Annotated in this window: 39 protein-coding genes; 27 read left to right on the forward strand and 12 right to left on the reverse strand. The window is 44.6% G+C overall.

Annotated elements, in window-relative coordinates; all coding sequences use genetic code 11:
• Window positions 1-158: 158 nt before the first annotated feature.
• The 11 genes from Q0502_RS05240 (at window position 159) to Q0502_RS05290 (ending at window position 9,389) form a co-directional block, all read left to right on the forward strand.
• Complete coding sequence (locus Q0502_RS05240; RefSeq protein WP_298648028.1) at window positions 159-890, forward strand: pyridoxine 5'-phosphate synthase; 732 nt, start codon at window positions 159-161, stop codon at window positions 888-890.
• 210 nt (window positions 891-1,100) lie between these two features.
• Window positions 1,101-1,757, forward strand: a complete 657-nt coding sequence (locus Q0502_RS05245) for a MotA/TolQ/ExbB proton channel family protein (protein WP_298648124.1) — start codon at window positions 1,101-1,103, stop codon at window positions 1,755-1,757.
• A gap of 97 nt (window positions 1,758-1,854) precedes the next feature.
• Window positions 1,855-2,262, forward strand: coding sequence for a biopolymer transporter ExbD (locus tag Q0502_RS05250; RefSeq protein ID WP_298648031.1), 408 nt, complete (start codon window positions 1,855-1,857; stop codon window positions 2,260-2,262).
• 12 nt (window positions 2,263-2,274) lie between these two features.
• Window positions 2,275-2,934, forward strand: a complete 660-nt coding sequence (locus tag Q0502_RS05255) for a hydrolase (RefSeq protein WP_298648034.1) — start codon at window positions 2,275-2,277, stop codon at window positions 2,932-2,934.
• A gap of 33 nt (window positions 2,935-2,967) precedes the next feature.
• Window positions 2,968-3,750 carry an energy transducer TonB gene (locus tag Q0502_RS05260; protein WP_298648037.1) on the forward strand — a complete coding sequence of 261 codons (783 nt, stop codon included), beginning with the start codon at window positions 2,968-2,970 and terminating at the stop codon, window positions 3,748-3,750.
• 13 nt (window positions 3,751-3,763) lie between these two features.
• Window positions 3,764-4,309 (forward strand): DJ-1 family glyoxalase III, encoded by a 546-nt coding sequence (locus Q0502_RS05265; RefSeq protein WP_298648040.1) that lies wholly within the window; start codon window positions 3,764-3,766, stop codon window positions 4,307-4,309.
• Window positions 4,310-4,526: 217 nt separating this feature from the next.
• Window positions 4,527-6,593 carry a 30S ribosomal protein S1 gene (gene rpsA, locus Q0502_RS05270; protein ID WP_366521764.1) on the forward strand — a complete coding sequence of 689 codons (2,067 nt, stop codon included), beginning with the start codon at window positions 4,527-4,529 and terminating at the stop codon, window positions 6,591-6,593.
• Between the two features lie 166 nt (window positions 6,594-6,759).
• Complete coding sequence (locus Q0502_RS05275) at window positions 6,760-7,281, forward strand: sigma-70 family RNA polymerase sigma factor (protein ID WP_298648043.1); 522 nt, start codon at window positions 6,760-6,762, stop codon at window positions 7,279-7,281.
• Window positions 7,265-7,786, forward strand: coding sequence for a hypothetical protein (locus Q0502_RS05280; RefSeq protein WP_298648045.1), 522 nt, complete (start codon window positions 7,265-7,267; stop codon window positions 7,784-7,786). Before Q0502_RS05275 ends, Q0502_RS05280 begins: the two co-directional genes overlap by 17 nt.
• A 13-nt stretch (window positions 7,787-7,799) precedes the next feature.
• Window positions 7,800-8,264 carry a hypothetical protein gene (locus Q0502_RS05285; protein ID WP_298648047.1) on the forward strand — a complete coding sequence of 155 codons (465 nt, stop codon included), beginning with the start codon at window positions 7,800-7,802 and terminating at the stop codon, window positions 8,262-8,264.
• A gap of 180 nt (window positions 8,265-8,444) precedes the next feature.
• The gene (locus tag Q0502_RS05290; RefSeq protein WP_298648050.1) at window positions 8,445-9,389 is read left to right on the forward strand and encodes a TIGR01212 family radical SAM protein; all 945 of its coding nucleotides are present in this window, start codon (window positions 8,445-8,447) and stop codon (window positions 9,387-9,389) included.
• A gap of 50 nt (window positions 9,390-9,439) precedes the next feature.
• Here the strand turns inward: Q0502_RS05290 and Q0502_RS05295 are convergent, their stop codons facing one another.
• From Q0502_RS05295 to Q0502_RS05305, 3 genes are all read right to left on the reverse strand, one after another.
• The gene (locus tag Q0502_RS05295) at window positions 9,440-10,165 is read right to left on the reverse strand and encodes a lipoate--protein ligase family protein (protein WP_298648053.1); all 726 of its coding nucleotides are present in this window, start codon (window positions 10,163-10,165) and stop codon (window positions 9,440-9,442) included.
• Window positions 10,166-10,243: 78 nt separating this feature from the next.
• The gene (locus Q0502_RS05300; RefSeq protein ID WP_298648055.1) at window positions 10,244-11,308 is read right to left on the reverse strand and encodes a substrate-binding domain-containing protein; all 1,065 of its coding nucleotides are present in this window, start codon (window positions 11,306-11,308) and stop codon (window positions 10,244-10,246) included.
• A 148-nt stretch (window positions 11,309-11,456) separates the two neighbouring features.
• Window positions 11,457-12,335, reverse strand: a complete 879-nt coding sequence (locus tag Q0502_RS05305) for an AraC family transcriptional regulator (protein ID WP_298648058.1) — start codon at window positions 12,333-12,335, stop codon at window positions 11,457-11,459.
• Window positions 12,336-12,466: 131 nt separating this feature from the next.
• Between Q0502_RS05305 and uxuA the strand changes: the two genes are divergently transcribed.
• From uxuA to Q0502_RS05380, 15 genes are all read left to right on the forward strand, one after another.
• A complete protein-coding gene (gene uxuA / locus Q0502_RS05310; protein WP_298648060.1) occupies window positions 12,467-13,684 on the forward strand; it encodes a mannonate dehydratase in 1,218 nt (405 codons plus the stop codon).
• Between the two features lie 193 nt (window positions 13,685-13,877).
• A complete protein-coding gene (locus Q0502_RS05315) occupies window positions 13,878-14,684 on the forward strand; it encodes an SDR family oxidoreductase (RefSeq protein ID WP_298648062.1) in 807 nt (268 codons plus the stop codon).
• A gap of 590 nt (window positions 14,685-15,274) precedes the next feature.
• Window positions 15,275-16,255: a PmoA family protein gene (locus Q0502_RS05320; RefSeq protein WP_298648065.1), complete on the forward strand. Its 981-nt coding sequence runs from the start codon at window positions 15,275-15,277 to the stop codon at window positions 16,253-16,255.
• Window positions 16,256-16,259: 4 nt separating this feature from the next.
• Window positions 16,260-17,168, forward strand: a complete 909-nt coding sequence (locus Q0502_RS05325; RefSeq protein WP_298648067.1) for a PmoA family protein — start codon at window positions 16,260-16,262, stop codon at window positions 17,166-17,168.
• Between the two features lie 131 nt (window positions 17,169-17,299).
• A complete protein-coding gene (locus tag Q0502_RS05330; RefSeq protein WP_298648070.1) occupies window positions 17,300-18,676 on the forward strand; it encodes a Gfo/Idh/MocA family oxidoreductase in 1,377 nt (458 codons plus the stop codon).
• Between the two features lie 12 nt (window positions 18,677-18,688).
• Window positions 18,689-20,104, forward strand: coding sequence for a putative oxidoreductase C-terminal domain-containing protein (locus tag Q0502_RS05335; RefSeq protein WP_298648073.1), 1,416 nt, complete (start codon window positions 18,689-18,691; stop codon window positions 20,102-20,104).
• Between the two features lie 75 nt (window positions 20,105-20,179).
• Complete coding sequence (locus Q0502_RS05340; RefSeq protein ID WP_298648076.1) at window positions 20,180-23,341, forward strand: TonB-dependent receptor; 3,162 nt, start codon at window positions 20,180-20,182, stop codon at window positions 23,339-23,341.
• 10 nt (window positions 23,342-23,351) lie between these two features.
• A complete protein-coding gene (locus tag Q0502_RS05345; protein WP_298648079.1) occupies window positions 23,352-25,253 on the forward strand; it encodes a RagB/SusD family nutrient uptake outer membrane protein in 1,902 nt (633 codons plus the stop codon).
• Window positions 25,254-25,290: 37 nt separating this feature from the next.
• Complete coding sequence (locus Q0502_RS05350) at window positions 25,291-26,493, forward strand: DUF5000 domain-containing lipoprotein (protein ID WP_298648081.1); 1,203 nt, start codon at window positions 25,291-25,293, stop codon at window positions 26,491-26,493.
• A 58-nt stretch (window positions 26,494-26,551) separates the two neighbouring features.
• Complete coding sequence (locus tag Q0502_RS05355; RefSeq protein WP_298648084.1) at window positions 26,552-27,688, forward strand: DUF4998 domain-containing protein; 1,137 nt, start codon at window positions 26,552-26,554, stop codon at window positions 27,686-27,688.
• A gap of 239 nt (window positions 27,689-27,927) precedes the next feature.
• The gene (locus Q0502_RS05360) at window positions 27,928-29,124 is read left to right on the forward strand and encodes a hypothetical protein (protein WP_298648087.1); all 1,197 of its coding nucleotides are present in this window, start codon (window positions 27,928-27,930) and stop codon (window positions 29,122-29,124) included.
• Window positions 29,125-29,189: 65 nt separating this feature from the next.
• Window positions 29,190-31,457: a GH92 family glycosyl hydrolase gene (locus Q0502_RS05365; RefSeq protein ID WP_298648089.1), complete on the forward strand. Its 2,268-nt coding sequence runs from the start codon at window positions 29,190-29,192 to the stop codon at window positions 31,455-31,457.
• A 97-nt stretch (window positions 31,458-31,554) separates the two neighbouring features.
• The gene (locus tag Q0502_RS05370) at window positions 31,555-32,370 is read left to right on the forward strand and encodes an FAD:protein FMN transferase (RefSeq protein WP_298648091.1); all 816 of its coding nucleotides are present in this window, start codon (window positions 31,555-31,557) and stop codon (window positions 32,368-32,370) included.
• 15 nt (window positions 32,371-32,385) lie between these two features.
• Window positions 32,386-33,705, forward strand: a complete 1,320-nt coding sequence (locus tag Q0502_RS05375; RefSeq protein ID WP_298648094.1) for a Gfo/Idh/MocA family oxidoreductase — start codon at window positions 32,386-32,388, stop codon at window positions 33,703-33,705.
• A 296-nt stretch (window positions 33,706-34,001) separates the two neighbouring features.
• Complete coding sequence (locus Q0502_RS05380; protein ID WP_298648097.1) at window positions 34,002-35,306, forward strand: hypothetical protein; 1,305 nt, start codon at window positions 34,002-34,004, stop codon at window positions 35,304-35,306.
• A gap of 17 nt (window positions 35,307-35,323) precedes the next feature.
• Here Q0502_RS05380 and Q0502_RS05385 read toward each other — a convergent pair whose 3' ends face one another.
• Genes Q0502_RS05385 through Q0502_RS05395 form a run of 3 tightly spaced genes read right to left on the reverse strand, consistent with a single transcriptional unit; the run spans window position 35,324 to window position 38,890 of the window.
• Window positions 35,324-36,457 carry a hypothetical protein gene (locus Q0502_RS05385; RefSeq protein WP_298648099.1) on the reverse strand — a complete coding sequence of 378 codons (1,134 nt, stop codon included), beginning with the start codon at window positions 36,455-36,457 and terminating at the stop codon, window positions 35,324-35,326.
• Window positions 36,458-36,474: 17 nt separating this feature from the next.
• Window positions 36,475-36,813 carry a cupin domain-containing protein gene (locus Q0502_RS05390; protein ID WP_298648102.1) on the reverse strand — a complete coding sequence of 113 codons (339 nt, stop codon included), beginning with the start codon at window positions 36,811-36,813 and terminating at the stop codon, window positions 36,475-36,477.
• A 22-nt stretch (window positions 36,814-36,835) separates the two neighbouring features.
• Complete coding sequence (locus Q0502_RS05395) at window positions 36,836-38,890, reverse strand: DUF2264 domain-containing protein (RefSeq protein ID WP_298648104.1); 2,055 nt, start codon at window positions 38,888-38,890, stop codon at window positions 36,836-36,838.
• Window positions 38,891-39,205: 315 nt separating this feature from the next.
• On the opposite strand from Q0502_RS05395, the gene Q0502_RS05400 reads away from it, so the two are divergent.
• Window positions 39,206-39,499 (forward strand): putative collagen-binding domain-containing protein, encoded by a 294-nt coding sequence (locus Q0502_RS05400; protein ID WP_298648107.1) that lies wholly within the window; start codon window positions 39,206-39,208, stop codon window positions 39,497-39,499.
• A 26-nt stretch (window positions 39,500-39,525) separates the two neighbouring features.
• Here Q0502_RS05400 and tal read toward each other — a convergent pair whose 3' ends face one another.
• From tal to Q0502_RS05430, 6 genes are all read right to left on the reverse strand, one after another.
• Window positions 39,526-40,482, reverse strand: a complete 957-nt coding sequence (tal, locus tag Q0502_RS05405) for a transaldolase (protein WP_298648109.1) — start codon at window positions 40,480-40,482, stop codon at window positions 39,526-39,528.
• A 45-nt stretch (window positions 40,483-40,527) separates the two neighbouring features.
• The gene (locus Q0502_RS05410) at window positions 40,528-41,826 is read right to left on the reverse strand and encodes a class II aldolase/adducin family protein (protein WP_298648111.1); all 1,299 of its coding nucleotides are present in this window, start codon (window positions 41,824-41,826) and stop codon (window positions 40,528-40,530) included.
• A gap of 180 nt (window positions 41,827-42,006) precedes the next feature.
• Complete coding sequence (locus tag Q0502_RS05415; RefSeq protein ID WP_298648113.1) at window positions 42,007-43,284, reverse strand: zinc-binding dehydrogenase; 1,278 nt, start codon at window positions 43,282-43,284, stop codon at window positions 42,007-42,009.
• Window positions 43,285-43,425: 141 nt separating this feature from the next.
• The gene (locus tag Q0502_RS05420) at window positions 43,426-45,426 is read right to left on the reverse strand and encodes an SDR family NAD(P)-dependent oxidoreductase (RefSeq protein ID WP_298648116.1); all 2,001 of its coding nucleotides are present in this window, start codon (window positions 45,424-45,426) and stop codon (window positions 43,426-43,428) included.
• Window positions 45,427-45,562: 136 nt separating this feature from the next.
• Window positions 45,563-46,786, reverse strand: a complete 1,224-nt coding sequence (locus tag Q0502_RS05425; RefSeq protein WP_298648118.1) for a hypothetical protein — start codon at window positions 46,784-46,786, stop codon at window positions 45,563-45,565.
• A gap of 112 nt (window positions 46,787-46,898) precedes the next feature.
• Window positions 46,899-49,131: alpha-ketoacid dehydrogenase subunit alpha/beta (locus Q0502_RS05430; RefSeq protein ID WP_298648121.1), on the reverse strand; the 2,233-nt coding region annotated here is incomplete at its 5' end.

A 49,131-nucleotide genomic window follows, 5' to 3' on the forward strand; every position in this document is an offset into this window, starting at 1 on the left:
ACATTGCGCAAAACGGTTATTTCGTATTACTTTTGTATCTGATTTACAAAGATGGCAAAATTTTGCCTATTTGAAAGTTCCCACGGGTTTTTATTTTTTTTCTTTATCTAAATCCGTTTAGGAATCGGCCTTTTAGTGAAAAATTGTTTTAAATATTTATGACCAAGCTCAGTGTAAATGTAAATAAAGTAGCTACTTTGAGGAATGCCCGCGGTGGGAATATTCCCGACCTGGTGCAGGTAGCTACAGACTGCCAGCTTTTCGGTGCGGAAGGCATTACGGTACATCCCCGTCCGGATCAGCGGCATATCCGCTATACCGATGTCTTCGACTTGCAGGCAAAAGTATATACTGAATTCAATATCGAGGGAAACCCCACTCCGGAATTCATCTCTCTGGTCAGGAAGATCAGGCCCACACAGGTAACGCTTGTACCCGATGCCCATGACGCCATCACTTCCGACGCCGGGTGGGATACCGTTACACACAAGGATTTTCTGACGGATGTTGTCAATGAGTTTCAATCGATGGGAGTACGGACCTCTATTTTTATCAATGCCAGTCCTGAAATGATCCGGATGGCATCGCAAATCGGCACGGACAGGGTTGAACTCTATACCGGGCCGTATGCCGAGGCATACCGCGCAGACAGGGAAAAGGCCATCGCCCCTTTTATTGAAGCGGCTACCCTGGCGAAGAATCTGGGCCTGGGCGTAAATGCGGGACACGACCTGAATCTTGAAAACCTCTCCTATCTTCATATGAATATACCCTGGCTGAAGGAGGTGTCTATCGGCCATTCCCTCATCAGTGACGCACTCTACCTGGGGTTAAAAGAAACAATAAAAGCGTATAAAAATTGTTTAAAAGAACCCCCAGGCGAGGTTTGACAACCCAAATTCACTACCTTTATCCGCAAAACGAAATTGAGAAACTTCTTTTAGAATAAGTACTGAAACGAGCAGAAGAAAAGTTCTTACATAGAAACAGGATTATTGCGAGTTCCATACATCAATAATGTAAATATAAAATAATCGGGTGAAATGAATCTATTGCAAATACCGGTGCCGGCAGATACTGCCCAGGCAATTTACAACACCATGCAACAGGTAGCAACGGCCGAAACCGAAGCTGTTACAATGAATGCTTTCGACCTGGCGCTGAAAGGCGGCTGGTTGATGATTATCCTGCTTATCCTTCTGCTGATGACCATTTATGTCCTCATCGAGAGAACACTGGTCATCAACAAAGCGAGCAAAGAAGACAATTCATTCATGAACCGCATCAAAGATTATATCCTTGACGGAAAAATTGATGCCGCCATTGCTCTTTGCCATAATACCGACACGCCTTCCGCCCGTATGGTGGAGAAGGGTATCTCCCGTCTGGGAAGGCCGACTACCGACGTGATGTCTGCCATTGAGAACCAGGGTAATATCGAGATATCGAAACTGGAAAAAGGATTGCCCGTCCTGGCCACTTCCGCATCAGGCGCCCCTATGGTCGGTTTCCTGGGTACCGTGACGGGGATGGTGAAGGCTTTCATGAGTATGGCAAGTGCCGGAGCCAACGTGAATGTGAATATACTCTCCACTGGTATTTATGAAGCGCTGATAACTACCGTCGGAGGGCTTATCGTGGGAATCATCGCCTTGTTTGCCTACAATTACCTTACCACACGTATCAAGGGAATTGTAAATAGATTAGAGATGAGAATTATGGAGTTCATGGATATCCTCAATGAACCGGCTGCGTAGGGGATAGAAAATTTGGGATTTACAATGTCAGATTGGGGATGTTAGATTTCTAACCCCATTGGCAAAGTGGCACATTGACTCATTAGCACATTAAAATATGGCATTAAAACAACGATTTCACATAGAAACAAGCTTTAACATGGCGTCTATGACGGATATGGTCTTTTTGCTGCTCATTTTCTTCATGATTACATCTACCATTGTAGTGCCTAACGCTATACAGGTATTATTGCCGAGATCGCAGCAGCAAGCTCAGGCTAAGCCTATTACACGGGTAACCATAGACAAGGACCTGAACTATTACGTGGCGAATGCCAATGAAACGGAACGGCAGGTGCCTTTCGAAGCCATCACGCCCTTTCTGCAATCGGTCTATTCGGCCGATCCCACTATTTTCGTGGCCCTCTATGCCGATGAGACCGTACCCTATCGGGAGATTGTGCGGGTGCTCGATATCGCCAATCAGAACCAATTTAAAATGGTGCTGATGACACGACCGAATTAAAAGGAACAACCAATGAGAAAGGCTCCGTCATACCCCAGCCGGCTCAGGAAAAACATAGTGAAGGTTCCTGAAGTCATCGACACCTGTTCGGGGATCAACATCTTCGGACAGTCGCTAAAGTCTTTCTTGTTCAGCACCGATGTCGCTATCATCCGCAATACCAATGCCGACGCCATCATAGCGGTTTATCCGTTTACACCCCAGCCACTTATATCGCACGCACTTATCCTTGCCGCCGATAAACCGATATTCTGCGGCGTAGGCGGAGGGATCACTACCGGGGAAAGATGCATAGAACTTGCTCTCGATGCGGAGTTCCAGGGCGCTCTAGGGGTCATATTGAATAAACCTACACAGAATGATACGATCGAAAAGATGAAAATGAAAATCGATATTCCTATCATCATTACCATCGTATCGGGAAAAGACGATATCAAAGAACGTCTTAAGGCGGGGATAGATATCTTCAATGTCTCAGGGGCGGAAAAAACAGCAGACATTGTGAAAAAGATCAGGGATATAGATGATAATATTCCCATTATTGCCACGGGCGGGAAAACCGAGGTTACCATCCAGCAGGTAATTGAAGCCGGTGCTAACGCGGTTTCCTATACCCCACCCACCACGGCCGAATTGTTCAAGGAAATAATGATACGGTACCGGAGCGAGTAAAAACCGCTCTGTTTAAAGTGTATACAAATAGATATGATCACAAGAGAAAAAACAGCAGGCATAATAGGAACGGTAATTTTTACGGTATTACTCTTCCTCATCCTGTTATTCTCTGTTTTCACATTATCATTTCCTCCCGAGGAACTGGAAGGGATACCGGTGATGTTCGGAACAACGGAGGATGCTTCCGGCATATATGAACCACCCATGAATGAGGTGGTACCCACACCTGTTCAATCGCCCGAGATCCCTCCCCATTCTCCTACCGAACCACTGATCACCCAGACAACGGAACCGACCATCGACGTGCAGGCGGAAAGGGAAGAAGAACGGCGCAGGGCGCAACTGGAGGCGGAACGCAGGGCACAGGAAGAGGCCGAACGAAAACGGCGTGAAGAGGAAGCGCGCAAACGCGAGATCAACCGGCAGATGTCGGGACTCTTCGGGGAAAGTGGGGGAAGCCGCGGCAATACAGAAGGCGAAGGGACGCAGGGAGTTTCCACCGGAAGCGCCACACAGGGCTCACCTACCGGTACTGGCGGGATAGGTTCCTACGACTTGGGAGGACGCAGTCTCGGAAGCGGCGGGCTCGCCCAGCCCCGGTACACCGTGAACGATTACGGTACTGTCGTTGTTAATATTACAGTGGACCCTGCCGGCAATGTGATCCATGCGGAGATCGGACGCGGGACCAATACGCCCAGTGCCACTCTCCGGAACGAAGCACTGCGGGCCGCACGAAGCACTAAATTCAATGCGATCAACTCTGCCAACAACCAGCAGGGGACCATTACTTATCGATTTAATCTCAATTAAAAAAACTGCAATCATGAAGAAAGTAGCCCTCTTTTTGGCAAACGGTTTTGAAGAAATTGAAGCGCTCGCAACCGTGGATATCTTGAGAAGAGCGCAAATATCCGTTGAAACCATATCCGTTTCGGATACGAAAACCGTAACCGGCGCACACGATGTACCGGTCATCGCAGATAAAATCTTTCAGGAAGCCGATTTTTCGGAAGTAGAAGTGTTGGTACTGCCGGGGGGAATGCCGGGTGCAAAAAACCTCAATGAACACGAAGGGTTGAAAGAACTCATCACAAAATTCAACGGGGAAGGGAAACAGATTGCAGCCATCTGCGCCGCCCCCATGGTTTTGGGAGGACTTGGACTGCTCAGGGATAAACGGGCGACCTGCTATCCCGGCTTTGAAGCAGAACTGACAGGTGCACAGACAGTCACTGAGAATGTAGTGGTCGACGGCAATATCACGACGGGGAGAGGCCCCGGACTGGCGTTTGATTTTGCATTAAGACTGGTAGAACAGATCGCCGGCCTCAAGACACGCCAGGAGGTACAAAACGGTCTGCTCCTGTAATCCGCCCTCCGACCGTCCTCTACCCAAACGGGATACTCTTCAATAACCAGCCGCTTATCCCGCATAGGGAACCACTTGAAAAAATTATTCAAAGCTGATTTACCTGAAATTTATGGTGCAAAGAATTGGTTATTAACAAAAAACCGATTATCTTTGCACCGTTTTTTTAGCAATATAATGTCTCACTTATTTAATTGAAATTTATTATTCACACCAAATGACAGAAAATTTAAACAATGTGGCTCCACTGGAAGATTTCGACTGGTCAGCCTATGCTGAAGGTGACTCTTACACCCAGGAAAGCAAAGAAAAGCTTACCGAAAGCTACGACAACACCTTGAACAAGATCAGCGACAAGGAAGTGGTAACAGGTACCGTAACCTCCATGAACAAACGCGAAGTGGTTGTAAACATCGGTTACAAGTCCGACGGCGTGGTATCTATGAATGAGTTCCGCTACAATCCAAAACTGAAAATTGGCGACGAAGTAGAAGTATACATCGAAAGCCAGGAAGATAAAAAAGGACAGTTAATCCTTTCTCACAAAAAAGCACGTGCTTCCCGCTCCTGGGACCGGGTCAATGCCGCGCTTGAAAACAACGAAATTATCAACGGGTACATCAAATGCCGTACAAAAGGTGGTATGATTGTGGATGTATTCGGTATTGAAGCATTCCTGCCGGGATCACAGATCGATGTGAAACCTATCCGCGATTACGACATATTTGTCGATAAGACAATGGAATTCAAGGTGGTAAAAATCAACCCTGAATACAAAAACGTGGTGGTATCGCACAAAGCCCTTATTGAAGAAGAGCTTGAACAGCAGAAAAAAGAGATCATCTCAAAACTCGAAAAAGGACAGGTACTCGAAGGCGTGGTGAAGAACATCACCTCCTATGGTGTTTTCGTCGACCTTGGCGGTGTGGACGGTCTCGTTCACATTACCGACCTCTCCTGGGGACGCATTCAGCATCCCGACGAAGTGGTAAAACTGGATGATAAGATCAATGTAGTAATCCTGGACTTCGACAACGAGAAAAAACGTATCGCACTTGGTCTTAAACAGTTGACTCCTCACCCATGGGATTCGTTGAGCGAAACGCTGAAAGTGGGCGACATCGTGAAAGGGAAAGTGGTGGTGATCGCCGACTACGGGGCTTTCGTGGAGATTGCACCGGGGGTGGAAGGACTGATCCACGTTTCCGAGATGAGCTGGACGCAACACCTGCACAGCGCGCAAGACTTTGTGACCGTGGGCGAAGAGGTGGAAGCGGTCATCCTTACACTCGATCGCGAAGAACGCAAGATGTCTCTCGGTATCAAACAACTGAAGCCCGATCCATGGGAAGATATCGAACAGAAATATCCTGTCGGAAGTACACATACCGCTACCGTACGCAATTTCACCAATTTCGGTGCATTTGTGGAAATTGAAGACGGTGTGGAAGGATTGATCCATATCTCCGACCTCTCATGGACGAAGAAGATCAAACACCCGAGTGAAGTAACAGAGATCGGCGCTCCTATAGAGGTACAGGTGCTGGACATCGACAAGGAAAACCGTCGTCTGAGCCTTGGACACAAGCAATTGGAAGAAAATCCGTGGGATGTGTTTGAAACTATCTTTACGGTCGGTTCCATCCACGAAGGCACTATTATAGAGATGCTCGACAAGGGTGCGGTGGTCTCTCTGCCTTACGGCGTGGAAGGATTCGCTACTCCCAAACACCTTGTGAAAGAGGATAATTCTCAGGCACAGATGGATGAGAAACTGGAATTCAAGGTGATTGAGTTCAATAAAGATGCAAAACGCATCATTGTTTCCCACAGCCGTATTCATGAAGATTTGACAGATGACTTCAGGAAAAAAGGTAAACGCGGCGGCAGAAAAGAAGGCGGGAATGAAACCCCTCCAGCCACGCCGGTAATGGAAAAAACCACCCTGGGTGACATAGAAGAGCTGGCTGCATTGAAAGAAAAGCTGGATAACCAAAAGGTTGAAGCACTGAAAAAAAAAGTAGCCAATGAAGAAGCAAAAGCAGCTGAAGCAAAAGCAGGTGCAGAGGTAAAAGAAGCTGAAACAAAAGCAGAGGCAGAGGTGAAAGAAGTTGAAACAAAACCGGAAGCCGAGGTGGAAGCGAAAGCGGAAGCCAATGAGGTTGCCGGAACTGTAGAGGAAGTAAAGACTGCGGAAGTGACGACGGAAGAGGTGAAATCGGAAGACGAACCCGAAACCGTGAATACTCCGGAATCCGAAACAGAAAAGCCTCAGGCTGAATAATTCTTTTCCTTATAATGTAAAAGCTGTCCGGATCTGATTCCGGACAGCTTTTTTATGGGTAAAAACCATCTGATGTTCATGATAAAAATGAGTTGATTTTTTGCTTTTTGAAAAAAATCGGCCGGCCGATGTAAGAATTTCCCCACTCCCTTCGTCTATATAGTATATGAATGTCCGGCAGTTCCAATATAAGATCCTTTGCCACTCCGATAAATCATATCGGTTGGCGTTATCGATCCTAAAAGACGAAAGCAACGCAAAAGATGCGCTGCAGGAACTTATGATGCGGCTGTGGGAAAAGCGCAACCAGCTGGATGCCATTACCAACCATCAGGCTTTTATACTCACATCGATGCGCAATGTATGCCTCGATATGATCCGGAAACAGATGCACACGGCTGAAATTCCGGCAGATACCGAATACAATGCCCCCGACCCGCATCAGCAAACGGAACAAACCGATATGATAAATCATATCGGCAGCATGATCGATGAACTGCCCGAAATGCAACGAACCATCCTCCGCATGAAAGATGTGGAAGAAATGGAATTGGAAGAGATCGCACAAATAATGTCGATGACGGAAAACGCCGTCACCGTAAACCTCTCACGGGCGCGGAAGAGACTTCGCGATATGATTGTAAGCAACCGACAAAAAGAAAATACAGTATATGAACGGTATAGATAATCTGCTTGAAAAATACTTCAACGGCGTATCGTCGACCGAAGAAGAAAAAAGGCTGAAGAATTATTTCAAAGGAGCCGGCGTTTTACCCGAACACGAAGTATACAGACCGCTTTTCGCCGTCTTCAACAACGAAAGACAGATAAAAGCACCGGTAATGATTTTTCCTTACAAGAAGATCAAGAGACCTGCATTTACACGTCGTATAATTATTCCGGCGGCCGGGGCGGCAGCTGTCGTCCTGTTGGCTATCACACTCTCAACCTTGAACCGCAGGTGCCCGCAACCTGCGGAATATGTGGTTATCGTTAACGGGAAGCAGGTAGTCAACCCGTACAAAGCGCGGCAATACGCCGAAAGCATGTTTTGGGAAGCGGAAAAGATCGTAGAGAGATCGCATCAGCCTTTCCGTGAAGCAGCGGATATGAAAAAGAATCTCAATGCCGAGAAAATCTTAAGGGAAACGGAACAAAAAATAGAGTATATAAAAACAAATCATGCACAATAAAATTCAACACATTATGAAGAAATTATTTTCAATTATGCTCATAACACTGGCATTTTCAGCCGCAGCATCTGCTCAACAGATAGAGAAATTGTTCGATAAATATATGGAAGACGAACGCTTCAATTATATTTATAAAAAAGGAAGTGCCGGTTCTATATTAAACAGAACGGATATGGAAAATCTGAAGACGGACGCATTTAATATACACTTTAAATCGGACCGGAATAAAGAAAATGAGAAAATGCTTATCCTGAATTCTTCCAATGAAAGTTTTCAGAAGAGTTTTCTCGCCGAAGTAGATAAAGCATTGGAAACCGACAAATTTGAAAATACTTCCTATGTACGCAACGGCAAAAGTAACCGCGTATCGGAATACGTACGTAAATCATCCGGCACCCTGGAAGAAGTGCAAGTCATTGAAAACGGCAGCGGAAATATCGTATTGAAATGGGAAATATACACGGTTAATAACAAATAATCAACTGAGACTGAACTCTACTTTTTTTAATATAAATACCTGAACGGGAATGCGGCGTGAGTCATATTCCCGTTATTTTGCTTATCGAAAACATTTTATTCCTACAATTGTTTAAGATACAAGCTAAACCCGACAAAGCCTCAGTTTCGCCATTGATCCGCATTACTAAATTTGACACGCGTGTTTTCAAACAACAAACCATATCGCGATTTTGCTGAATTCTTCTCGGCAAAATTTCCCTGTAAAGTGCAGAAGATATCCGTCAATGCCGGTTTTACCTGTCCCAACCGCGACGGCAGCAAAGGACGTGGCGGGTGTACCTATTGCAATAACCAGAGCTTCAGTCCCGGCTATGGTAGACCAACCAAAAGCATTTCGGAACAATTGGCCGACGGCATCACTTTCTTCTCTCACAAATATCCAGAGATGAAGTACCTGGCCTATTTTCAATCCTATACCAATACCTACGATAGTCTGGATTCCCTTATCCTGAAATACGAAGAGGCACTCTCCTATCCTGGGGTGGTGGGACTGATCGTGGGTACCCGCCCCGACTGTATGCCCGCCGAGCTGCTCGATTATTTTGAAGTGCTTAGCAAAAAAACGTTCGTCATGGTGGAATATGGGGTGGAATCGACACTGAATAAAACATTGGAGAGGGTGAACCGGCAACATACCTACGAGGAATCGGCCGGGATGATCCGGGAAACCGCCGGACGGAATATTATGACAGGCGCACACATGATCCTGGGGCTTCCGGGTGAAAGCACAGAAGATATCCTCTCCCATGCCGACACGCTTTCCCGCCTGCCTTTGACAACATTAAAACTGCATCAGTTACAGATCATTAAAGGGACAGCGATGGCAAAAGAGTTCCGGTTACTGCCCGAATCATTTCACCTGTTCGGGTTGGATGAATATATTGATCTGTGTGTCGATTTTGCGGAACGGCTGAACCCGGCGATTTACATCGAGCGGTTCACTTCCCAGTCCCCAAAAAAACTACTGATCGCCCCTGCCTGGGATCAGAAGAACTATGTGGTAACCGAAAAAATTATAAAACGATTTCTGGAAAGGGAAACCTGGCAGGGGAGACTGTATAGTCCGCAACAGAAGTCCTTCTGACCCGCCGCAATTATTTATGCAGGAGGCGGCTTCTTTTCGCCGGCTCGCTGTTACATCCTGTAATTCCAGCTTCGCTGTGCATATTTGTCTCTCCGTAACTCCTCTATCCTCCCTTTTTCTTCGTCGCAAAAAGTACCGACATGGTTTGTACCTAACAATAATCCCATCTGCCGGGCAAATTGCCGGAAGAACTGCTCAGGTTCCGGGCTACTTCCACGCGTTTTCAAGTATGACCGGATATTTTTCACGGGGCTGGGTACCGAAGCGGTCGCTTTCCTGACCATATCTCTCTTCTCCGCGCTCAGTGCCTTCAGAAGCATCTGCAGGTCGGTGTCATAGAGCAACGTACCGTGATGCAGTTCCCTGCCCCTGGAAAGATGTGATGCCGTACCCGATATCTTGTATCCCTCCAGCCAAAGGTCTTTTCGTTTCCTTATTTCAACGGGTATGTCCAGTACGTGAAGCACTTCCACCACCGGATCGAGAAAACGGGCACTCAGCGGCGCCCCCGTTTTTCCATGGATAAAACTATAATTCAGGTTACCTGTGTCGTGATACACCGCCCCGCCACCAGATAACCGCCGTACAATCCGGATATCGTGCTCAATGCAGAAATCCTGGTCGACCTCGTTCAATACGGCCTGATTGGATCCGATGATGACACTCGGTTCATTGATGTACAGAAATAAAAAATCTTCTCCTGTTTTTGAGAAAAGATGTTCTTCCGCAGCCAGGTTAAATGCTGGTGAGGTTGAGTGGGACAGGATAATATTCATGACATGAAACGAGCAAGAGAATTGTGAATACACAAGAAGGTGATGAATACGACACAACTAAAAAACAAATGATTCTAATTATATGAAATTAAACTGATTGTAGTAACCGATAGTCTCGCGGGTCAGGATATCGAGCTGTGTATAATTTCCCACTTTGACCGGCTGGCGGTATATCAGGTATTCAATCAATGTCTTCATTGCCAGAAACCCCTGATGCTCCGGTTCCTGTCCGATCAGAAAATCAATATATCCGTTTTGCAGACCCCTTACATTGGGGGCCGTGAGGTCCAGACAAACTAACCTGACATCATTGATCCCGTTTCTGGAGAAATAATCAGCAACGATCCCTCCCCGCGAATTGAGTACCACCACTCCTCCGATATCATGATGTGCCTGAAAGAACTGTGACAATTGCTCATCAAACCTTTCCGGTTCCATAGCGAGGAAGGGGATTTTCCGTACACCGTTGGTGATTTTCTTCTCAGTGAGATAATCGTTGAAACCCTGCTTTCTCAATATACTCGTGTTGGCACTCTCGTCCCCTATTCTAACCGCCTGCAACATCCCGATATCACTCCCTGAGGGGATGATGGAAGTAATCAGTTTGGCTACCAGGTAACCGCAGACATAATGATCGGAAGTAAAGAAAGCGAGCGGCGCAGTATTCTCCAGGGGAGAGTCGACAAAAATATAGGGGACATCTTTTTCATCAAGTTGCCTGCACAAATGAACGGTTTCCTCCTTGAAAGTAGGACCAATAATGACCGCATCGGCGTCGATCTGCGCTATCTGGTCATATACCTCCCTGCAGGAATAGATATCGTACTGATTATAGGTATGTATCAAACATTGGACCCGGATATTCTCGAACTCTTCCAACGCATGCGATATACCGGAATGAATGCTCTCCCAGTATTCTCCTTCCATTACATGGGGAGTGGTGATCGCCACCTTGTATTTCCTCTTTAATGATAAGCCGGAGATATGGATATTCGGCTTGTAGTTTACTTTTTTCAGTACCTCTTCAACGGCTATGCGCGCTGACTCCGAGACATTTCCCCTATTATGGAGTATCCGGTCTACCGTGCCTGCCGAGACCCCCGCCATTTCCGCAATATCCTTAATGCGAATTTTTCGTTGCATATCAGGTGGATTTTATAGATATTTGATAAACACAGACATGTTAATGAATAAACAAGATAAGTGCAATTGTTTTTACAAAGTAACAAATTAATTTCCAATTTCTATAAAAATATAGAAATAAGGCGGTTCAGGTATCCTGAAAATATTATTACACAGGCTTGTTGAACTCGAGCATATATTGGGTAGGCGTATAACCGGTTATTTTTTTAAATTGCCTGTTAAAGTTGGAGATGTTATTATATCCTGTCTCGTAGCAAATTTGAGTAATCGTTAATCTTCGTTCCAGCAAAAGTTTACAAGCGTAAGTGATCCGGAGTTCATTGATGTATTGAAAACAGGTTTTATTTGTTTTTTCCAGAAAATAACGGCAGAATGCACTTACATTCATCCCTGCGATATCTGCAATATCTTGCAATGTGATTGTTTTCGTATATTCCCGGTGCAGGAAAGCTTTCACCTTAATGATACGGGGATCTTTATCGTTGGTATTCGCGAGAGTTTCTTCGCTTTCATCCCTCAATAACCTCTTCTCTTGTGAATGGCTCATCAGCGAAAGGATCTTTATCGTCTCCAAAAGTAAATCGATCCCACTCAATTGCAGGGCTTTTGTCATTTTTTTTCTTATTGGCCTGTTCGCATTCTTATCAAAATAAATACCATATTTCGCATCTTCGAGTAAACTTTTTATCTGGGAAAATTCAGGATACTGTTGCAGTGAATACTGGAAAAAATCGTTGGAAAACTGGAGAGTGATAGCGTGTACCCTGTATTTCGAATCGTTTTGATAGTATTGAATATCATTTCTGTACATGTGGGGAACACTACTTCCCAACAACACCAGATCTTCATCAGAAAACAGCTCGACGTTGTTTCCTACAAACCGGGTGCCTGTACTTTTCAAAATATACACAATTTCATACTCTTCATGAAAATGCCAGGGGAATTTGAAATAATCATAGTCGCACCATTTTATCTTGACCGGTGACCCGCTACTCAGGTTCAACTTTTCATGCATTATTTTTGCCATAGCCGTACAATTTAATGCAAATATAGTATTAATAACTGCAAATATCAAATTTGTCGGATATTCATAAATATGAATACATTTGTAAACTGAATAACACCGCCGTTTATCGGCCATAAAACATATAATGAATCATGTTGTTGGAAAGGACTTGGAGATGGTTTGGCATGGGCGATACAATCAGCCTGTCCGATTTAAAACAGATCGGCGTAGAAGGTATCGTCACCTCTCTGCATCACATAAAGCCAGGCACTGCCTGGCATATCGATGACATCCTGCCCGTAAAAAAAATGATTGAACAGGAAGGCCTTATATGGAGTGTTGTGGAGAGTCTGCCGGTATCTGACGATATAAAATTAGGCACAGGCAGCCGGGATGAACATATGGAAAATTACAAAACTTCCCTGGTTAACCTGGCTCAATGCGGTATCAAAACAGTCTGCTACAATTTTATGCCTGTGTTGGATTGGGTAAGGACGGATCTCCGTTACAAAGACAACGATGGCACGGAAACAATGCTGTTTGATTATCACACTTTTGCCGCTTTTGACCTGTACATTCTAAAGAGAGAGGGTGCAACCGATGATTATCCGGAAAGCATTATCCTGAAAGCAAGGGAAATATACGAGTCTATGGATGATGAGGAGAAAGAGGAACTTGCCTACAATATTGTCATCGTTACACAGGGGTTCATTAATAGTGCCGTTGAAGACACCAATGACTATAAATACCTGTTTCTCCATTCGATAGAACAATATAAAAAAATAGGATCAGACAAGTTCAGGGATAATCTTTCCCTATTCCTGAAAGAAGTGGTACCTGTTGCCGAAAGGCATGGAATCCGATTGTGCATCCACCCGGATGACCCCCCTTTTTCTTTATTAGGGCTACCACGCATTGCCAGTACGGTGGAAGACTTTGAGCGGATATTTTCCCAAAACAACTCCCTTGCGAACGGGCTTACTTTTTGTATTGGCTCTTTAGCAGCCCGAAAAGACAATGATTTACTCCAATTTATTGAGAAATTCGGTGAGCGGATTCATTTTGCACATATCCGGAACCTGAAATTTTTAAGTGATCGTTGTTTTTATGAGTCCGGCCATCTGGATGGAGATGTAGATATATACCCGGTCGTGGAGCTATTATTGAAAGAACAATACCGACGGAGAAATGAAGGACGTGAAGATATAAGGATTCCATTCAGGGCAGATCACGGAAAGAAAATGCTGGATGATTTCCATAGAAAATCCAATCCCGGCTATCCACTGGTCGGGCGAATGAGAGGACTATCGGAGATCAGGGGGTTGCAAACGGCAATAGAGCGGATTGTGAAAGGTAAAATAAATCCGTAAAGACGCTCCGAAGCGCTCTCCAGGATAGGAAAACAAATTTAAGATACGATTATTTTCAATAAAAACCAGACATTATATTGATTAAGGAATAAGACTACTGATGATCAGACTTCTAAAATCTTATTGGATATAAACTCTACTCCATAATTTTTTTAACGAAATCAGGAAATGAAACAGAAAAATAGAAACAAACATGTTTGACATATCCGGAAAAGTAGCAGTGGTAACCGGAGCAAGCGGTGTATTAGGGGGAAGTATAGCTGAGTCCCTTATGAAGGCGGGCGTAAAAGTCGTAGCAATGGGGAAAACTAAACAAAATGTGGAGAACAGGTTAAAACTCCTGCAAAAAATACATCCGGAAACCATTGGTTTAACTTGTGACGTGCTTGATAAGAACGCTTTGACAGAGGCTAAAGAAAAGATTTTAAGCAAGTGGGGGAGAATAGATATCTTAATCAACTGTGCCGGGGGAAATACGTGCGGTGCAACCTTAACGGACAAACAATCGGTTTTCGATATGGAAATCGACAGCTGGGACGAGGTGGTAAATTTGAATATGAACGGAACTGTATACCCGTCATTAATTTTCGGAAAAGTAATGGCGGACCGGAACGAAGGAGTTATTATAAATGTATCTTCAATGGCAGCATATCTATCCATCACCCGGGTTCCCGGATATTCTGCTGCAAAAACGGCAATTAATAACTTCACCCAATGGATGGCAATGGAAATGGCCTTAAAGTTCAGTGATAAAATCAGGGTCAATGCTATTGCTCCCGGCTTTTTTATAGGTAATCAAAACAGGAATGTATTGATTAATCCGGATGGAACTTTAACGGAACGAAGCCAAAAGGTCATCGCAAAAACCCCCATGAAACGTTTTGGAGATATCACGGAGCTTAACGGAGCCGTGCAATTTCTTTGCTCAGATGCCGCCAGTTTTATTACCGGCACCATAATACCCATTGACGGCGGTTTTAGCTGCTATAGTGGAGTATAAAAATCAGCGGATCGAATAATTTCTGCAAATTTTATACCTGTATATGCAAAAATAATATTTTCTTTTAACAAAATACTAAGGTATTTTTGTAATCTGAGCCTTAATGAAAATTAATTGTATTGAAGATTTATCCCAACTGTCCACGTACAACAAATAAGGCCGATATTATGGAATATAAGCATTTTTATTAAAAATGACGGAGGAAATGGAAACAGCTGAATAAGTTCAAGCTTGTCTGTAAATAGCAACTTACGGAAATATTGTGTAAATCTAAACAAATCAGAGAAATGAAAAGAAAAACTTCAAATCTATCAAGAGGAATGTTATTCACATTTGTGTGGATATCTTCTTTATATGTATCTGCTCAAACGATTAACGTTTCTATTAATATTAAAGAATCCTGCATTGATATGCCGGTCTCGGTTTCAGTGGATGATTTAATGGGTAATATAAACAGTGAAACGTTAATACTATATGAGATCACTCCATCAGGACAAAAATTCATACACAGCCAGTTAGAATCAGATTATACTTCTCGCCTTTGGTTTATATTAGAAGGTTTTTCCGCAAAAAATTCAACAAGGAATTTCGTGCTTAAATTTCAGGAGCGGGATTCTCTCAATAAGTTGAATACTGATATTCATATTTATAAATCGGGAGAAAACCTCACCCTCCGTCAGAAAGAGCAGCAGATTTTAAGCTATCGTTTTGGCACGATGTACCCACCCGAGGGGGTTGATCCTTTGTTTAAGCGCTCAGGATTCATCCATCCCCTGTGGTCTCCGGGAGGTGAAGTATTAACCCGTGTGCAGGCTCCCGATCATTATCACCATTATGGTATCTGGGGGCCGTGGACGTTAACTCACATAAATGACCGGAAAGTCGATTTCTGGAATTTGTATGAAGGCCAGGGAACGGTGAAGTTTGCAGGCTTCCTGTCCGAAACAACCGGAAGTGTATTCTCAGGTTTTCGCGCGTTGCAGCAACATATTGATTTTGGGGCAAAGGGAGAAGACCAGATAGCGATCAATGAGAGTCTGGATGTGAGAGTCTGGAACATAAACGACAAGGTAAGGGTCATTGACTACACCACTATATTAAATACGCCATTGCCGAACGGTATCATGCTCGACGCATACAGGTATGGAGGTGGTATTGGTTTCAGGGCAACAGAAAAATGGACGAAGGATAACTCCACTGTGCTGACATCTGAAGGGAAAACAAGGATAGATGCGGATGGCAGCAACGCGCGTTGGTGTATTGTGGAAGGGGAATCGGAAGTAAAGGAAGGCCGGTCAGGCATTCTCTTCCTGAGCCATCCCTCAAACCGTGCACATCCCGAGCCTATGCGTGTTTGGCCGATGGATGCAAACGGAGGCAGAGGCGACATGTACTTCGAATTTACCCCCATTCGCCATGAATCGTGGGAACTGCAAAAAGGAAATAACTATGTTCTTAAATACAGGATGATAGTCTTTGATGGAGAAATCGACAAAGAGACTGCAGAAATGTATTGGAACGGTTTCTCTTTGACACCGGAAATTAAAATCAATTCAAAAAATAAATTATAAGCACATGAGAAAGATCGTATTATTTATTCTTATTACCGGATTTATTCATAATGTCGCCTTTCCCCAATCGAAAGTAACTGCGAAAAAAACAGGGGATAAAATTGAGATAACAATAAACGGGAACCTGTTCACGAATTATATTATTTCGGAACATGAGAAATATCCCTTTTTCTTTCCGGTGAATGGTCCTTCGAATGCTTCCGTAACCTCAATGCGCAATGCAAATTACCCGCATCATAGTTCACTCTTTTTCGGGTGCGACAGGGTAAACGGAGGCAATTACTGGCAGGAGGGCTTGGAGAGGGGACAGATTATTTCCTTAAGGGCCGATATTATTGAGACAGGGAATGAGAAGGCAGTGATCGAGAACGAATGCATCTGGAGGCGTCCCGGCGCCGATGCTCCCATAAAAGACAAACGTATCATTACTATTTCCGCCCCATCAAAAGGCAAATTCCAAATCGATTTTGATGTCACGATGGAAATGTTGATGGATGTGGCGATTGACAAAACAAACCACTCGCTGTTCAGCGGACGTATAGACCCTGACCTGGCAGTGATCAACGGAGGAACAATGATCAATGCCGAAGGGGAAACCGGAGAAAAAGCTACTTTCGGGAAACGTTCCCCGTGGATAGACTGTCATGGGAAAAGGCAAGGGAAAACGGAAGGAATGGCTATCCTGCAACACCCTTCCAACGACTGGTACCCCGCTCCATGGTTCACGCGCGATTATGGTTTCTTCTCCCCCACCCCTATGTACTGGCCGGAGAATGATAAAAATACCACGCTGAAAAAGGGGGAAGTGATCAAACTCAGGTACCGGGTGCTTGTGCACAGCGGCGACCACATCGAGGCCGGAATAGCCGGGGAATTTGAAAAATACAAATCGGAAACTAATGTGCCAATGTGAATAATTAGCAATTATAATTTATCATTCAATCCAAAAAATAATCAAATGAAACGAGCATGTAAACCATATTCACTAAAAATCATGATTAAAAGCGAGTTCCATACACCATAAAGAAAAAATGAAATAATCGTATGAAAAGAAGAATATTTATAAAAAAAGCAGCGGCAACAGCGGTGGGGGCAGCAGTTTTTCCTGCCATTGTTCCTTCATCGGTGTTCGGTAAAAATGCACCGAGCAATAAAATCCATATCGGACAGATTGGTTGTGGCAGGATTGCCCGTGACCACGACATGGCGGAAACGATAAAATATGACAAAGCGCAATTTGTGGCTGTTTGCGATGTAGACAGCAAACGTCTTGCGGATGGGAAAAAGTACATGGATGAGTATTACGCGAAAAAGACCGGTAAAAACTCCTACTCAAACGTGAAGACGTACGAAAACTACATCGATTTGCTGGCGGACAAAGACATCGATGCCGTAATTATCAGTACACCGGATCATTGGCATGCGGAACCCGCCATCCGTGCTGCTTTGGCTAAAAAGGACATATATCTGCAGAAACCTACGTCACTCACTGTGGAAGAAGGCCGGCTTTTAAGCGATGTAGTACGCCGTCAAAATGTGATCCTCCAGGTAGGAACGCAGCAACGCTCATCCCCACAGTTCAGGATTGCGGCGGAACTGGTAAGAAACGGGAGGATCGGCAAGCTCCATACCGTGAAAATAGGATTACCCGGTGACCCTTCCGGCCCTGAAGCAAGTGAAATGCCTGTTCCGAAGAATTTGAATTACGATATGTGGCTCGGGCCAACCCCCGAAGTATATTATACCGAAATCAGGGTTCATCCCCAAAACAACTATGGACGCCCCGGATGGTTGCGTTGTGAACAATTCGGTTCGGGTATGATTACCGGATGGGGACAGCATCATTTTGAATCGGCTGCATGGGGCATGGATACGGAGTACACCGGCCCTGTTACTGTGGAGGCTATCGCGCAATTCCCCAAATCGGGACTATGGGACGTGCATGGCGATTTTATGGTAAAAGCCGAGTATGCAAACGGAATAACCATGTACACAAGCGGCGGTTATCCCAACGGGATCAGGTATGAAGGAACCAAAGGATGGATTTTCGTTTCCCGGGGTAGTTATGTCGCATCTGCAAGTGATCCGGTAGCTCAGGGAAATAATGCAAAAGCGTTGGATGCCAGTGATCCGAAAATTTTGACTTCAGAAATCGGTGAAAATGAAATTCACCTGTACAAGAGTGACAATCAACACGGGAATTGGCTTGACTGTATAGAATCAAGAAAAGAACCCATATCACCGGTAGAAATCGGACATCGCGCCTGCACCATCTGCCTGATCAGTCACATTGCAATGAAAATTCCAGGCAGGCTGGAATGGGATCCGAAAATCGAGAAATTCAAAAACAGTGAATTGGCAAACTCAATGTTGAAAAGGCCGCAAAGAGCCCCATACGGTACGGATTATATTAAATTTTAAAGGAGTGAAGCAATGAGAAATATTCTTTATCAATTGGTGATTATTCTTGGAGTCCTCTTATTCTTTTCATGCAATATGCGTAAAGACACAGAAAAAGAACAGTCGTCGACTATTTTTACCGGACAGGATGGAGAGATCAGGCTAGTGGTATTGGATCCAGGTCATTTCCATGCCAGCCTCCTTCAAAAATTTCCACAGCGTCAGGTCAACGATACTGTGTACGTTTATGCTCCTGAAGGTAATGAGCTTGATCAGTACCTGGCCAGTATTGAAAGTTACAACCAACGCCCGGAAAACCCGACCAATTGGCAGATACAGCGATATTCCGGGGAAGATTATCTCGAGAAGATGATTGAAGAGAAAAATGGAAATGTAGTGATACTCGCCGGAAATAACAGGAAGAAAACCGAGTATATTTTCCAGTCGCTCAATGCCGGGTTCAATGTCCTTTCAGATAAACCGATGGCAATTAATAAAGAAAATTTTAATTTATTGGTGACTTCTTTTGATTGTGCACGTACACACAACATTCATTTATTGGATGTTATGACTGAAAGGAACGAAATCATCAATACACTTACGCGTGAACTTGTGAACAACAAAGAGTTATTCGGAGAACTTCAATCCGGCACACCCGATGATCCTGCCATTGTGATGGAAAGTGTACATCATTATTACAAGGAAGTTTCCGGAAGTACATTGGTTCGGCCGGCTTGGTTCTACGATGTGGAACAACAAGGGGAAGGAATTGTGGACGTATCGGTACACTTGGTCGATCTTATCAACTGGCAGTGTTTTCCTGATCAAGTGATTGATCATACAAGCGATGTACAAATGACAGGAGCGAGTCATTGGCCCACCAAATTGACCCTACAGGATTTTTCCCGGTCTACAAAGTTGAATGCTTTCCCCGATTTCCTGCAGAAATATATCAATAATTCCGTGTTGGAAGTTTTTGGTAACGGAAAAATTGATTATCAGGTAAAAGGAAAAAATATATCGGTTACCGTTCTGTGGAATTATGAAGCACCCAAAGGGGGTGGTGACACGTACAATGGGCTCATAAGGGGAACAAATGCATCTATTGAGATAGTACAGAATCAATCGGTAAACTATATCAAAGAATTATTTATTCAAAAAGAGGAGTCTTTTGATGAGCAAACTTTCGATTCTAATATAATGAAAACGATAACAGACTTACAGAAATCATATCCATGGTTATCGGCTGAGAAAGTTTCGAAAGGAAGGTACCAGATTATTGCTCCTGTGGAATTCAGGAAAGGACATGAAGACTATTTCGGGATGGTAGCCGAAAAATATTTCGGATATCTTGTTAACCGGGATATGCCGGAGTGGGAAATATCAAATACCATAGCCAAATATTACATAACGACAACCGCGTTAGAAATGGCGCGGAAGGGGCATTGATTTTTGAAAATTATTTTTGCCACTATTATTATTATTCTATTTTTTATTATATTATATCTCATTAAAAACACAAGAATGAAAAAGGAAAATTCATTAAAATTAAAGGGCGGATTTCTATTTATATTTATATGGGTGGCATCCTCTATAATGTTAGCCCAAAACATCACCGTAAGAGGGACGGTCGTTGATACGCAAAATGAGCCTCTACCAGGTGTAACGATCACAGTCGTGGGTTCCACGAGAGGTGTTATTACCGACATAGACGGCAATTATTCTATTACAGTCTTGCCGACCGACAGACTTCAGTATTCTTTTGTAGGGTTGGAGACAAAAATTGTTCCTGTTGATAACCAAACGGTACTGAATGTTGTATTAGAAGAGCAGGCAGATATGCTGGACGAGATTACTGTTGTAGCTTTTGCCCAACAGAAAAAGGAAAATGTCGTCGGCGCGGTTACCACCATTAATCCCAGCGAACTTAAAGTACCTTCGAGTAACTTAACCACTGCCCTGGCCGGGCGGGTGGCAGGAGTAATTTCCTATCAAAGGAGCGGGGAACCCGGGATGGATAATGCCGACTTTTTTATCCGGGGGGTAACCACTTTCGGTTATAAGAAAGATCCGCTTATCCTTATCGACGGGATTGAAAGTACATCCACAGACCTGGCGCGTTTACGAACGGATGACATTGCCAGTTTCTCCATCCTGAAAGACGCTACCTCTACATCCCTTTATGGCAGCCGTGCAGCAAACGGGGTGATCCTGATCAAAACCAAAGAGGGAAAAGAAGGACCAGCGAAAATATCTGTCCGGGTAGAAAACTATCTTTCTGCCCCCACCAGGAACGTGGAACTGGCAGACCCCATTACCTATATGAATATGCACAACGAGGCTGTCCTCACGCGGGATCCGCTGGGGATATTGCCTTATTCCAAACAAAAGATCGACAACACCGCTGCCGGATTAAACAGGTGGATGTATCCGGTGACCGACTGGAGAGAAGAGTTGATCAAGGATTACACGATGAACCATACCGTCAACCTGAACGTAAGCGGAGGGGGTACAGTGGCACGGTACTTCGTAGCAGGAGGATTCACCCAAAACAGCGGGCTGCTGAAAGTCGATCAACGGAACAATTTTAACAGTAATATAGATTTAAAGACTTATTCCGTCCGCACTAATGTAAACGTGAACCTGACCCAAACCACGCGGTTGGATGTAAGGGTGAACGCTACATTCGATGAATACACAGGCCCGATCAGCGGGGGTGAGCAAGTTTACAGGAATGTGATGCGTACCAATCCCGTTATGTTCCCCCCTTATTATGAGCCGGACCAAGAACATGCCTATGTGCAGCATATCCTGTTTGGGAACTTTGATGATGGTACCGGGACTCCCTACCTTAACCCTTATGCCGAAATGATAAGAGGTTATAAAACCTACTCCCGGTCGGTAATGATGGCCCAATTCGAATTAAGGGAAGATCTCGGCAGATTTTTAGAGGGACTCCAGTTTCGTATCATGGCCAATACAGGCAGAAATACCTATTTTGAAACAGAAAGGGCATACAGACCTTTTTACTATCAGGCAAGCAGTTATAACAGGTTAACAGATACTTTCAAGCTGACGTTACTGAATGAAGACACAGGTACCGAATACCTCTCTTACCAACCGGGGAGTAAAGACGTGACAGCCAGTTTTCAAGCGGAATCGGCGCTCAGTTATGACCAGACCTATAACGACAAGCACACGGTAAACGGCTTGTTCGTCTTTATAGCACAAAACCAGGTTACCGGCAACGCCGCCAACCTGGAATCTTCCCTTCCTTTCCGGAACGTGAATTTAGCCGGGAGAGCTACCTATACATATGATAACCGGTATAATGTGGAGTTAAATTTCGGGTCCAATGCTGCCGAACGCTTTCATAAAAAGCATAGATGGGGTTTCTCTCCTTCTGTAGGATTCGCCTATATGATCTCTAACGAGAAATTCTGGGAACCGCTCAAAGATGTGATGAACAGCTTCAAGATCAGAGGGACATACGGTTTATCCGGAAATGACGCAATCGGGTCTCCCACTGACCGTTTCTTTTATCTCTCGAGTGTGAATATGAATGACCCCAACAGAGGGGCTATCTTCGGAAGGGACAACAGTTATAGCCGGCCAGGGATATCAATTTCCCGGTATTCCGATCCTGAAATCACGTGGGAGGTCGCTGCAAAACCCAATTTGGGGCTGGATATTGGCCTTTTTAACCAATTCCAGATACAGTTGGATATCTATAAAGAAACCCGGAGCAATATTTTGCAATCCCGCGTATCTACCCCCGCGGAAATGGGTTTGTCGGCAATACCCCAGGCCAATATAGGGAAGGCGGAAGGAAAAGGGATCGATATTTCGGTAGATTATAACAAAATATTCAATAAAGATCTCTGGGTGCAGGGACGGTTCAATTTCACCTATGCAAAAAGTAAATTACTGATATATGAAGAATATTATTACAACGATATTGCCCCCTGGAGATCCCGTATCGGTTATTCCATCAATCAACAGTGGGGATATCTGGCGGAACGCCTGTTCGTAGATGATGAAGAGGCAGCCAAATCGCCACGCCAGAACTTCGGAGAATATGGGGGAGGAGACATCAAGTATCGGGACATGAATAACGACGGGCAGATTACGGAGTTAGATCTGGTGCCGATCGGATATCCCACCGAACCTGAAATTGTATATGGTTTCGGATTTTCCGCCGGGTATAAGGGTTTTGATTTTTCCACGTTTTTCCAGGGGTTAGCCAGGGAATCATTCTGGATAGACGCCAGTGCCACCGCTCCTTTCAGGCAGTTTTACTATAGCAATGATGCATTAAACGGATGGCCGCAAAACCAGTTATTGAAAGCGTATGCTGATGACTATTGGTCGGAAGATAACCAGAATATCTATGCTTTATGGCCCCGTCTTTCTGTATCAAGCGCCGGGCATGGTAATAACGCCCAGCCCAGTACATGGTTTATGCGGGATGGCAGTTTCCTCCGGTTGAAACAAGTAGAGGTTGGCTATACACTACCGAGCCGGGTATCGAAAAAGGCTCGTATGGAAAGTTTCAGGATCTATGTCAGCGGTACCAATTTACTGAGTTGGAGCAAGTTCGATCTCTGGGATGTGGAGATGGGGGGTAATGGGCTCGGTTACCCCGTACAAAGAGTGTTTAATTTAGGAATTCTATTAAATTTTTAAAACAATGAAGATGAAAAATATACTCAAACTTTCAATGATCTTCACATTGGTCTTTTCGTCGGCATGCAACGATTTTCTGGATGTGACGCCGGACAATATCGCGACGATAGATTACGCTTTCAGAATGCGAAGCACAGCAGAAAGATTTCTGTTTACCTGCTATTCCTATATGCCTTCCCACGCGTCTTTAAATGAAAACCCTGCATTACTCGCAGGGGATGAACTATGGTTAGTGGCAACCAGTACGAACGTTACATGGCAGATTGCCAGAGGGAACCAACGGGTTGTAAATCCTTACGTGAATGCCTGGCAGGGAAGTAATGGCTCCAAAGATATATACCAAGGGCTTCGGGAGTGTAATGTTTTTCTGGAAAACATTCATCTAGTGCCTGATATAACGGAGGATGAAAGAAAAAGATGGATCGCCGAGGTGAAATTTCTGAAAGCGTATTATCATTTTTACCTGATAAGAATGTATGGCCCCATTGTCCTGATAAAAGAGAATCTTCCGGTCGGGGCTCCCCCGGAGCAGGTAAGGATACCCCGTTCTCCGGTTGACGAGTGCTTCGATTATGTGGTTCAATTGTTAGCCGAGGCAGAATCCGGTTTACCGGATAAAATTGATTTTGAGGTTTCGGAACTGGGACGAATTACCAAAGCCATCGCGCTTTCTCTGAAGGCAAAAGTATTGGTTACGGCTGCAAGTCCTCTTTTCAATGGTAATTCCGATTATACCGGATTTACCAATAAAGACGGAACTCCCCTGTTCAATACTACATTCGAAGGTAACAAATGGCAAAAGGCAGCGGATGCCTGCAAAGAAGCGATCGAGTTTTGCGAATCTCTGGGACATAAACTATATGAATACAATCCGCAGTTTTCACAGTATAACTTATCTGATACCACAATGATACAGATGAGCATACGCAATGCGTTCAATGAGAAATGGAATTCGGAAGTGATCTGGGCCAATACCAATAGCATGACGTCCGGGTTACAGGGCAACGCAACTCCGCGGGGACTGGATCCCGCCCTTACGGCCAGTACCGGCGCGCAAGGAAATATTGCCCCACCGTTGAAAATTGCCGAATTATTCTATACCGACAACGGTGTTCCTATCGATGAAGATATTACCTGGGATTACATCAACCGTTTCAGACTGAGAATACCCGGGCATGACCACAGATTTAACCTGAAACAGGGCTATACCACCGTACAACTTCATTTCGACAGGGAAAACAGATACTATGCAAGCCTTGGATTTGACGGCGGTATATGGTATGGGCAAGGGCACTACAATGATGAAGGCACAGATATATTCTATGTTTCGTCGAAACAGGGACAGCCCGCTGCCCCGGTAAATCTGAGCGCCTACTCGACTACCGGTTTCTTCCCGAAGAAATATACCCATTTCCAGAGTGTGATCGGCACCGGAAGCACCTTTACCCGGGAGAATTACCCCTGGCCGGTTATTAAATTGAACGATCTCTATCTGTTATATGCCGAGGCATTAAACGAGGCAAGCGGCCCGGGTGAAGAAGTCTATCTTTACCTGAATAAGATACGGACAAGGGCCGGGTTACCAACTGTGGAGGCAGCATGGAGTATTTATTCAACAAACCCCGATAAGTATAAAACCCAGACAGGTTTACGGGAGATTATCCAGCGGGAGCGGGCAATTGAATTGGTTTTTGAAGGCCAACGGTTTTGGGACCTGCGCCGATGGAAACTGGCGGCAACAGAACTGAACAAACCCATTACAGGATGGGACCTGGACCAAGCGACGGCGGAAGGATATTATAGGGAAAGATTGGTTTTTAATCAGTCATTCAGGTTAAGAGATTACCTGTGGCCGCTCAATGAAAATACAATTCTGGCCAATCCCGCGTTAGTACAAAACCCGGGATGGTAAGCCATAATAATATAATAATATCTTAAACAGAAAGTGTATGAAAAAATATATCTTAATGATCTTTATCGTCCTCTGTATGCCAAGATGTTCAGATGAAGTTTGGCGCGGGATTCCAACAAATGAAAATACCCCAGCCCCACCCCGTGTTACGGATATCCAGACAGTATCCACCCCCGGAGGAGCAAAGATTTCCTATACATTGCCTAAAAGTGAGAATCTGCTGTATGTGATGGCAGAGTATTCTCTCAGAGATAAAGTAATCCAAAAAAAGTCGTCTTATTACAGCAATAGTCTGTCTATCGAAGGTTTTCCGGATACCAGGAACTATGATATAAAACTCTATTCAGTTTCCCGGGACGGAGTTAAATCTTCTCCGGTCAATGTAACTATAACCCCTTTGACTCCCCCTGTCGTTTCAATTCTCAATTCAATTATGTTGGAGCCCACTTTCGGAGGAATAAAAGTGCATTTCGATAACGAAAATGAAGCGGAAGTTAAATTAACCGTAATCACTACCGATTCGCTCGGGGATCTATACACGGTAGATACCTACTACACCAAAAGAAAAAACGGAGTTTTCTCAGTCAGAGGCTTTGAGGTGGAAGAAAGAAACTTTGGATTGTATGTATTGGATCGCTGGAACAATTACTCCGATACAGTATACGCGGAAATCACCCCCTGGTTCGAAGAACAGTTGGATAAATCCAAGTTCAAACCCTTACATCTGCCTACCGACACCTATGAGGCTCATGCAAGTGCTACTTACACTTTAGATCAACTCTGGAATAATGTATGGGGAACAACGGCTGCTTTTCACACCAAACCCAACACAGGTATTCCTCAATGGTTTACGTTTGATCTCGGGGTGAAAGCCTCATTAAGCCGCTTTAAATTTTATCACAGACTTGCAAGCGGTACCGGGGCAAGTGGCAGTGACGGACAATATTCGGCGGGTGACCCCCGTGTAATGGAAGTATACGGAAGTAACGCACCCGATCCGGACGGAAGTTGGGATAACTGGACATTAATAGGACAATTTGAATCTGTCAAACCTTCCGGACAAGCATCGGGTTTTACTTCGGAAGATATACAATTTGCCTGTCACGATGGCGAAGATTTCGAATTCCCGGTTGCAGACGATTATCGCTATCTTCGTTTCAAAGTTCTCGAAGTCTGGGGCGGAGTTACCTATATTTATATCGCCGAATTAACATTCTGGGGAAAAACTGTTGAAGATTGAAATTAAATTTTCAATTCAACTATATTAGACTATATATTCTATCTAAAATATAACGAGTATGAATAACTTAATCAATAAAACTTTTTATATACTTTACATCAGCCTGTTTGCCGGTTTTTTATCCTGTGGAGATATGGACGATACCTACCGGCATTTCTGGCAAGATGGGGAAAAAGTATATCCGGCGCCTGCAGATTCTTTAAAAATATTTACAGGAAAAAACCGGGTCGGGATATCCTGGAGAATTTTCGGGGATCCCAATGTAAATATGACAAAAATATTCTGGAATAACAGGTCCGATTCTTTACAGATTCCCATTGAGCCGAAACAAGACAGTGCCTATATTGTCATTGATAATCTGGCTGAAGGATCCTATTCTTTCGAAGTATTCACCTACGATCAAAAAGGAAACAGATCTGTACCACGAAACGGTATTGGGACTGTTTACGGTGACACCTATGCACGTACCTTACTTCCCCGGTTTTTACAAAGTGCCCTTTATGCGGAGGATACCCTAAAGATCACATGGGGAAATATGGGTGATAATTCATCCATCGGAAGTGAACTCTACTATAGAAATATCTCCGGTACGCAAAAAAAACTAATGATAAAAAACAATGCAGAAACAACGATTATCCTTGATTATGACTCTGAATCCGGAGGGCCGGTAACTTATAGGACAATTTATGTTCCGCCAATGTCGATTGATACGTTCTATACAAACATGCAGACAGTGGCTGTAAAGGGTGCTCCTCTCCATCTCCCGAAAGCAGGCTGGACAGCAACTGCCTCAAGCTTCGATTCACGCACGGGATCATCATATCGCCCACCTGCACATACTATCGATAATAATCTAACGACGATCTGGGTAAATCAGATTTCACCTCAAACATATTACCCTCACACGCTTACGATTGATATGGGTAGTATTATTGAGAATGTTTCCGGTATTTCTTTAATTGTCGAAAGACGAAATGAAACCCCAAAATCAATCATAGTGGAGGTTAGTCAAAACGGAAATGACTGGAACCCCATGGGGACATATAATGTGGAAAATATTGCAACTACTATTCAGACTTTCGATTTCCATCAAGATCAGAACATCAGGTTCTTCAGAATGACAGCAATAGCACCATGGGGATCTACCAACAATATAGCAATTACCGAGGCTGGAGCCTATACTTACACCCGTTAAATATAAATAATTAAACAATAAAAAATCGATTTCTCTTTTCTTTCAAATCCTGGTCCACTCCGGAAAGTTGGCATACCCTGACTTTTCCGGGGTGGATACAGGGTTGTTCAATTGGAAATGAAACCTGTATATTCTCACTATTACGAAAACTCCAGTCTGTATCCTGGTTCGATACTGAACATATGCGCCGGAAGAGATTAAAAAGGTCTCATCGATGCGGGCTCAAATTCATTAAGAAAATGACACGACTTACTAGTCTTATCATTGCATTAACGTGCTTGTATACTACGGGATGTGACAATAAAGATGAATCACCCAAAAAATTCATTCTTATAAATGGTGTGAGTGGCACACAGGAATCATTTCAGGAAATTAAAAAAACGTTTGAGACAGGCAAAAAAAATGATATTGCTGTTGGCATTGGTTTTATAGTTTCTTACCTGCATTATAAACCTGCCGAAGTCGAGCTGAAATTAATAAACTATCTTTCACTTTCCGAGCAATTTGAATTGCCTGTGATTATTCAATTGGATGGAGAACAGTGGTGGGAGTACCGGTCTGATTTGTGGAATTGGTGGGATGAAAATATACCGGGTTACAACCCGGAAAACAAAAAAAATGTAGAATGGTTCAACTGGAGCCCGGATTCAGCAATGAAGGTCGGCTGGCGCAATTGGGGCCGCCAACTCCGTGTTCGTCCTGCCCCCAACCTGATGAGTACGGTGTACCGTGAATCCTGTCATGCGGGAATGGGAAGATTAGTGCCCATTATTGTAAACTGGTGGAAAAATCTTCCCGAAGAAAAGAAATACCTGTTTGTGGGAGTCAAAGTGGGATGGGAAAGTTCCATAGGAGTGAATACATGGTACTATCCGAATGGAAATGCATTGCTTGACGAACCGGAGCCAAATGATCCGGATTATGGAATAAACATGGACTTACTGCCAGACCGCGGTGTAAAAACGATTGGTTATGCCGCTGTTAGTACGCTCGGATTGGCCGTTTCAGGTCAATTACAGGAAGAAGACATCACAAAAGTGGTCCGGATACACCTCGAAGATTTGAGCAAATTCCTTGTAGATAATGGGATTCCAAGGGAGAAGATATTCACCCATTGTGGGGGATGGAGCCAGGGCGAGACATTATATTCGGCAGCTGTAAATCAATACTCTTGTCCGGGATGGAGCTTTTATGATCATGCTGCAAACCCAAAAAATGACGTTACGGCTATGAAGGCGCTCGAGTTAAGCGATGCGCCTTATTGGGGAGCCGTCGAATGGTTGTACGTGGGAGAGCATTCAGAAGCAGATTGGGAGAATGCGCTACAGAATACACTGATCGACAATAGGGTGAGGTACATGTGTATTTATAATTGGAATGACATTAAAAAGAATCAGAATGCCATATCAGCCATACATATGATCACAAAAAAATGAGATAGTATCCTCTTAATTTTCAAATGTATATCAGTATTACAAACAATGGATCAAATAATATAAAGATGAGAAATAAAGTTATAGTTCTTGATATTATATTTATTTTTTTGATGTTCTCCAATAGTTTCGCCCAAAATAATGAATATGATTACGCCAAACATGCCGATCCATTTTGGGGTGCTGCCGAAGATTGGTGGACAGGCGGACATACGTTTGCCGGTGCAGCAATGCCATTTGGTATGGTCAAACTTGGCCCGGACTGTAATAATAAAAATACCAATTCAGGATACGACAGAAATGGGAAAATACATGGATTCAGCCACACGCATGCCTCTGGAGCAGGAGGAAATCCAAAATATGGCAATATCCTGGTAATGGCAACCCGCGGTGAAATTGATGTAAACAACTATGGATCTGAAAGAATAAATGAATTTGCAGAACCCGGTTTTTTTTCAGTCGACTATACAGATTATAATATCAATGCTGAATTCACAGTTACTCATAGTGTAGGATTTCATAGATATCGATTTAATGAAGGAGGGCAATCAAATATCTTGTTTGACCTTGGGAGTTACCTGACATGGGTAGACGATGACTGGACCCAGGAGTTTGTAGGTTCCGGAATCCAGATTATCTCCGACACAGAAATTCAGGGTTACTCCCGGATACGCAAAGGTTGGGGAAATGGGGACGCATATACAGTTTACTTTTATGCCGTTTTGGATACTCCAGCACAAAAAACAGGCACATGGAAATCAGGTAAAATCAATCCGAAGTCAAACAGCGAGGCGGATACAGGGGATCCTGTTGGAGGATATTTTTCTTTCGATGCAGAAAAAGGACAAGTTATCAGTGTAAAAGTCGGAATATCGTTCCTCGGAGTTGAAAAAGCAAAAAGTAATATTTCCAAAGAAATAGATCATTGGAATTTTTCTAAAATAAAGGATGATGCCTATAATGCATGGAATAAAGAACTTGGTAAAATCAAAATTCAACAAACCAACAAGGACTATTTGGAAATTTTCTATTCAGCATTATACCATGCATTTTTACAACCGACCGACCGTACAGGAGAGAACCCAAAATGGAATTCCGATAAACCATATTACGATGATTTTTATTGTATCTGGGATACTTTCAGGGCAACCCACCCTCTCATCCTGCTGATAAATCCTGAACGTCAGGCTGGTATGATCAACGCGCTTCTTGATATCTATAAAAATGAAGGTTACATGCCCGATGCAAGAAGTGGGAATTCTACCGGGATAACACAAGGGGGTAGCAATTCGGATGTATTGATTGCCGATGCTTTTGTAAAGGGATTAAAAGGGATTGATTATAGCGTGGGATTAAATGCAATGATAAAAAATGCAGAAGTTCCTCCTGGTGGTGAGGAAGATAAGTATGGTCGTGCGGGAATACCTGATTATAATTCATTGGGATACCTCGCGCCGGAACACAAGCGAGCTGGTAGCCGGACCATGGAGTATGCTTTTAATGATTATTGTATTGCAGTGGTTGCCGATGGGCTGGGGAAAAAGTCGGTTGCGGATAAATATCTCAGGAGATCAGATAACTGGAAGAATTTATGGAATACATTTGTTGAGGACGAGGGTGCGAAAGGGTTCATTATACCAAGAGATCGTGATGGGTCATGGCAATTGGACTGGGATCTACATCATGTAGGCAGCCTGGATGATTGGCTTTATGAAGGTAATTCATGGGAATATTCTCTTTATGTTCCTCACAATATTGCAGAATTAATTCATTATTGTGGTGGAGCAGAAAGGTTCGAACAACGATTGGATACCTTTTTCACAAAGAAGTCCGTTAGTACCAATCCTCATACCTCCGGTTATTATAATGTAAGCAACGAGCCCGGTTTTCTTACGCCATTATTGTATAATTATATTGGCAAACAATGGAAATCTGCAAGGCTGATTCATCGAATCATGCGTGAAAACTACACTACCGGAATTGATGGATTACCTGGAAATGATGATTCAGGGAGTATGTCCGCATGGTACGTCTTCCATACGCTTGGGTTTTATCCAGTCGCTGGAACGGACGTGTATTTAATCTCGTCACCCAAAAATCAAAAATCAGAAATCATCATCTCCGATAATAAGAAAATCATAATAAATGCAGAGGGGGTGAATGATAAAAATATATACATACAATCCTGTAAACTGAATGGGAAGCCTTATAACAGGTGCTGGTTTCGCCATTCAGATATTATAGATGGTGCGGTTATTGATTTTATCATGGGAGACAAACCTTCAAAATGGTCAATGAATGGAGAATTGCCCCCCTCTTTATCTTATCAATATTAATTGATTCCAGGCCCTTGTGTCTGAATTTGTAATTGTATGCAAAAACAGTGTCTGATAAGCGGGTGTCTGATACTTGCGCCGACACGCCCCCTTTAAAATGAAACCTGTATATTCTCACTATTACGAAAACTCCTGCCTGTTTCATGGTTCGATACTGAACATCATGGGAACAGGATTCGATATAATCTTCATAGGCAAAAGTAAGAGTGACGCCACCAAAATATGGGATCAGATTTCCTCGTTATTGGAATTGTTACATGCCAGATTAAACCGATTCGATGAAAGCAGTGAAATTGCTTTTGTGAATCTGAATGCCCATAAGCAAGCCATAAAAACAAGCGATTATTTATGGGAGATATTATCCGATAACCAGCAGTATTTTGAGCAAACGAACGGAATATTTGATATTACTCTGGGTAACTTTTCACAAATAGAACTGAATGAAACCGAAAAAACCGTTTTTTTCCGGTCAGGCAATACAAAAATCGATTTGGGAGGATATGCAAAAGGCTATGCTATTGAAAAAATAAAAAAGATTCTAATCAATAACAATATTCGTGACGCATTTGTAGATTTTGGCAATAGCTCCGTATTGGCAATGGGAAAACATCCCCATGGAGATTCATGGAAATTGATAATTAAAAACCCTTTTGATCAAAATATTATTCTCAACGAGGAAGAATTAAGCAATAAAAACATATCTACATCGGGGAATATGCTAACTCATACGATGCATATAAAAAATACCAGAACCGGTAAATTCAACGATGAAAGGAAAATGGTTACGGTAATCTCTGATAATGCCATTGAGGCCGAAGTCATCAGCACTTCGTTAATGATTGCTCAACCCGATGAGGTTGACTCAATAATACAACGATTCGATATAGATAAATATAAGATATACTATTTATAGATTCAGATAAATACGATGAAAGAAGAAAAACAGGTAGACCTGGGCTTACGCCAATTTATAAAAAATTTAGGTTATATCGCTGGTGGTACGGCCATGTTAGGGACAACCCCCTGGCTTCAGTCTTTTACAACTGATGCATTAAAGGAAATCAAAGGTGAAAAAGCCCGGATCGGACTAATCAGAACCGGTTCAAGGGGAGTTTACCATATTCACAACCTGCTCACTATTCCCCATGCGGAAATTATCGCCTTATGCGATGATTATGAACCGAATCTGAAGGCAGCATCTGAGTTATGCCCGAATGCAAAAAAGTACACTGATTACCGAAAACTACTGGAGTCAAACGAAATAGACGGGGTAATAATTTCCACCCCGTTACACTGGCATGCCCCAATGGTCTTGGATGCATTGGCAGCAGGCAAACATACTTTCTGCGAGAAATCCATGGCGCTGACCATGCAGGAATGTAAATCTGTTTATGACACTTATCTCACTTCCGACAAGGTGCTTTACTTTGGAATGCAGCGCCTTTTTGATGAAAAGTATATCAAAGCGATACAAATGATTCACAGCGGAATAATCGGAGATATCGTGGGAATACGATGTCATTGGTTTCGAAACCATGATTGGCGGCGTCCGGTTCCTTCATCCGAATTGGAGAGGAAAATTAACTGGCGGCTTTATCGGGAATCATCCGCAGGATTGACCACTGAATTAGCTACACACCAACTCGAAGTATCGAACTGGTCAATGAAAAAGATACCGGAATCAGTTGTCGGATTAGGGGATATTACTTTCTGGAAAGACGGCAGGGAGGTATATGACAGTGTCAGTCTTACTTATCGGTACAGATCGGGGGTGAAAACTACTTACGAATCACTCATCGCCAACCGGTTTAATGGAATGGAAGAACAGATACTCGGACACAAAGGGACGATGGAACTTGCAAAAGGAGAATATTTTTTCGAAGAAGTAGCTCCGGCGCCTGGTATCCTCCAATTGATACACGATATCGAATTGAAACTATTCAGCGCTGTTCCGATTGCAGGCCCCAGTTGGATACCGGAAACCGCAAAAAGACAGAAACCCAATTACGTGATGAATGGTTTTACTCACACAACAAGCGGAAGCTCAATGATTGGTGCGGATAAGGATGGTTCGGATCATTTAATTTCGGCTTTCTGCCAGGCTGTAATAACCGGAGAAAAAGCAAAAAATATAGTGGAGGAATGTTATGCTTCCACAATGCTTTGCCTGATGGGTAACCAGGCAATGGCGGAACAACGCAAAATTGATTTTCCCCAAGAATATATCATTCCTTATTTAAAGTTTTAGACTATGAGAGAATTTGTGATCAGTCCGAAATATCTGAAAAGAGAAATTCTCATACTGCTGTTTTGTTTTATTTTTTCGTTTCCGTTGAATATCCTGGGGATTATTCTCTACAAAACGCCCTGGCACGAAATTTTTACACAGTTAGGATACGTTGTTATCATCTCATTTGTATTCTATTTTACTGTTACGCTTCTGCGGTTGATTATTTTTTTATTGTATACTTTTTTCAAAAGGTTGTGGGGCCGACTCCATTCTAAAGCTTAAAGCACGAAAAAACGAAGAACGCAAAACAAATTATGGAAAAGACCTGGCGCTGGTTTGGCAGAAAAGATATAATTACACTCGATAGGCTCCGTCAGATAGGGGTGGAAGGAATAACGTGCCTGTGTATACTGGTTGCGATGTGTAGTAATAGTAACGGGAATGACCAAAAATCAGGATATATATTTGATGGAGCAGGAATAACCAGGAAAAATCTTGAAAACTATCTCGACAGGTCGGTTACAATGGCGGAGTTCTTAACAGTAGACCCTTTTTGTAACGACGCCCCTTATCCCGATAAGGGACGGGATATAAAACTGATACAAAATATGGGTGCCAAATTTATTGGACGATCTATTTATCGTTGGGGTGACGAAGAAGCATTGAATAATCCTGTTTTTTTAGATAACGCGAAAATTCTGGCAGCCAAAGTACACAAAAATGATCCTGATGTTATTTTTCAGGCAGCGCTTTTTGAAGCGGTAAGTGTCGAAGTAAACAATATCAGTATTCCTGAATGGGTTTTTGCTGAATTGGGTATGTCTGCCGAACAACGTAATTTCCGCTATGAGGATATGTTGAACCCGAATGGAAAATTTGTTGGGTTTTGGAACGAAAAGACAAGTGTTCCCGATATAACCAGAACAGAAACACAATTGTGGTTTATGTTTTTAGCTGGCTCTTATATCAATATAGGTTGCGAAGCGCTTCATCTGGGGCAAATCGCCCTGATAGGCATGGAAGATCAGAATTACGGACACTGGACGAAAGTGCTTGATAAGATACGGAGTTATGCAGGAAAACATGCCCGCAGAAACTGGGTATTACTTGATGCGCATACACCCTTTGGAGGGATGGTCGTTGATGGAAAAAGCCTGTTGGATTTCAACTCTTTCCCTTTGCGGATAAAAGAGATCCCGGAGAAACCGCAACATTGTATTTTAGAAAAAGGATATATCGACGCTTTTTTCGGCCGTAGTGAAGGAGGTATGACTCCTTCCGGATGGTATTGCGAATCGCTGCCCTATTTAGTTGAGTTTGATAATTTCGGAGTGAGTGATACCCCGGGACAGGCAACCGTCGATTCTCATTTTGTATGGGGATATGATGAAATTACATGGTTCTGTCTTCAGAACGAAGCATATCAAAAAGATTGGTTGCGTTACGCCTATAATTGGATACGGAAGAACGACCCCAACGGATTCCTGCAGATGCCCGTCTGCCGGATCATGGTTCCCGGAAGCGGTCAACCTGTCAGAAAATGCCATGCCAATACGCGCACCCCTGATTTTCCGGAGGGGATGGATCTGGAAGAAACAATTAAAGAGATATGGCAGTAATGATGTTTACATTACTTTTATGAGACATTCTCCGGATCCGGTTGTTGCGGGGCTTCATTCAGCACCATCTCATAAGGAACCCAGATAAAATACGGGATGGTCGCCTTCACGTCGTTCCACGCCTGTTCCACGTCGCTCGTATTCATGCAATAGCTGACCAGAAACATTCCATCCCGCTCGTACTGCGGATGCGCCATGGCATTGTATGCGAACAATCTTTCGTCTTCGATCGGCTCCGGCACCGTGTATATCAGCTTCTTATTATGCCAGGGACCCGTCGGGCTGTCGGAAATGAACGTGTATATTTCTTTTACCAGCCTTCCCTGAACCAACAAAATAAATTTATCTTCATAGGGAAAAACGCTGAACTGGGAACTCACGCCCACGTCAATTCCTTCGAGCGGTCGTGTAGCCGCCGGATCTCCGCTCCAATCCGTTCCGTCGAAATATTCCCATTCCTGTAATTTGTCGTCGACCAATTTGGCCCGTGCGGCATGCAGGGTTGCGGAAAAACCTTCCACGTGATTGCCGTAGCAATAATAATAACTCTCGTGTTCATAAAAGCCGAATCCCAGATTAACGCCGTTCACCTTATAGGAATCCACCGGCTCGTCGTCTATAAGGGTATAATCGGGCAGGCGCAGGCGGAAATAACGCATCTGGTTGGCACGGAATCCCCACATGTCCGGCTTTTCGAAAACGATCTGCGTCATCAGCACGTGCAGAATATTGTTTCTAACAAATCCGTGGTGCGGCCAGTAAACAGTATTATGTCCGTCCACTTTCTCACTGACCACGACCGGGGCGGGGCTCTCCAGCGTACCGGTGTGAATGGTCCGGGCCTTTTCGCCGTCCAGTTCCACGATCAGGTTACCGAATACCATCCGGGACTTTTCCCTATCACGTTTCCCGTCTACGATCCTTCCCATGAAAGAATCCCCGAAAAGCCAGAGGCTCTTGTCCTTTTTGATCGGAACAGAAATCGCGCCATCTCCTCCCGACCATACGCCAGAACCATCACCGGGAATCAGCATTTTTATCATCGTCGTATCCACAACGACGTCGCGGGGTTCGGAGGGCTTTTTCACATCCCGGCACATGGAAAAACACACTGCCAAAGGCAACAGAAGCAGGATAAATCTCATTTTCATACGCAGCAAACTTTCTTTTAAATAAAATCTTCCCGCATGGGGCTGAAGGCATCTATTAACATTCCCGGCTCAATGCATTTCGTACTGTGCACTACATTCGGGGGAATATATATTCCATCCCCTTCTTTGACCTTTTTCGTGATCCCGTCCACGGTGAATTCAAAAACTCCACTTGCCACGTAGGTACTTTGAGAATGATAGTGAGAATGTTCAGAACCTACCGCTCCTTTTTGAAATTCTACTTTTACAAGCATAATTTGGGTATCAAATCCTATAATTTGCCTTCGTATCCCATCGCCGGCCGGATACCACGAAATTTCATCCTTAAATAAAAATAAATCACTGCAAGTTTCCATAAAAAAATAATTGAATTAACAATTAGCACCTTCTTCTTCCATCGATATCTTGAAAATCAACTTTAAATATCTTATTATCAGCAATGGTAATAGTCGCACCTAATGTGGAATAATTACAGGTAACTTCCTCTATATCAATATTTTTTATCGGGTTTAACTCCCTTTCGGTCCAATCACTGTCATCCATCTTGTGTAGCATAACCGTCACGAGTAATTCCATAGGAGGGTTCTTGTCAAGACATTTTTTTCGGGCAAATATAACCGTACTTTCATCTGCTTCTGTATTCCGGTTCGAATGAACAAGGCTTTCGAGTTGATCCCAGCCCGTATAAGATATTAAAGCCAGGCTCCTGCCGGGAATAGAAGCTGTAATTACCTTCCTGTCGCCCTTCTCAAACTGTTTAACCACAGCGTTTTTTCCATCTAAGTGAGGTAAACCATAATGTCCGAGAGTAATTTCGTATTCAAAGGCCAAGCGTGTACGATCTACCCTGATAACTCCTCCGGGAATAGCGATTTCTGCCAGGTCGAGAATATATCCAACCCCGTTATTGGGAGGCTTGCGCATTATAGCTTGCCGGTACAATACGTCGTCAATAACTCCATTGAATACCATACTTTGCGAAATCGTGAATTTTTGATTTTCCAGCGCGTCATTGTCGACAGCTAGCCCGGTAAGGTAAAAATTCACATCATCTCCTCTCAAGTCGCGGGGATCAAGACTGCGGTAACAGTACTCCATGGCAGTACCTCCGGAAGGATCATGATCTTCCCATGGAAAATGTGTATTATAAGATAACTTTGAGTAATTTGGGTCATCGTAATACACCTTCCCGGGAATTATTTCTGAAGTTCCCGTTTTTCCATGGTTTACCAACACGAGCCCCGGATTCTCAAGCACCAATTTATTAGAATCATTGCCAAGGGATTCCCAGAGACCGTCATTTTCCTTTGCTGTCCAGAAGGGCGAATCCTCAGGAAGAGCCAAGCAAATAAAGGGAAGGAACATCAAAAATGGACTTCCGGCGCAACTGTAGTTTTGCACCATATACTCCCTCTGTCCATAAAATCCCAGACTAGGAATTTCATTGTAATAAAAATCTTCACGTGTTACGAACTGCAATAAGGAGCCTGAGCAAAGACGCCTGGCCCATCCCGGATCCAGTAATTCCGGGTTTTTCAGCATAAACGAGACCGGGAAAGCCCCTGATACCCAAGTCCGGTAACAGATACTCCGTGACCACATGTTTATATATCCATCACGACCAAAAAAACTGGGCAACGACTTCATGAGTTGCTGTGCAGACCTTTCAATTATTTCAGCAATTTCGGGATAATATTCGTCTCCGAATGTTCGATTCCATATGGTTGTATAGACAATAAAAAGGCTGATTGAGTAATAATTATACGTTTGCTCTAAATACCACCCGTTCCCTGAATGGTAGGACGCTATCCATAGTAAATGACTTTTTAACAGCTCGTCATCAATTTTATAGCCATGTTTCTTTAAAAAGGAAAGAGTCACAATGTTAAAAATACGCCAGTTGTTTTGTGTAGTTCGGTGGTGAGCCCATTTTGAGATGCATTCAACCATCTCATTTTTTTGTCCTTCGGTATAGTGTGTCCAGATAGTATCCGGCATCAGAAGTAACGTCTTGAATAATCCTCCAAACTCGCAAGTGAATTGATAATTGGAGTCGGGCAGCTCCTCTGGTAGCGGTATTGAATTGGGGTGACCGGGTGTAAAAGCTCTGTAAAAGTGTAAAGAATAATAATCTCTCAGATTAATTCCTTTGATCGTAGCTTCAGGATCAATCTGTATCAGCGGACCTGCTAATGTAAATGTCCGTTCTAAAGCCTCAAAATCAGCCGCCCGATATCGCCACTCGGGTGCGTTTGGCTGAGGGTAAGTCTTACCCGGGACAATAGGGAAACTCATATGCTGATCCATGGAATCAACGTGAGAAAAAGCTCCCTCCAGAAGAAATTTTGCCAAATCAATGTAATGCTCTCTTGTTATACCTGTCATAGGGCTTAACTCTAGGTCAGGATTTGTTATTTCAAATTTTCTTTTCATTGGAGTTATATTAAATATTTTGTAAGTTCAATCGTATTATCATTTTTTCATTTATACAAAAATATAGGTTTATAGCGTTAAAATAGGATATAATATTTGCATAAAAATGTATTATCTTTGCCAGTAGAGTGTCCATCTCTGTTTTACAGATAAACGGCACAACAGTCTCCAACAATTGGAATGTTTTTTATGAAATAAGTGCTAAAAATAGGGTTACCATGCAATTATGCTAGCGGGGAAGTCTGATTCGAGGGCGTTGATTCCGAGAAATAAGAAAATTATCGCAGGCGGCATCGCAAACCTCCATGCGGATGTTTGTCCGATGGACAAGGCAACAATATTATTCTAAGCAAGCAAACCGATAGCCAGGATTACACCATCGCGACAAAAGGAGATGAATATGCGTTTGTGTATCTTCCGCATGGAAATAAAGTGGAGGTATCGCTGGAAAAAATTCCCGGAACGAAAAAAATAAAACTTATCTGGTTTGATCCCCGGACAGGCAAAAAAACCGAAATAGGAGTCAAAGCAGTCAAAGCCTCTTTCGAGGCAAATCTGCCGTCATCAGGGAAAAACAATGACTGGATATTGATTATGGAAAGAAACTGATGGAAGCAAGGGGAACGCTTGCAGGATTACAACCTTTTTGCCATTTGTTCTTCGAGTTTCTCCAGGTCTTTCGTGAAGTTCCTAATCCCTTCCGCCAGTTTTTCTGTCGCCATGGCATCTTCGTTTATCATCCACCGGAATATTTTTTCGTCTATACTGATTTTTTCAGCCTCCGATTGCCTGGCGGCCTCTTCATTTAATTTCTGTTGCAAAACACCTTCGGTATTCTCCAGCTCTTTGAGGAACTTTGGAGCGATAGTCAACAATTCACATCCGGCAAGCTCCACTATTTCATCGACATTACGAAAGCTGGCTCCCATTACCTGGGTCTTATAACCGAATTTCTTATAATAATTGAAAATCTTTTTCACAGAAAGTACTCCCGGGTCTTCATGAGCAGCAATTTCCGCGACACCCCGTTCTTTTTTATACCAATCCAGGATCCGCCCCACAAAGGGAGATATCAGACGGACGCCTGCTTCGGCACAGGCAACCGCCTGGGCGAAAGAGAAGAGAAGGGTAAGGTTACAATGAATTCCTTCTTTTTCAAGTACCTCGGCCGCCTTTATCCCTTCCCATGTAGATGCCAGTTTTATCAATACCCGCTCTCTCGAACTTCCTGATGCCTCATAGAGAGTGATCAACTCCCGTGCTTTGATCACCGACGCTTCCGTGTCGAAAGACAATCGTGCGTCCACCTCGGTAGAAGCCCTTCCGGGAACGATCTCCAAAATCTTTAACCCAAAATTCACAGCCAGCTTGTCCATCGCTTTTGTCAGTTGTCCGGATTTACCGGTCATCTGCTTCTTGCCGTATGCAATCGCATCATCCACCAGCGAAGCATACTTCGGGTCTTGCGAAGCGGCGTAAATCAATGAGGGATTCGTGGTTCCATCAACCGGTTTATATGCTTCAATGGATGCAAAATCACCTGTATCGGCCACCACTTTGGTGTACAGCTTCAGTTGCTCTAATAAATTCATGGGTTATCGATATTTAGTGGATCATCCCTTAAAAATGCAATATGGTCATTTTACATTAAATGCGACCCGCAATTCGTCGATCTCCTTGTCACCCATGGGTTGCAGGGATCCGATCGATGAGGCCATCACGAGCGAATTGGCCGAAAACTCGGCCACTTCCAGATAGTCGAACGTATTCAGCAATTTATCGCCTGTGACAAAGACGCTGTCATTTTCCACCAGAATGACGCGGTTGTGGTTGAACATTTTCGCCACACTGTCCACATCATTATAGATCAGCCCGAAAGGGATGGAGGGGACATCCTGCAGGAAGATCCAGCTTTCGGGGATAGTACGCACATCGAATTTCGTTCCGCTCACCGCATGGGCCATCAGGTTCACCGGCTGTGTGCAGATAATGGAATTGATGTGCGGGTTTAGTTGGTAGATACGTTGATGCAGGGCTACCGACCTGCTGGGTATTTTCCCTGCTTCCGCCATCCCGTTCTTTATCTGCACAATGTCGCCGGGCACAATATCCCAACGCGCCACATTGCGGGGGGTGATCAGAAAATCATTCCCTTTCCAACGGACTGAAACCGTACCGTAAGTCGATATCATCAACCCCTGGTCACAGGCCCGGCGGATAATATTGACCATCTCCGTCCTGATTGCCCGCTCATCTGAGGGATGTTCAATATCCATGAAATGAGAAATATTGGATGGAAGGTGATTTACATATTGCGCTACCTCCTTGTCGGTCAGATAATTTACCTGCCCCAATCTTTTGGCGTTCACAATGGTGCGACAACAGAATTCCAGCGTTTCGAACCGCTGATAAGCATCCATCATATCGGCCCCGCCCAATACCACACCGTGATTCTCCATGATCACCGCTTTATAACGGATATCCTTAAATTCATAAGCGATCTTTTCGCCCAGATCATCACTGCCGGGAGTACCGTAGGGTGCGAAACCGATATCCCCGCAAATATTGTGAGCCTGCGGCACAATTTTGGTATCCGGCACAATACCGGCAATGCTGAAAGCAACCAGTGCAGGCGGATGAGCATGAATGATAGCCGTTATTTCCGGTCTAGCCTCATAGATAGCCTTATGAAAAGGGAGTTCAGAGGAAGGCCTGTGCAGGCCGATAACGGTTCCGTCCTTTTTTACCTGCATGACATCTTTCGTAGTGAGAGAACCTTTATCCACCCCCGAGGGAGTAATCCAGATATCTCCGTTCTGGTCCCTGATGGAAACATTACCGCCCGAAGTAGTGGTCATTCCGCTACTGTATATTCTTCCGATGATCACATTGATCTGTTCCACCGGATGCATCAAATTTATATCTAATTGTTTCATTTTTTATAGAATAAAGAATAAAGAGTAAAGAGTAAAGAACAAAGACTTTATAAATTAAAAACTAAAAGTGAAAAACTAAAAACTTAATCACTTCTCCGCTTCTTTACTTCTCCATTTCCTGTTTATTAATTTCCTGCCTTCCCGATTCTATCTTTTATCGTGCGAAGCACACTATCTTTTTCACATTAACAGACCGGTATTTGCCAGTAAAAAAGTCTCCGCTTCCACGCTCCACAACCCTTTGTGGCGGCTACAGATAGCAGCCAGTTCCTTAAAAAATTCGTTGGTTTCACCCAAATGGGCAAAATCGGATATCGGAGTGAGCGGCATATCTATATGCGTATAGATCAGCTTTTTGCCTCCTGGAATATGGGGCAGATTATTGGTTGCGTCGGCTACCGCGTTCAGTCCCCCTATATGGGTGATCAGCCCGGCAGGATCAAGTCCCTTACCCATGATATCGAGCGCTTCCACCATATCGTCGTTATTTCCTCCGCTGGTACCGACGATATGTGTATAGGCATAGTGTACATTGTAGAAGTTGAACATGGCGCTAAACTTCGGATCACTGGGACCGGCAAAAAAATTCAGACAACCATCGAACGCCAGAATAGCATCTCCCTGCTCCACTACCGGCTTTACCGGTGCGAAGACAAACACATCATCATAACCGGAATCACCACTGATAGCTTTCAGTTCTTTCACCGGATCTTCCATCACTCCCGTATTAATATAACGAAGATCAATACCCCGCGAAGCGGCAAACTCTACGGTATAGATCGAAGAAGCCCTGTCCAGCCGGGCCTGGTCCATATCGGTGACCACCATCAACGACGGTTTGCGGTCTTCACGATGGAGCACATAATTGATAGCTGCAAGTCCCATCGGCCCTACACCTGCCAGAATGGCCATCTTACCCCCCTCCACGATCTCCATCTTATGCGCATAGCTGCCGGGAGTGGTATGGTAGTTGGCATGCATCGCGCCGATCACGCACGAAAGCGGTTCCGCCAGCGACGCGGGATAATATCCCTCGCCGGTATAGGTCAGTAAGCAGTCCTGCTCCATCACTTCATTGGGAATGACCACATAGGTTGCATCTCCGCCTATATACCTGTAACTATATCCGGGGGCGCTCAGTATTCCCACAGGGCCGTTTTCGTAGTAGAGCGCCGGCTGAATGGAGAACTTATCTCCGGCCTTGAATCTGTGTTCCCATTTGGAACCCACTTCCAGCAACTCTCCTGCAAACTCATGGCCGATAATGATGGGATTCTCCGCTACATCGCCGGGAATCCGTTTATGCTCCGTTCCCTGCGAAGAGGCTTTGTAGGATGACATGCACAAAGAGTCGGTTACTACTTTGGCCAGTATCTCATTCTCTTTAATAGACGGCAAGTCAAACTCTTCCAGACGAAGGTCTTTTTTGCCATATAGTCTCACTGCTCTCGTTTTCATACGATTATTTTACTTTTTTTATTTCGGTGCATGGAACCGGAACGATCAGCCACAAGTTCCTCTGATTTATTCCGGTATCTTAAGATTATGCATTTCAACATATCTCGTCGTGTCTTGTATCTTGGCTCTTGATTCTTATATCTATGAAAGCATCACCTGCCCGCCGGTAATAGGCAATGCCTGCCCCGTCTCACCGCACTGCTCCATCAGATAAAGCACCCCCTTAGTTACATCTTCAGGCGTACAACCTTTTCCCATAGGCACTTTAGACAGATAGAACGCTTTTACATCTTCTATTGTTTTTGCTCCCGGCACTTTCCCCGCTCTCAGGTATTGCACGAAGAGCCCGTTTTCGGGATCGCTCCAGAGGGGCCCTTCATAAAAGTTTCCGGGGCAAACAGCGTTGACTTTAATACGGTATGGTGCAAGCTCCAGCGCAAAGGACTGAGTGAGTCCGATACCTCCGAATTTCCCTCCCGCATAGGCAAAATTGGCTTTACTCCCTTGCAGTCCCGATTTCGAATTGATCTGAATGATATCGGCATAGTAATCTCCGGAACCATATTTCGCCTGCAATTTCATGATCTTGCTGACGATTTTTGTACAGTAAAAATAGGCGTTATAATTTATTTTGGTGACAAAATCAAAATTCTCGGGCGTCATATCATCCAGACCACCCGCACGAAGTACACCGGCGTTACTGACAAAGCAATCGATCGCTCCGAAATGGCACACGGTTTCGTGGATAAGATTTTCCAGACTTGCCGTCTCGGCCACGTTCGTTTTTACAAAAAAGGCCCTGTTGCTTTTCGCAATACGATTAAATTCTTCGGCTGTCGCCCTGCCTGCTTCCTCATTCAGGTCGGCGATCACAATATTGGCTCCTTCCTGCAACAGGCAACGCCCGATTCCTTCTCCAAAACCCTGCGCGGCACCGGTAATAATGATGGTCTTATTTTCCGCACGCCCCCGGGACATTCCTGCTGATACACTACGGCGGTAGTTTTCCACTTCCCAATTGTCTATAAAATCTATCTGCTCCTGCGTCATCGGATGCGGACCGCCGAATGATTGCGAGAGGAATGCCACTTTCATCGCATCTTCAAACACATCCAGAATGATATCGCACTGTCCGGCATTGTCACCTATGGCCACCAATCCAATCCCTTTTATCAGCAATACCTTGGGTTGATAGCCCAGTTTATCCGTAAAAGCGGGAATCGTTCTTCCGGCTTCCTCCAGCACTGCTTCGGGTGTCTCGTCGTTCAGGAATATATAGTTAGATTTGCAATATACAATGGCATCGGGAGTAAAAGGCTTGGCAATATCCTTCTGATATTCCATACTATCATAAAAGTATTTGATCAGTTCGTTTTTCCTTACCTTCAGCGTTTTCAACCCGTTCCCTGACAGCATCATCCTCAGTGCAGGCAAAATTTCTTCCGTACAGCGGCAAGTGTCCCTTTCTCCGGCGGATAAAGGCGTAGAAACAGCCTGTTCCAACTTTTGAAGGATATCGAAATAGATCGACTGGATCTCTGCGATAGTCGGAGCAGCGACAAAAATACCGTGGTTCTGCAACCATATCACCTGAGGTTCCTCATCATATGCCGAGCGGTACTCTTTGATCCTGTCATACACCTTTTTGAACAATACATAACCCGGATCGGTATACTCCACATAGAGCGCTTTTTCGCCAAAAAGCCTTTTCAGTTCAGACTCCGCATTTTGAGCGCACATCAATCCGTTCACAACCGTCGGATGCAAATGTACTACAAAGGGATAGCCGATCACATTATGCATGGAGGTCTCCACCGACGGCCGTTTCCCTTTGGTGAGGGTAGCCTCGGCCAGATCATTTTTCACCTGTTCTTCCCGCTCTGTCGGATCCGGGCTATACGCTTTCTCCGACATCCTGTCGAGTTTGCTTCTGTCGAGTACGGCAAAACCGTCCTCCGTAATCGTCGCCAATGCAGCGCCGCTGGCCTTCACCCATATCTTCTCTTTATTCTTGTAGGATGTATTACCGCCACCGGCTATCACGAAACGACTATCTTGTCCGTAGAATCGTGATATATAAATTAAATCCCGTATTTCAAAAATTCCGTCCTCAGGAAGAAAGGCTTGAGAATGTTGTTCCATCTTTATCCTATTTTTTTATAAGTACCCATTTGAAATTAGCCTGAACTATCCCCGCATATATTCTGGTGGTAATTATATTTTTATCTGAAATAATAATCAAAACTATCTACCGTCTTATACTTAGTCTGACAAATTTTCACTTAACGGTGGTGTTTACAAAGAGCTGGTCTCCCAAAGCCTCCAGCTCAGACCGTTTAGAACGGTCGGCATAACCGTTCTGATCTACGTATCCGTTCAATCCCTGCTTTACTAAATGCTGATGCGCCGCGATCACACATGCCCCTTTGTAATTAATTTCCATAAGTTTATCAGTCAAAGGTACCCCTCCCCGGGCAAACAGTTCAACCGGCTCCATAGCGGGCGTGTTGTGTTCACTGCCGAAGGTTACTACAAAACCTTGTTCATAGAGATAGGCGGCATATTTTTCCAAAAGCCGGACATCATTACGGGTGGTAATAAATTCAGCCGAGTGGAATCCCCGTTCGGTAAGTTGTTTTGCCACTCGCTCCGGATCATTCTCAAAGTCGGTATAGTTGCCATTCGCATCATCTGCCAAAAAAGGATAAGTAGGAATTCCACCGGCAGCGATGATAATTTCCTGTACGGTCTCCATCGGCAGAAAAGCGGCAGCATCTTCCGGGACGAACGCTGCCCCACCCGCTTTCAACAGGTTACTGCGGATTTCATTTTCCACACCGGCAAAATCATCCAACGAAGATTTCAACAATTTCCCGTCAAAGAGTTTATCCAATAATTCCTTTATCCCGGATTCGTCATTGTCACAAGCCTTATATACACTCATGCGTAATGCTTTTGCCAAATGGCGTTCGCGAATCAGCCCTTTTGTCAATTCGTCCGTTAGTTGTTTGAAATCAAGGGTAAAACCACAATTTTTCTGTCGAAGCAATTCGTTCAACTTTTCACACATCGCTTCCACCTGTCTATTGGCCTCATTCCGCACATTGGACAGCAACGTCGCGTAAGGTTCCTCCAATCGGAAAGGATGGGATAATCCTTTTCCGCTCAGATAGGTACGCCCCGGATTCGCAGGATCATTCACGCGTAAACCCGCTTTCTGATCCTCTTCGTTCAGGCTGATGAATTCAATACCGAAAAGTGGATAAAGTTTCCGCTTACTACAGCCCTCCGCCCACGCTGAATACCCTTCGGTAGTATAAAAGTCGTTTATCCCTACCACTTTCACCTCCTCGGCAACCGCCCTGTCAAGTGCATCATCGACATCACGGAACGCACTGAAGGAGTAAGGCGTATGTAGATGGGCATTTACTTTGAGGATATCCTCTTCTGTATCTCCGGGGAAAGGACTCCCTGGCTGTAAATCAATGGATCTTGTCTTCATAAAACTTTAAACTGTGTACTACTTTCAGGACGTACGTCAATACAATGGGCATATTGGCATATTACCCTATAATTAATTGGCGGATTCACCCGCCATCCCATTCGCCCATTAATCAGACTCCTTTCTTCGCTCTCCTGATCAATTCCCCGCCGGTAAAGTTCTGCCCGGGAATATAATCCCTGAGCGGCTGGATCCGCTCGTTGACCATATCCAGAAACCAGCTTGGCTGTGGGAAGAACGCTTCTTCCAGCTCGTACGCCGGCGTGATCCAGTTGCGCGAGCCCAGCACGCACACGGGGGCGTCGAGGTAATCGAACGCCAATTGTCCGATATTGGCCGCAAGGTCGTTCAGGAAAGAGCCCCGCGCAGTGGCATCGCCCGCGACAATGATCCTTCCCGTCTTCTTCACCGACTCCACCACTTTTTCATAATTGAACGGTACCAGCGAGCGGGCATCGATCACTTCGGCGCTCATGCCGTATTTCTCCTCAAGCTCCCTGGCGGCATTTAAAGCGGGATAAAGCGTATGGCCAACGGTCAGGAAGGTGATATCCCCGCCCTCTTTCTTCACGTCGGGCTCGCCGATGGGTATCTCGTAGTAACCAGTGGGAACCCCTCCTTTATGGAACTGCTCGCCGATGTCGTATATACGCTGGCTCTCGAAGAAAATAACCGGATCGGTACCCTGCAATGCGGCGTTCATCAAACCTTTGGCATCGTAGGGCGTCACGGGGAAACATACTTTTATACCCGGTATATGGGCTACAAGAGAGGTCCAGTCCTGCGAGTGCTGTGCGCCATATTTGGAGCCTACCGAAACACGGACCACTACAGGCATTTTCAGCACGTTACCGCTCATCGCCTGCCATTTGGGCAACTGGTTGAATATTTCATCCCCGGCGCGGCCGATAAAATCGCAGTACATGATCTCCGGGATCACGCGACCGCCGCACATGGCATAGCCGATGGACGTCCCCACAATAGAGGCTTCCGAGATGGGCGAGTTGAACAGCCGGTGGTAGGGCAACGACTCCGTCAGTCCCCCATAGACAGCAAACGCACCGCCCCAGTCGCGGTTCTCTTCACCATAGGCGATCAGCGAGGCATCTTTATAGAAACGGTCGATGATGGCTTCGAAAAGGCCGTCCCGCAGGTGGTACTGTTTCATCTTGCTGAAAGGCTTGCCTTCGGCGTCGAAAGCAAAACGCTCTTTATTGGCGATCTTCTTCACCCGCGGGTTCTCTTCCAGCGGGATCAGCACTTCCGGCTTTTCATTGGAGAAACTGTCCACCGAACCTCCGGAGAACATCATGTCGCCGATCACCTCCGGGGTCTCCATCTTCGGTGATATTTCATCATCGATCGCTTTCAGGAACATTTCATTGACCAGCGCCCGTATATTGCCGGTGATCGTATCCAGTTCGGTCTGGGTAGCCACTTCTGCTTCCAGGAGCTGCGCCCCGTAGCTGCGGATGCAGTCCTGCGACTCCCAGGCTTCCACTTCTTCCTTTGAGCGGTACGAAGAGGCATCCGAAGGGGAGTGCCCGCTGTAACGGTAAGTCAGGACATCCAGCAATACGGGACCCCTTTTTTCTTCAATCACCTGGCGTTTGCGCTTATAGGCATCAATCACGGCCAGCGGGTTATACCCGTCCACCCGTTCAGCATGCATCTGGTCGGGGTTCACCCCGGCCCCTATACGGGCGGCGATGCCGTAGCCCATCGTCTCCCCGCAGGTCTGCCCTCCCATGCCGTACTGGTTGTTCATGATGTTGATGATCACCGGCAGGCCGCCCTGCATGTCGCCTTCCCAGAGTTCCCTGAACTGGTCCATCGAGGCGAAGGTGATCCCTTCCCATACCGGACCGCATGCCATCGAGGCGTCGCCGATATTGGCTACCACAAGACCGGGCTTGCGGTTCACTTTCTTGTACAGGGCTGCACCGACGGCTATATCCCCCGATCCGCCTACAATAGCGTTGTTGGGGTAGACGCCGAACGGGGTGAAGAAGGCATGCATCGAACCTCCCAGGCCCCTGTTGAAACCGGTCTTACGGGCAAAGATCTCTGCCAATGTACCATACACCAAAAATCTTTTTGCCAGTTCTTTGACCGATCCCTCAAAATTTTTCTTTACGATCTCATAAATCGCACCATCAAAAAAGGTCTCCATGATCCCGGTAAGCTGCCGTTCCTCTAATTGATGGATGGCTGACATTCCCTTGGCCAGGATCTCACCGTGTGAACGGTGGCTACCGAAAATAAAATCGTCCACTCCCAGCGTCCAGGCCATGCCCACTGCTGACGACTCCTGCCCGATGGACAAGTGCGCGGGACCGGGGTGG

Source organism: uncultured Proteiniphilum sp. (genome assembly GCF_937873925.1).
Classification (GTDB): domain Bacteria; phylum Bacteroidota; class Bacteroidia; order Bacteroidales; family Dysgonomonadaceae; genus Proteiniphilum.

Coding starts and splice junctions, on each gene's coding strand:
- Q0502_RS05240 (WP_298648028.1), top strand. CDS start 159: ATGACCAAGCTCAGTGTAAATGTAAATAAAGTAGCTACTTTGAGGAAT.
- Q0502_RS05245 (WP_298648124.1), top strand. CDS start 1,101: ATGCAACAGGTAGCAACGGCCGAAACCGAAGCTGTTACAATGAATGCT.
- Q0502_RS05250 (WP_298648031.1), top strand. CDS start 1,855: ATGGCATTAAAACAACGATTTCACATAGAAACAAGCTTTAACATGGCG.
- Q0502_RS05255 (WP_298648034.1), top strand. CDS start 2,275: ATGAGAAAGGCTCCGTCATACCCCAGCCGGCTCAGGAAAAACATAGTG.
- Q0502_RS05260 (WP_298648037.1), top strand. CDS start 2,968: ATGATCACAAGAGAAAAAACAGCAGGCATAATAGGAACGGTAATTTTT.
- Q0502_RS05265 (WP_298648040.1), top strand. CDS start 3,764: ATGAAGAAAGTAGCCCTCTTTTTGGCAAACGGTTTTGAAGAAATTGAA.
- rpsA (WP_366521764.1), top strand. CDS start 4,527: ATGACAGAAAATTTAAACAATGTGGCTCCACTGGAAGATTTCGACTGG.
- Q0502_RS05275 (WP_298648043.1), top strand. CDS start 6,760: ATGAATGTCCGGCAGTTCCAATATAAGATCCTTTGCCACTCCGATAAA.
- Q0502_RS05280 (WP_298648045.1), top strand. CDS start 7,265: ATGAACGGTATAGATAATCTGCTTGAAAAATACTTCAACGGCGTATCG.
- Q0502_RS05285 (WP_298648047.1), top strand. CDS start 7,800: ATGAAGAAATTATTTTCAATTATGCTCATAACACTGGCATTTTCAGCC.
- Q0502_RS05295 (WP_298648053.1), bottom strand. CDS start 10,165: ATGAATATTATCCTGTCCCACTCAACCTCACCAGCATTTAACCTGGCT.
- Q0502_RS05300 (WP_298648055.1), bottom strand. CDS start 11,308: ATGCAACGAAAAATTCGCATTAAGGATATTGCGGAAATGGCGGGGGTC.
- Q0502_RS05305 (WP_298648058.1), bottom strand. CDS start 12,335: ATGGCAAAAATAATGCATGAAAAGTTGAACCTGAGTAGCGGGTCACCG.
- uxuA (WP_298648060.1), top strand. CDS start 12,467: ATGTTGTTGGAAAGGACTTGGAGATGGTTTGGCATGGGCGATACAATC.
- Q0502_RS05315 (WP_298648062.1), top strand. CDS start 13,878: ATGTTTGACATATCCGGAAAAGTAGCAGTGGTAACCGGAGCAAGCGGT.
- Q0502_RS05325 (WP_298648067.1), top strand. CDS start 16,260: ATGAGAAAGATCGTATTATTTATTCTTATTACCGGATTTATTCATAAT.
- Q0502_RS05330 (WP_298648070.1), top strand. CDS start 17,300: ATGAAAAGAAGAATATTTATAAAAAAAGCAGCGGCAACAGCGGTGGGG.
- Q0502_RS05335 (WP_298648073.1), top strand. CDS start 18,689: ATGAGAAATATTCTTTATCAATTGGTGATTATTCTTGGAGTCCTCTTA.
- Q0502_RS05340 (WP_298648076.1), top strand. CDS start 20,180: ATGAAAAAGGAAAATTCATTAAAATTAAAGGGCGGATTTCTATTTATA.
- Q0502_RS05345 (WP_298648079.1), top strand. CDS start 23,352: ATGAAAAATATACTCAAACTTTCAATGATCTTCACATTGGTCTTTTCG.
- Q0502_RS05350 (WP_298648081.1), top strand. CDS start 25,291: ATGAAAAAATATATCTTAATGATCTTTATCGTCCTCTGTATGCCAAGA.
- Q0502_RS05355 (WP_298648084.1), top strand. CDS start 26,552: ATGAATAACTTAATCAATAAAACTTTTTATATACTTTACATCAGCCTG.
- Q0502_RS05360 (WP_298648087.1), top strand. CDS start 27,928: ATGACACGACTTACTAGTCTTATCATTGCATTAACGTGCTTGTATACT.
- Q0502_RS05365 (WP_298648089.1), top strand. CDS start 29,190: ATGAGAAATAAAGTTATAGTTCTTGATATTATATTTATTTTTTTGATG.
- Q0502_RS05370 (WP_298648091.1), top strand. CDS start 31,555: ATGAAACCTGTATATTCTCACTATTACGAAAACTCCTGCCTGTTTCAT.
- Q0502_RS05375 (WP_298648094.1), top strand. CDS start 32,386: ATGAAAGAAGAAAAACAGGTAGACCTGGGCTTACGCCAATTTATAAAA.
- Q0502_RS05380 (WP_298648097.1), top strand. CDS start 34,002: ATGGAAAAGACCTGGCGCTGGTTTGGCAGAAAAGATATAATTACACTC.
- Q0502_RS05385 (WP_298648099.1), bottom strand. CDS start 36,457: ATGAAAATGAGATTTATCCTGCTTCTGTTGCCTTTGGCAGTGTGTTTT.
- Q0502_RS05390 (WP_298648102.1), bottom strand. CDS start 36,813: ATGGAAACTTGCAGTGATTTATTTTTATTTAAGGATGAAATTTCGTGG.
- Q0502_RS05395 (WP_298648104.1), bottom strand. CDS start 38,890: ATGAAAAGAAAATTTGAAATAACAAATCCTGACCTAGAGTTAAGCCCT.
- tal (WP_298648109.1), bottom strand. CDS start 40,482: ATGAATTTATTAGAGCAACTGAAGCTGTACACCAAAGTGGTGGCCGAT.
- Q0502_RS05410 (WP_298648111.1), bottom strand. CDS start 41,826: ATGAAACAATTAGATATAAATTTGATGCATCCGGTGGAACAGATCAAT.
- Q0502_RS05415 (WP_298648113.1), bottom strand. CDS start 43,284: ATGAAAACGAGAGCAGTGAGACTATATGGCAAAAAAGACCTTCGTCTG.
- Q0502_RS05420 (WP_298648116.1), bottom strand. CDS start 45,426: ATGGAACAACATTCTCAAGCCTTTCTTCCTGAGGACGGAATTTTTGAA.
- Q0502_RS05425 (WP_298648118.1), bottom strand. CDS start 46,786: ATGAAGACAAGATCCATTGATTTACAGCCAGGGAGTCCTTTCCCCGGA.